Here is a 56,162-nt window from a genome sequence, read left to right as displayed (position 1 = left end):
TCTTTTCTTTGCGCTAAAGTGCGAGCACGGAACGCGCGCTACCAAGTTCGTTGGAGACTCCTCAGACGGAGAGATAAAATGTGTGTAACCAACCCACGTATATCAGAATGCTCAACGTCGAAAAGATTTTTGCCTTCACGCTCAGCCTTTAAGCGGAACTTTGTAATGCTTGACATGGAGCCTCTGCGGGTATGACATCCTGGCGAGAGAGCGATTACGTTGTTCACTTCATCGCCATAGGCCAATGAGCCTATCATACCCGCCCCTCCATGTAAAGCATCACAAAGAGTTACTTTTTATTCAAAATTCAAAAAAACGGGGAGCTTCAAGAGACGCTCTTGACAGACCTCGTTCATATCAGAAAACCTACCTTTAAATCGCGGTCGCTCATCTTGGAAAGGCCTCGATAGAGGTTTTCTTATCTAATATGAACCAATCCGATAATGCCATGATCCGGCCAATGGAACGAGTCCGTACCCAGCACCGAATTCAGTCTGAGCCGGATTGCCGGGTCCGTCAATATCGATTTCATCAAGTCGTTCGTGACGATGAGTTCATTTTCGCGTTCTCCGGACCGAATAAACAACCGGACATTCCGTTCGGCCACGCCGTTTGTTTCTTTAACCAAATCCGTGAACGAGGCGGTCATTTGCGCCGGCGTTTCACCATACGGAAGCGGTTGGTCATAATGGTACTGCGCCTGATCGCCGACGATACGGTCAACGATCAAATCCGGCTCGCTGGCCTGATTCGACGAAAGCTTGAGCGTCAAAACGGGACGATTCGTCGATTCGATCGGCGAAATGTCTTTCATAATAGCCGTCTTCGTTTCCGGTACCCAGTTGACTTGAATCCCCAGCCGTTCCGCCGTGCTTCTGAGCGCGACATAGACGACGCCGTTATAATTGAACGGTTGATTTTCCGGCGGGTACAAGCTTCCGTCCACTTTCGCCTGCACATCCGAATAGGTTACTCCCGCTACGAACGGCTCGGTTCCGACAGGTATGCCGCCTCCTCCTGTAAATTGCGATTGCGCCGGGTCGCCTTTGGCCGCAACGCCCCCCCAATCCGTACGGAGCCTAATTTCATTGCGGTTTAAATCGGCGTTCCACACCGTGATATAGCCAAGTACGTCTCTGAAAAAGGTTAACGGCACGTACAGTGAATTTTGAAAGTACAGAGCCGCCGGCGTGACCGGCATCTTCTTCCCTTCAAAGATTACATTAACGTTCTCACCCGGATACAGCGTAACCTGATGCACGCCTGGATCAGGCAGCGGCGTCGGCTTCGATTCCTTCAACGATTGCAGGCGGGCGGCTGCCTCGTCGCCCTCGAATACGTCGGATTCGCTGACGGCCGGACGGCCCAGCCGATTGTTGGCGTATACCAAATAGTTATGTCCCTGCTCGAACGTATAGCCGCACTCGCCTGCGCCCTGCGGCGTCAGTACCGTTTTGATGCCTGCGCCCTTCAAGCTCGTATCGGTTACAAAAGTAGCCATACGATACGGTATTCCGTCGAAGTATACGCTCTCCACATTCAATACCGAGCCGTAGAACACATTGCTTGCCGCCAAATAATCGTATTCCGGTGTCGTGACCTCCGTTTTAGTGCAAGCGTACGTCGCTTGAGGCTCGGCTGCATATCCTGCCGCCGGCACGGCGGCCAAGGCGAGCACGGCAGCCGTAATGCCGGCGACCATTTTTTTTCTCATAAAAGACACTCCTTTATTCGGGAACGAGGTCCCCCTGTTATATATATATAAATTATGTTTAAACTGCAAAATGAAAACCTTTTACCTTCCATCTAAAAATTAATATTCGGATGATGCCGCCGTTTTAAGGGTGTTGTCCCGTTTTTCATTTCGCTGCGACAAAGCGAAAAAGCCTTCGCGCCCGCATGTTTCAAGCGGTTGCGAAGACTTTTTTCGTTTTTCGGGCTGCTTCTATACGTCAAGCGCGAGCCCGTCATAAGCGTTGAAATCCGCTCATATTTGATGTACGGCGACGGACTGCTCCGCAAGCTGCTCCAATATTTGCGGGTCCGTCTTCCCGTCCGTAATCAGATGCCTGATTTCATCCCACGCCGCCACATGGGCTAAAGACTGCTGCCCGAATTTGCTGTAGTCTGCGAGAATATAAACTTCGTCGGCGATACTGATCATTTTCTGCTTGATTAGCGCCTGCAGCTCGTTCGATTCGCTCAAGCCGCGCTGCACATGCAATCCTTTGCAGGATAGAAACGCCTTATCGACGTGATAAGTATTAAGCGAACGCTCGGCCAGCGGTCCGACATATGAAAGCGACCCCGGAGACAGCAGGCCGCCGGTCGAAATCACCTTGACCTTCTCCTTGCCGCTCAGCTCCATCGCGACTTTAATGGAATTGGTAAGCACGGTCAGCGGCATATCCGGCAGCAGCTGCGCCATATACCAGGCGGACGAGCTCGCATCGAGAATGATGCGGTCGTTTTCGAGAACCTGCCTGACCGCTTCTTGGGCGATCCGGCGCTTTTCATCCGCATTCGTCGTTTCCCGTTCCAAGTAGGGTACTTCCGACTGGACCGACTTCATGCTGATGGCGCCGCCATGACTGCGCAGCAGCTTGCCTTCGCTCTCCAGCTTATCCAGATCGCGGCGGATCGTCTCCTCCGTTACTTCGCATATGGCGCTAAGCTCGGAGACGCGAATGCTGCCGCGTTCATTGACAAGCTGAATAATTTTTTGCCATCTTTCCGCTACCAGCATGACGAAATCCCTCATTTGTTTCAAAGATGTAGGCTGTGCCATCCGGGCATCCGGCCGTTCAGAAGCCGATGAAAAAAGCCCGCTGTGCAGGAGGATCGCAGTTACGATCGCTGCCGTCCCTGATTTCGTAAACGGTACGATTCACCGGTTCATACACCCGTTATTTTTCGGAAGACAGCATAAGCCTGCTCCCACTCTCCGCTCTGCTCCGGCATATACGTATCCGGCGGAAACGAGGCGCGAATCATCGTTCTGGCCTCCTGCATACCGGATATATGGCCCAATGCCATATATTGTACAACAAGATTGCCGATCGCACTACCTTCCGCCGGCCCTGCCCAGACCGGGCGCCCGATCGCGTTGGCCGTAAACCGGCACAGCAGCCTGTTGTTGATGCCGCCGCCGACCATGTGCAGCCCGTTGAAGCGCCGGCCGCCGGCAAGCTGCTCGGTCCGCTCCAGAACGACCCGGTATTGAAGCGCCAGGCTTTCCAGGACGATGCGGATCGTTTCGCCCGGCGACTGCGGCAAGTATTGTCCCGTACGGCTGCAGTAAGCCTGAATTTGCTCCGGCATATGCACCGGATTCATGAACCCGGCGTCATCCGGATCGATGAACGCCGCAAACGGCTCGGCCTGCTCCGCCAGCTCGACAAGCTGCGGGAAGGAAAGGCTGAGTCCGGCCTTATCCCAGGCCCGCTTGCATTCCTGGACGAGCCACAGCCCCATAATATTGCGCAGCAGCCGGTATGTGCCGTTCACGCCGCCTTCATTGGTGAAGTTCCAGTCCAGCGCCTGTCGGCTCAGCACCGGCTCCTTCACTTCCGTACCGAGCAGCGACCATGTGCCGCAGCTCAAGTACGCGAAATGCTCCTCGGCCGCAGGCACGGCGGCCACCGCCGACGCCGTGTCGTGTTCGCCGACGGCGATAACCGGGATCGCCGGTACGCCCAGCTCGGCGCATACCTCTGCAGACAGCGCGCCTGCGCGGGTGCCTGCCGGAACCGGAGGCAGCAGCAGCGACGCCTGCAGCTGCAGCCGCTCCAGCAGCCCGGCATCCCATTCGCCGGTTCGCGCATTCAGCAGCTGCGTTGTCGATGCGTTCGTGCTCTCGCTCATCATGACGCCCGTCAGGAAATAGCGGAGCAGGTCCGGAATCATCAGCAGCTTGTCGGCCTGCTGCAGCTGTACGGACCCGCGCTTCTTCAACGCATACAGCTGATAGATCGTATTAAACGGCAAAAATTGGATGCCGGTCTTGGCAAACAGCGGCTCGCGGCCGATCAGCGTGCCGACCTCCTCCATCAGGCCGTCGGTCTGATGGTCACGGTAGTGGCGCGGATTGCTGAGCAGCTGGCCCGAGGCGTCCAGCAAACCGAAATCGACCGCCCACGAGTCGATGGCCAGACTGTCGATGGCATGATGCCCCGCATGCCGCGCCTTGACAATGCCCTGCTTGATTTCATGAAGCAGGCGCAAAATATCCCAGTGCAGGTGCCTGCCCACCTGTACCGGATCATTCGGGAACCGGTGGACCTCCTCGACAGTCAGACGGCGGGCAACTGCCGGTCCCGGGGCGCCGGCTCCGGTGTTCGCCTGATCGCCGTCATCGCCCGAATCAATCGGCTCCAGCTTCCCGATAACGGCCCGCCCGCTGCTCGCACCCAGGTCGAACGCAAGCGCAGTCGCCGCCGCGCAAGCGGCGCGGCTCACCAGCTGGCCCCGCCTTTGCCACGCGGCAGGATGCTTTCGCCGTAGCCGCTCTGCAAATAAGCCTTCATCGGATCGGCAGGCAATCCTTGCTCCTCGCGCAGCGCGACGAGAAGCGGCGTGACGTCGATTTCGTAGGCCGAACGGACGGCGTCTTCCGCGCCCAGCACATCCTGGCGCGCCTGCGCCTCTCGTACCTCGTCGAAATTGACGAGCAGCGCTTTGGCATATTGCGTTTGCACGTTCAAGACGGAACGCAGCATAGCCGGAATTTTCGGCTCGATCGCATGGCTTTGGTCGATCATGTAGGCGATATGGTCGGCGGTGCGGCGTACCCCGGCATTCGTATCCGCAGCGGCCTCGAGAATTTGATAAAAAATAAGGAACAGCTCGTAAGGATTGGCGGAACCGACGATCAGATCGTCATCGGCGTACTTGCGGCTGTTGAAATGGAACCCGCCGAGCTTCTCCTCGTCAAGCAAATAAGCGACGATATGTTCGACATTCGTCCCCTGCGGATGATGTCCCGTATCGACCAGCACCTGCGCTTGCGGTCCCAGCTTGTTCGCCAGGTTGAAAGCCATGCCCCAGTCGGCCAGATCGGTATGGTAAAAGGCCGGCTCGAAAAACTTGTATTCGATCAGCATCCGCATGGCCGGATCCATCGCCTGATACATTTCGGTCAGCGCTTCCTGCATCCATGCTTTGCGTTTGCGGATATCCGCCTGGCCCGGATAGTTCGTGCCGTCCGCAAACCACAGGCTGAGCGCGTCCGAGCCGACCGTCCGGGCTATTTGCACGCATTCCAGCAAATGATCGGTCGCTTTGCGGCGAACGGCCGGGTTGGAATTGGTCACGCTGCCGAATATGTAATCGTCCTCCTGAAACAGGTTCGGATTGACCGCCCCGATCCGCACGCCGAGCGATGCGGCATGCCGCTTCAATTTGTCGTAATCGTCCACTTTATCCCACGGGATGTGGATGGCAACCGAAGGACAAATACCCGTCAGCTTATGCACCTGTGCGGCATCCTCGAATTTTTCGAACGGATCGCGCGGCACTCCTTCCTGCTTGAACACTTTGAAGCGCGTTCCGGAATCCCCATAACCCCATGAAGGCGTTTCCACCTCGATCGATTTCAGCTTGCTTTTTACATGCTCGAGATCGATGCCCCGATTTTTTTGCTGCTCCTCAAATACGGCATAAGCGCGGTCCTGCAAAGTCATTGTCCAATACCCCTCTCCCAAATAATGAATGCTTTTTCCCGTCAGGTACGACTGGCATTGCTCTGGCAGTCATCCCGTCTCCTTAACCGAAGTAGCCGATTGCCGTCATGAGCGCATTGGCCGGCTGGGTCGCATCCAGGCGGCTGTACTGCACAACAATCGGCACGGAGCTTTCCAGGCTAAACGCGTAAGGCACGCCGACAGGAATCGTTTGCCCGTCTTTGGCAAGCGAACTCGTACGGATGTGCCGGGTACGGCGGGCGGGAACCGTCACCTCGATATGTTCAATCGGGTCCCTGTCTTCAAAATATACGGTTATTGCAATGCTTGCATCCTCTTCCATGCAATTCAATACGCAGATCGATTCGTGACTCTCCAGCTCTCCGCTGCTGTGCGGAGGAATATAAGCGTCGGGAACATACCAGGCCGTGCGGCCTTTTGCGTGATCGGTTGTCATTGGTTCGCCTCCTGATAAAAGGTTTCACATCATAAAAGGTCTCACATCAATTGAACCGCGCGTCCGTTCCCTCTTCCATCGGGTGGACGCGCGGGTGAAGCCGAAGCCTTACCGGGTAAAAGCCGCCGGAACGCCGCCGTCGACCGTCATCATGCAGCCGGTCGTTTTATCCGCCTTGGAGGAAGCGAAGAAAGCAATCGCCTCGGCGATATCCTGCGGGTAAATGTTGACGAGCAGTGTCGTTCTTTTGCGGTAATATTCCTCCAGCTGATCCGGCTCGATGCCGTATGCCGCGGCTCTTTCATTACGCCAGCCGGAGTTCCAGATCGCCGAGCCCTGCAGAATTGCATCCGGCAAAACGGAATTGACGCGAATGCCGAACTCCCCGCCTTCCGATGCGATGCAGCGGGCCAGATGCACCTCCGCCGCCTTGGCCGTGCTGTAAGCGGAAGCGTTTTTACCCGCATAAATCGAATTTTTCGAGCCGACAAACACCATGCTGCCGCCAATCGATTGCTGCTTCATCAGACGGAACGCTTCTCTGGCGATCAGGAAATAGCCGGTAGCCAACACGTTCATGTTCAGGTTCCATTCCTTGAGCGACGTCTGGTCAAACGGACTTGAAGTGGCCAGCCCCGCATTGTTTACAACGATATCGACGCCGCCGTATGTCAGCACCGTTTGCCGGAACGCTTCGGCGACCTGCTCCTCGTCGGTCACATCGATCTTCACCGCTGCAACTCTCGCTTCGCCGTACCGTTCGTTCAGCTCCTGCGCCAGCTTTTGCGCGCCTTCGATGTTCAGGTCGGCAATAACGACATGCGCGCCCTCCTGCAGCAGGCGGCGGCAAGACGCGCTGCCGATTCCGCCGGCGCCGCCCGTAATGAAGGCGACCTTGCGGGAAAACTCCGCTTCCGCCGGCGCCAAGGTCAGCTTATACAGCTCCAGCGGCCAATATTCCACGTTGTACGATTCGTTTTCGCTGAGCGATACGAACCGGCCCAGCGCCGTCGAGCCGCGCATGACGGCGATAGCACGGTGGTACAAAGCGCCGCTTACTTTGGACATGGCCCAGCTTTTGCCCGTATTGATCATGCCGATACCCGGAATTAGAATGACGCGCGGCGCCGCTTCGAACATTTGATCGCCGTCGCTGCGGTTGCGTTCGAAATAAGCTTCATATTCGGCTTTATACGCCGCGACGCCGCTTTTTACCGCTTCGGCCAAAGATGCCGCATCGCCCGCTGCCGGGTCCCATTCCACGAACAGCGGCTTCATCTTCGTATGTACCAGATGATCGGGACAAGCCGCGCCGACCTGGGACAAGCTTGCCGCATCGCGGCTGTTGACAAATTGCAGTACGTCGTCGGAGTCGTCGTAGGTCAAGATCATCTTCTTCTCTTCGCTGACCGCACCGCGTATGACCGGCATCACCTGAACTGCGATATCTCTTCTCGCTTCAGCCGACAGCGCCCGATGCTTCGCACCGCCGTACAGCGAATCCATATTTACCCGGGCTTCGATGAAGTTCTCCGCTTCTTGAATAATCGCAATCGTTTTTAAATAGCTTGCCTCCGACGTATCTCCCCATGTGACGAGCCCGTGCTTCTCCATCAGCACCAGCTCCGCCTTCGGATTCGCAAGCACGCCCTGGGCAATCATCCGCGACAGGCTGAAGCCGGGACGAATATAGGGCACCCATACAAAACGGTCGCCGTAAATCTCCTTGGCCAGTTCCTTTCCGTTATCCGCGCAGCATAAGCTGATAATCGCATCCGGATGCGTATGGTCGACATGCTTGAACGGCAGAAACGCATGCAGCAGCGTCTCGATTGAAGCGCGCGGATGCTTGCTGTCAACCATGCAGTGTCCCAGGTAAGCGACCATTTCCTCGTCGCTCATCGCTTCCCTTTCGAATAAAGGACGAATATCGTCCATCCGCAAGCCGGTAAAATTGCCCGCTTTCATCGTCGCCAAATCTGAGCCGCTGCCCTTCACCCACATAACCTCGACAGGTTTGCCGCGGAAGTCGGTAATCGTCGTTTTCATCGAAGTGTTGCCGCCGCCCCAGTTCGCAACCGAACGGTCCGTTCCGAGCAGATTGGAACGGTAAACGAGCTCGTCCAGCCCTTCGGCAAGTTGTGAAGCTTGTTTGTTGTCCCATAAATTGGATGGCATTGTTGATTTCCTCCCGAATGATTTTTGAAAATGTTGTTTTATGATATTTTTATATTAACATATGTTTGTTTATTTTTGTATATGTTTTTTTATGTTGGAATATATGGAGTGAACAAAACAAAGAACCTGCGGCACGCCTCGTGTGGAATGCTGCAGGTTACTTTGTTTTCTTTTAAGCAGTGATCGTCAGCCTGTTTTTGCTTTTCAATCCGGTCTTGCCACATAGCCCCCGTTGCGCCGGATCAAATGAACGACCTCTTCGTAGTCCGAATCGTTCACCCGCACCGACAACACATAATGCAGCCGATCCCATTCGTCGCTTCCTCCGTCCAAATCATCAGCCCCAAGGAGCGGCGCCAAGCCTGCGCCATTGTCCGTGACGGCGGCCGTCGCACCGGCCATGGTGGCTCCGGTACCATTCGGGGTAATGTCCGCCGCTAACGGAAAGATCAGCGTCCGGCCGTTCCTTCTTGTGCCATCGTCCCTGATCCCGACCTCAAGCATGTCTGTATCATATTTTGCCAGCAGTACTCTAACATCTTCCGCTTCATTTTCGGTATGGAAATAAGACTGAATGCCTCTGCTCATGCCTATCTCTCCTTTGCTTCAATTTAGAGATGCCGGAAAGCGGCAATCCGCGTTCCTTATATTACCATTACCCTAAAATGGCGTTTTTACCCGAAAACTTCGAAAATTCGCCGTTCGTCAAATCAACTCGACGCGGATTGTTAACTGCTCCTCGACCGCGGGCGATTTGAGTGTCAGATCGATCAAGTACAGCTGCACGTTTTCCGATTGGTGATTAACGAAATCGACGCATTGGATTGCGCTGGCCAGCTTGTTCGCGTCATACAGGAGCTCGATGCCGTTCTTTCCTTGTATACGAATTCGCCCGTCCGGAAGCACTACCGGCTCTATATAGGAAACGAACCTTTCCGTTACCGCCGTCGGTTGAGCAAATTTAAAACGGTCCTGGACGGTTAACCGTCCGTTTTTGTCAAACGTGAAGCTGCGGATGAGCGACTGCAAACTGTCATTGCCATAGGCTTTCGCAATATCCAGTACAAAGCTGTCCTTCCCTTCAGAAGAATCCGCCTCCATAATTTGCGCCCGATGCTCCTCACCCTGAAGCTGATAGCCCCCTGCGATAACCGGCACGGAATGTCCATGAGACCCATTGCAAATAAACGTGTACCTCTCCTTGCCGAAATACTGCTTCGTATATTGTCCGGCACCCGGATCAGTTAGCAGCGTCTCGCCGTTCACATGCAAAATAAAGCTCCCGATATCGTTCTGGTTGTGCGGCTCATCGTTATGCCCTCCTTTGGCGGCAAAACATACCATGCGCTCCGCGTCACCTTTCCGGCTGACCAGCATCTGCGAATCTTGCAGGTAATAAAATGCTTCCCCCCAATCGGCGCTCTCCTGCCCGCTGTCGCTCCACACCAAATTCCGGATCGCATGCGCCCATCTGTAGCAGTGGTCGTCGTTGAAGCCGGCGCGGTATTTCACATGCGGCACTTCCAGCTCCGGATACCGTTTTTTCAAATGATGCGTCAGCCCCAATTGGTAGGCAGATCGCAATGAAGCATCCGAAAAGCTGACGGTATAATCACCGGTCAAATAGCTTTTTTGCTGAAAAAGCGCGATTTGCTTTATTTTCTCCCCCTGCATCAAATCGACCTTTCCACCCGTGCGCTGCTTCAGCAGCTCGGCAAAATAAACAAAAAAACCGAACCCGTAATTCCAATAAGCAATCCCTTCTGTACACGCCCCATCCTCCTGAAAGCCGCTCAGAAAGCAGTCCATCGTGGCAATCAAGCGCTGAACAATAGGTGCGAGCATCGCGTCGTCCTCGATTAAATACATCGCCGCCGCCCCGACGCCCGCCCCGCAAACGGCCGCCCAGTTCATCGTCAACCGCTCCCAGTGGAACGACGCATTCAATTCGCAGAACGGGTCCAGTATGCGTTCCTTGACCTCTTTTCTCGCCCGGTAAACGATGAGAGGCGCCAGCTTGTCCTCCAGCATGCTGACGATCTCCGTTAAGGCAAACCCCGTCTCGGACGCAAATAAATCGACTACCCGGCGGTGCTCCCTCACTTTGGCTCTCAATTCGCCCATGCCTTGCGTATGCCCGTTTATATTTTCGACGACGGAGATCGACGTTCCGTTCAGATGGGCCGGCAAGCACCACGTGTATTCGTCGCAAATCGCCCATATACTATTTTCCAATGCTTCTATGTAGCGGGGCTCTCCGTACGTCATCGAAAGGATGGCAAACGTGTTCAGCCTTTGTCTGCGGGCAAAATAGGCGCGCTCGTATTCGATTCTGGAACCGGTTTCGTCGAATATTTTATACTGCGAATACGGCAAAGCGATGATCGGTTCGTTAAGCAGCAGCTCGCCGGTTGCTACGACTTCCTGCAGCAGCTCCCGGTAATAGGCCGATTGCTTGATCTCCTGCCATTTATGGGCAGCATGCCCCTCCCCGAACAGCGCCTGCTTGCCGGACGCAGCTCGAGTACCGTATTCCAATGCTTCCTGCAACCCTCTGTAATCCATACATGACAGCCTCCAATCCCTCTCGGGTTTTCATCGTCATTGTAAACCAGAAGCCGGCCAAAATAAACAACCGAATTCGGGACTGAATGCGGCGGGTGTCGCGTCACGGGCGCTGAAACGTCTGAATGGTCCGAAAAACATACGATACAGCCCTATTTATCCGATTATTAAAATTGTTATATAGCCTTCTGTTGAATATAGATTGTGTTTTGCCTTCGCATCTTTTATAATCATTTTTACGACTAAAAATGGAGTGACATCATTTGACCTTAATCGACGTTGAACGACTACATACGCTTGCCGATTTTTTAAAAGCTTCGCGCACCAGTCTGCCGCCTGACGCAGCAGGCTTGCCGGGCGGCAGACGAACGCCGGGACTGCGCCGCGAGGAAGTCGCACAGCTGGCGGGCGTGAGCACAATCTGGTACACGTGGCTGGAAGAGGGCAAGGAAATACATGTCCCGCCCCAGGCGCTGAACCGGATCGCCGCTGCGCTGCAGTTAAATACCGAAGGCCGCAGCTATTTATTTACGCTGGCTTCCCGGCAAACCTCATCGCTGTTCAGCGAAACGCCTGCGGTCATCGACCCGACCCTGCAGCGGATACTCGACTATTTGAACCCGTGTCCGGCGTTCATAGCCGACCGGCGGTGCGACATTATCGGATGGAACAAGGCGGCCGGCACGATGTTCGGCACGATCGGCACATTCAGCCGGGAGGAGCGGAACATGGTGTGGCTTGCCTTTATGAAAAAGGAAATTCGCGATATGGTGGTCAATTGGGAAGATTTCGCAAACGATTTCTTAACGATTCTAAGAAATTATGAGACCCAGTACCGCGGCGATCCGTGGTATGGCGAATTTATCGAGCATTGCGGCCAGATGAATCCGCTCTTCCGACGGCTGTGGCACAACAGCGAGCTGCCTGCCGAGCCGAGAACGCAGCGCGAATTGAACCATCCGCGCGCCGGGAATATGAAATTTGAACTGACCTCCTTTCAGGTATACGCCCGAGCCGATCTACGCTGCTGCGTGTATACGCCGATGCCCGGCACACCTACGGAAGCGAGGATGGAACGGCTGCTTGCCGGTTATTAGCGGTTAGTCTCATCTCGTTCTTTCACCGTTCCTTCATGGAGGAGCCGGGCTTTGCTGACCCACGTCGCGTTACAGATCCCAAATGTCGATACGTGAATGGATATGGCGTCAACGCGGCGCGGAAAGACGAATATTGTGTCGTCTGCTGCGCTTCCCCGGGAAATACGAACCGTTCCGGATCGAGCGACAATGGTTATATCCACGATCAAGATACGTTTCTATCATGAACTGCAAAGAAAAGGACAAGGCCGTGTCGGCCCTGCCCTTTTCTTTTGTGAGTTCCAAATAGCCTTTCACGGAGTCTTGATTTCATCCGGCTCCTTACAGTTTCTGACCCGATGCCGTTCAGCCATACCGTGTCCGCAAAGGCCGCTGCCAAACTTGCGGCAAACGGCTCGCGCTGCCTTACTTTCTTCAGACGGCTAACGCTTCCGATGCTTCAGCCTTCATCCTCGCGATTCCACAAATGCCGCAGCTCTTCGCTCGATTCAAGCAGCTGCTCAAGCGTTCCTTCGGCCTCTACGCGGCCATCCTTCAGCACGATGATCGTGTCGGCATGCGCGAGGGCCGTCTTGCGATGTGAAATAACGAGACATGTTGCCGGCCTGTGCTCGTACAGCCGCTCCCACAGCTTGCGCTCGGTGTCGACGTCCAGCGCGCTGGACAAATCGTCGAACACGAGCAGCTCCGCCTCGCGGACGAACATGCGCGCAGCTGCCGTCCGCTGCGCCTGACCGCCGGACAGCTTCACGCCGCGCGGTCCGATGACGGTATCCATGCCGTGCTGCAACGCGGCAATGTCCGGCTCCAGTACGGCGGCGTATACGGCCGCCTCAAGCCGCGCTTCATCCTCCTCCAGTCCGAGGAGGATGTTGTTTTTCAGCGTGTCGCTGTACAGGCGCGGCACCTGCGGGGTGTATGCGCTGTGCGGCGGGACGAAGAAGTCGCCGGGTTTTGCGATCGTTTCGCCGTTCCAGCGAATATCCCCCTCATCCTTCGGGAGCAGTCCCAGCAGCGTGCGGACGAGCGTCGTTTTACCGGAGCCGATACGGCCGGTTATGACCGTAAAGGAGCCGGCCGGTACGCGCAGGCTGATCCGTTCGATACCGCGGCCGGTTTCCGGATACCGGTACGTCAATCCGTCCACCTCCAGCAGAGGGATGCCCCCCTGCTTACCGGACGTGGATGAATGCCGTCCGACCGGGCGAACAGCCGGTCCGCCTGCCGCCCTCTCTGCCGCCGGACCGCCCGACACGGCGTTCGCCCCCGCCGTCCCCTTCGCTTGTGGCCCTTCTTTCGCAGTTGACGGCGCTCCATTGCGCTCCGCTTGCCGGGCAGCCGTTCCGCCCCGCGAATCGCCTTGTGCACCATCCGTTTCCATCCCTGGCGCCGGCAGCTCGCCCCGCAAATAAAGCGGATGCGACTCGGTCAATATCGTTTCCTCCGCTCCCTGAACCAACGAAGCGAGCCTTTCCTTGGCAACCGTGCTCTGCTTGAAATATGTCAAAAACTTGCCGAAGTTTTGAATGAACTGCGTCACGAACGTCAAGTAATAGACGAACAGCGCGAAGTCGCCGACCGTAAAGCTGCCGTCGCGCATCGACTGCGCGGCCAGCAGCAAAATAAAGCCCGTACCGATATTGACCGCATTCGAAAACACCGAATCGAGCGTCTGCGTCAGCAGCTTATCCTTCAGCATCGCCTGGCGCCGGTTATCGTTCAGCTGCCGGAAACGCGCAATGACCCGTTCCTCCGCGCTGGCGATCTGAATCGATTGCACGCTGCTGAACATTTCGCTGATCGCCCCGGTCACCTGACTTGTCGCCTCCCGGCTGGCCGCGCGGAATTTTTGCAGCAGCGTCGTCGAGGCTTGCGCGATCGTCACGACGAGCACAAGCGGCAAAAACACCCACAGCGTCATGGTCGCACTGATGCCGTACAGGATATAGAAAGAAACCGCCGCGAATATCGTCATGCCGAACGAATCGACGGACCAGCTGACCGTCTCCTCCACCTGATCCACATCGTCACGGAAATTGCTGATCGCCTCCCCGGGCGAGCATGGAATCGCCTTCGCGCCCGGCTCCTTCAATATACGGCTGAGCATATTGCGGCGCAGCAGCGAGCCGACGCGAAACCGGAAGTTTACGTCTGTTACAAAACCGAATAAAATCATCGTAACCCGAGCGAGTGCCGAAGCGATCAGCAGCGCGATTAACGCTCCGACGCTGAACCCGTAGACGGCGTTGCCGGACAGCGTGTCGAAAAACTGTTTCGTAATCCAGCCAGGAGCGATCGGCGCCAAATAAATGAGCGACCAGGCGATGGCGTTAAGCAAATATAAGCCTATTCGGTAGCGGGTCAGTTTGAATAAAAAAGCGAACGTACTCACGCCAGCATCTCCTCCATTCCCACCTGCAGCATATAATTGTAGCGGGAGCGCGTATCGGCGGCCAGCCGCGTCCGATCTCCGTATTCTATCATCCGCCCTTCCTCCAGAATCAGGATGCTGTCCGCCCGCTGAATCGTCGCGAGCCTGTGAGCGATAATAATACAGGTGCGGTTAACGAGCAGCCGGTTAATCGCCTTCTCCATCTTTTGCTCGGTCGCCGGATCGAGCCGCGAGGACGCTTCATCCAAAATAATAAGCCCGGGATCCGATAAAAACACGCGCGCGAACGAGATAAGCTGCGCCTCACCGGCCGACAATCCGCCGCCGCCGGACTCCAGCCGGCTGTCCAGCCCTGAAGGCAGAGCGTGATACCAATCGCCGAGACCAAGCTCCTCCAGCACTTCGATAATGTTCCGGTCCGGGATACCGTCTTGAAATAAAGTCAGATTGTCACGGACCGTGCCTTGAAAGATTTCAATGTGTTGCGTCACCAGCCCTACGCGGCCCCTCAAGTCGTGCAGCGTCGTATCGCGGATATCGATATCGTCCAGGCAAATCGCCCCCATACGCGGGTCGTAAAACCGCAGCAGCAGCCGGGCCAGCGTCGTCTTCCCGCTGCCGGTTCTGCCCAGCACGCCGAGCACCTTGCCCTTTTCCAGGCGAAAATCGATTCCCTGCAGTGTGGTCAGCTCATCCTCGTAGCCGAACTCCACACTGTTGAAGCCGACGGTCAGCGGGCCGGACGGGAGCGGCACCCCAACGCCGTCGCGGATCGCCGATTCCGTCTGCAGCAGCTCGCGGATTCGCACAATGCTGGCGTCCGCCTTTTGCAAATCTTCCATTTCAGTCCGTATTTTCTCAATCGGTTTGGCCATCAATTCGGTATAATAAAAAATCATGTACACGGTACCGATCGTCATGGCCCCCTGCCTCCACAGCAGCGCAGTTATCGCGAAAGCGATCGCGCTGCCGATCGTAAACACGAGCAGCGTCGTAATCCACATTGATGCCCAGCCGAAGAACGCTTTGATACGCAGAGGCAGCCATTCGCGGATCAGCATATGGAAACGGTACATTACATATCCGGTAGCGCCATTGGCGCGGGTATCTTCGGTCCCCTCCAGATGCTCGCCGAGAAAACCGTAAAACCGCGAGCTCATCGCCCGCATGTTGCTCCAGTGAGGCACGGCGAACTGCCGGATATACTGGATCGCATAGATCGCAAACAATACGAACAAGGTCATGCTGACGCCGACCAGCCAGCCTTCCCGAAACAGCAGAACGAGCATTCCGGCCACTAAGAGCAAATTGCTGAGCAGGGATACGACAAAATTGGAAAAAAAGTTGGCCAGATTGTTAATATCGCCGTCCACCCGTTCGATAATGGCCCCGGACGTATGCGATTTGTGAAAGGACATATCGAGCTTCATGCAATGGGCAGCCACGTCGCCGCGCAGCTTGTTGGTCGCGATCCAGCCCACATTTTCTCCTATGTAGGTTGCCGCCACGGTGATCCCCTGATGCGCGAGCGAAACGGCGATGAACAAGCCGGCCGCATACCAAAGCGGCTCCATGCTGCTCTGGATATTGGCCGTATCAATAAAATAGCGGATAATTTGCGGGTTAACGAGCTGCATCCCGATCCCTGCCAGCAGTAAAATAGACAGCCCGATAATGCTTTTGCGCTGCGGCTTTAAATAAGCGGACAGCAGCCGCGTATAATCGTTGAGCGGTATTTTGCGTCTCACCTGATCGCTCCTCTCTCGCTCCTGTTGAAATTCGCCGCCGGCAAACGGCATTTTATAAGCGTATGTTTGTAACTTTAGAGTATGGGGCAAACGGAGTCAATGGGATTTTGAACGGGTCGAACCGTTCGGAACCGGAACTGCAGCCCATGCGCGACTTCGCCTGAAATCGACATGGACCAGCCGTAAAAACCCGATTTTTCTTTGTTATAATTTAAGTATTTAGACCTATTTTATGTTAATTTCCAAAACTTTTAATGAAATATTAGGAGTTTTGATTTACACTGATAAAGGTGCTCATGCACTAAATATGGAAATGCCTGTCGGTTGACCGGCATGCGCCTTCTCCCGGAAGGAGATACTGAAGTTGAAATGGCAAAAGTAATGGTTGCCGAGCAATACGATTCAATCCGCTATTTATTAAGAACCGTACTGACCTCTGTCGGTCACGAAGTCGTCGTCGAAGTTAACAACGGACCCGATGTGCTATCCACCTTTCATTCCACGCTCCCGGATATCGTTTCGCTCGATCTGCGGCTGCCGTCCATGGATGGATTCGAGCTCATGAAGCATATAAAGAGTACAAGCCCCAACACGCGGATTATCGCATATTCTTCCGGTATTCATGCCGTAGATGTCGAAATGGCCATCTCGTGCGGAGCCAGCGTCGCGTTCGATAAGCCTTTTGACCTCGACGATTATTTGAAGCACTTCCAATAGATGTGTTGTCAAAAAAGATTTAAGCGGCGGACGGCTCCGTGCTATAATGAGAACAATTGCCTCGGAACAGGAGCCGTGCCTATCGAATGTGGATCAACAACCGCTACCCTATCCGTTCGGCTGCGCTATTAGCGGCCGCTGTCGTGCTGATGCTGATCCGGGCCTCCGGGCCGGGAAACGATCCGCGGCCTCCCGTCCCTTTTCAACCGCCTGAGGTGAATTGGACGCATGAGGAGTTGAACCGCGACCCCAATGTCATTGTCATACTAAGCGAAGCTTTCTGGGACCCTACGCAAATCGAAGGGCTGACTTTCAGCCGCGACCCGATCCCGACCTATCACGCGCTTGCTGAGAAGTACACAAGCGGCCACATGCTTTCGCCCCAGTTCGGAGGCGGAACTGCCAACGTCGAGTTCGAGGTGCTGACCGGCAATTCGATGCGTTTCCTCCCGGATGATTCCATTGCTTATGAAACCGTTGTCAAGCAGGATGTCGATTCGCTTGCCAGCATATTGTCACGGCAAGGTTATACCGCTACGGCAATTACCCCGTTTCATCATTGGTATTTTGACAGCTCCAATGTGTACCGGCGGTTCGGCTTTTCCAATTATATCAGTCTTGAATTTTTCAACCCGAACGAATATGTAGGCCCTTACATCGGCGATCATGCCGTAGCCAAGCGAATTATTGAAGAAAGCGCGCGAAGCGCCGGGCCCGATTTTATTTTTGCCAATACAATGGAAAATCACTATCATTATTGGTCGAATAAATTCAAACGCAATACGATTGATATCAAAGGAAAGGCATCGGACGAAGCGCTGTCCATTCTTGAAACTTATGCGCAGGGCGCAAGCGGCGCCGACAACATGCTGAAGGAACTAGTCGAGCACTTCAGCCGGGTCAAGGAGCCGACGATTCTCGTTTTCTTTGGCGATCATTTGCCGCATTTGGAAAAAGACTACTACGTTTACCGGGAGACCCAATATATTCACGGCGAGGACGATCCGGATTTTTTGCAAAAAATGCATAATGTCCCGCTGCTCATCTGGAACAATTACTTGCCGGAGGGCAAAGAAAGCTTATATATGAGCCCTTCTTTCTTAAGCCCTTATATTTTGAATTTGGCAAAGCTGAAAGGCAGTGCCTACACGGACTATTTATCTGCCTTGTCGAAGCAAATACCGGTCATTCCGCCCAAATCGTATTATGAAGCGATGCGCATCAACGAGGCCGATCTGGCCGAGTATGAAGGGTGGCAGCAGCGTATTTTGGCCGGTACGGCAACCGGCGATTCGCCTTACGGCGCTGCGGACAGTACCCCATTGGCGCCTTCATTCACACTGGGCTACGGAGAACCGGCGATCCGATCCGTCTTTCCGGAGTCTCTCCCGCTGCAGGGCGGGGTCGTACCCGACTTCATGAAAACGACCCTAACCGTCACAGGCGGCCGTTATGGGCTGGGCAGCTTCGTATTCGTCAACGGCACGCAGCTGCAAACGACCTGGCAGTCCGAGGACAGACTGACCGCCACCGTTCCCAAGGAATTGTTAAGCAAGCCGGGAACGCTGGACGTGCAGGTGCGCGTCATCGATGAAAAGCAGCAAACGATTGCCCAATCACCAACGTTTCAGATCGCGGTTAAAGACAAAAAACAGCCCTGAACGGCGGTATCCGAATCGGATCGGCTTCCGTCCTTCGGGGCTTTTTGCATGCTTTACTCGGCCCCCGACGGCTGCGGCCAATGGCTTTTCCGGTAGGCCGCCGGGGTCATGCCTTTGCTTTCCCTGAATATGCGTGCGAATGTATTGTACGAGCCGTAACCGCTTTCCAATGCGATATCCAATACGCTCATTTCGGTGGAAATCAGCAGCCCGCACGCTTGGCGGATCCGCACGTCATGGACGAAGGTGACGAAATTTTGGCCGACGGCCTTTTTAAACAATTCGCTTAAATACGGAACGCTGAACCCGAATCTTTCCGCCAGTCCACTTAATGTCAAGTCCTCCCGGTAGTTCGTATGAATAAATTGGATCACCTTCCATACGCTGTCGCGCGGTTTCCTGCGGTCCTGGATAGCCGACGGCGCAGTGATGTCAGGCTGCTGCAGGCTTCGGCGAAGTCTGTCGAACCGGACGAGCACCTCCGTCAGCTTTGCCTTGATCAACGAATGCCGCCAAGGTGCCGTCCCTGTATATTCCTCATACAGCTCCTCCAATACAGTTTGAAACCGGTGCTGTTCATCCGGATCGTCCACCTGCATGAACGGTGGAAGCTGCGCTTCGGCCGATAGCCAGTCGATACCGGGAAGCGGCTCGGAGGGACTGTACAGATGAATGCCGAAATTGCAATTGTACAGCGTCAGCGGGGTCCCCGGCTCCGATTGAATCTCGTGGAATTGATAAGGCATAACCAAAGTGAACGTTCCGGGCTGCATGATATGCCGGACACCGTTTATCGTTTCGTACCCGTGCCCGGCGATGACATACGAAAACTCCAAATAATCGTGCCTGTGCGATTCAAAGCCGTGCAGCAGCCGGTTCACCTTCAAATGAAACGGCAGCTCGGAATCCATGTTCGGATAATGGGTCAAATATTTGGGAACGACGCTCATTGGATCATGTACTCCCCTTGCCAGACTGCAGTCATCCATTAACGTTACGCTGCACTTGATACCCGGGATAAACGGTCGCCGTCCATAGGGGGCGTGCGCGTTTGCCAAGGTTGTGCGCAGCAAAGTATAAAACTTATACTTTCCATTCAACCAAGCTGAAAAAATGGGATGACCACCGTAAAAAATGGCATGTATTTTACACCCTTACATTTTACTATAAAATCAATTGCTGCAACATCCTTAATATCTTATTTCAGGAGGCTATCCTACTCATGAGCACTATGAATAAAATCAGACTCGGCGTCATCGGCGCCGGCAATATCGGCAATGTTCACATGACGATTTTCAAGCAGTTGCCCGACGATGTTATCATCACGGCAACGACCGACATGTATTTGCCGTTGGCGGAGAAACGCGCCGCAGAGCACGGCATTCCGAAGGTTTGCAAAACAGCCGACGAATTGATCGCCGATCCGGATATCGATGCGGTCGTGATCGGCGTACCGAACCAATGGCATGCGCCGATTGCCGTCAAAGCGCTGCAGGCCGGCAAGCATGTGCTGCTGGAAAAGCCGATGGCGATCGACGTCGCTTCCGCGCGGGAAATCGTCCGAGCCCAGCGGGAAAGCGGCAAAGTGCTGATGATTCCGCATCAAATGCGCTGGGAATGGCTGCCGCTGCAGGTGAAAGAACAGGTCGACAAAGGAGCGCTCGGCCATATTTACAATGCCAAGGTCGGCTGGTTCCGCCGCAAAGGCATTCCGGGCTGGGGCACCTGGTTTACGAAGCGCGAGGAATCCGGCGGCGGTCCGCTGATCGATATCGGGGTACATATGCTCGATCTCGGCTTCTTCTTCATGGGCGACCGCAAGCCTGTCTCCGTGTACGGCTCGACTTATGCCGAATTCGGACCGAAAAAACGCGGCATCGGCACATGGGGTACGCCTAATTGGGACGGCCATTTCGATGTGGAAGACTTGGCGACCGCATTGATCAAAATGGACGACGGCAGCACGCTTTCGCTGGAAGTGAGCTGGGCGGTCCATATGGATACCGACAGCCAGCATTTCATTCATTTAATGGGCTCCGACGGCGGGGCTTCAATCCGTGGCAATCAGGGCAAGCTGCTTACCGAATCGTTCGACCGCGCGACGGAAGTCACGCTGACACCTCCGGCTAACGACGAGGGCGGACGCATTCGGGTGAGCCGTCATTTCATCGAATGCATTCGTGAAGGCAAGCAGCCGACAACATCCGCGATGGCCGGATTTACGAACAATTTGATTCTCGATGCGATTTATGAATCATCACGTACAGGCCATGAAGTTATTTTGGACTGGAGCATTTGACGTTAGCAAAATCCGGTTCCGATACCAAAAGGAGGGTTTCCCTTGATAAAAGGTCTTACAAGAGCCGGCATCGGCAATGTCGGCAGCATTGAGGCGTTCGTTAAAGCTGCGGCCGCGCACGGGTTCGGGGCGGTCTCGGCCGGCGGCCAGGAGCTGGAGGAGTGGATAGCGTCGCAAGGCGCATCGGCGGTTCGCGCCTTCCTGCAGGAGCATGGCGTGCAGATCGCGACGATCGGTCTTTCCGCGCAATGGCGGACAACGGAGGAGGAATTTGTGAGCGGACTTGGCCGGCTCATCCAGGATGCCGAAGCGGCCGCAGCCGCAGGCTGCACCGTCTGCAGCACCTACGTGCTGCCCTCGACGGACCACGATGCCGCAACTTTCACCGTGCAGGCGACACGCCGGCTTCGCACCTGCGCTCAATTGCTGGCGCCGTACGGCATTCGTCTTGCCATTGAATTCGTAGGTCCGCATCATTTGCGGACCCGTTGGAAGCATCCGTTTATTTGGGGCTTGCAGGAAACGGTGGATTGGATCGATGCGATCGGCGAACGAAATGTCGGACTGTTGTTCGACAGCTATCATTGGTACACCAATGAGCTTGGGGTGGAAGATATTGTCCGCCTCGACGCCAGCCAAATCGTGCTGGCCCATATTAACGACGCGCCGGACCTGCCGATCGCGGAAGTGCTTGATAACGACCGCCTGTTCCCGGGCGAAGGCGTGATCGATCTGGCCGGGTTCTTGCGCGGCCTGAAGCAGATCGGCTACAGCGGCGTCGTAGCCCAGGAAATTTTGACGCCGAAGCCGCTGGAGCAATCGAGCGAGCAGCTGCTTCAACGCTCGCGCGAGGCGTTCCGCAAGGTGTATACGGCTGCGGGCTTGCAATAAGAAAACCTCTATCGAAGCTATTCAAAGATGAGCGACCGCGGTTTAAATGTAGGTTTTCTTGCAATATCAGAATGGTTCAGCTCCGCTGAAAACTTATACATCCCACATCGTTAACAAAGTCCCCCAAAATGGGGGAGTCCCCGATGATCCGCAGAAGTATGCTGCGCATAATTTCCAGCAATAAAATAAGCGACTGCCGTCGTTCCAGGCCGTCGAAACATGAAAATCGACCTTATCCCGAGCTTGGGATAAGGTCGATTTTTCCGACTGCGCACCGCCGCGGCGGTTTATAGCGCGGCACCGACTGTTTGCAGCCATGCGTTGGCGATCAGCGCATGGCCGCCCGGCGACGGGTGAACGCCGTCCGGAGCCCAGAAAGCGGCCTGCACGCGCGCAGACGCCTGGGCGAACAGCCCGTCAAGGCAGACGAGGCGTGCGCCGAATTCCACTGCCAGCTGGCGGACAACGGCGATTTTCGGGTCCAGGTCTTCCCTCCACTGTTTGCGGTCCTCAGGCACAGGAAGCACGAACGGCTCGATCAGCACCAGCCGGGCTTCCGTCCTTTGCACCGTCTGCGTCAACAGATTGCGGTAGCCTGCTTCGAACTGTCCGGTTGACGTAGGGTCGTTGCGGTCATACCGGCGCCACGTATCGTTAATACCGATATAAATCGATACGACGTTCGGCTTCAAATCGAGGCAATCCTCCGTCCAGCGCCGTTCCAAATCTTTGACCCGGTTGCCGCTGATCCCGCGGTTCAGAAACCGTACCTGCTTTTCGGGATACAGCGCCGAAAATTGCGCGGCAGCCATGAGAGCGTACCCTTTGCCCAGATCGTCCGCCTTGTCGCGGATACGTCCCGCATCGGTTATGCTATCGCCTTGAAACAGGACAACGTCGCCCTGCTGAATCCATGCTGTCATCTTCATTCCTCCCGATTGTTCTTAATAGAACGAAATCAATACGAGCTTTAAAAGACGAGTCCCGATCGGGCGAACCCGGCTTGCCTGACCTGATCAATCGCCTGCTCCATGATGAATTTTCCAAACGAATCCGCTGTACGCCGATTGCCAGCCCGCATCCGCTGACGATACCGTACCTGTTAGTTTGCCGTCAGCTGCAGGCTGAACCTCCAGCTTGCGCCAACGATACTCGCCTTGTTCATAGGCGAAGCTCTCTCCGTCATCGTCGAACAATTCAAATCGACCGGGCGCCGTTCCATAATGATGCAGCTCCAGTTCAACCGATTCCCCTGCTTTCGGCGCATGATCCAGCTCCGGCATCATCGGAACGATCGCTCCGTCCTTTACAAATACCGGAATACGCTCCAGGCCGGGACGGACCTGAATCGTTTGTCCGCCTGTCCGGCGTTCGCCGGTTTCAAATTCATACCAGATCCCCGGCGGCAAATATACGTTCCGCTGCGTTTCGCCTGCAAATAAAGGCGCAACCAGCAGCGCATCGCCGAACATGAACTGGTCGTCCATTTCAGCGTCGCTCACCCCGCCGTATGCAAATTCCGCGGAGTCCAGCTCGTGCTCGCGGCCAGCGCTATTCGATGCTGCCGCACCCGATTCCAGCTGCATGGCGCGGATGGGCGGTATGCCCTCCAAACGGTATTTGGCAAATGCCGAATACAGGTAGGGCAATAACCGCATCCGCAGCGTGATGTATTTCTTCACGATCGTCTCCACCTCGGGAAACGACCATGGCTTCGTGCCGTCGGCCCATGCATTAACCATGGCAAGCGGCGAGAAGCATACGACCTGCATCCGCCGCACCCAATCCTCCGCGCTCGCGGCCTTCCGTACCTCGGGCGTCCAAAGGAGGCCGCTGAAGCTGGCGCTGCACATGGCTCGTACAAACTGCCGGTGATCGTACAGATCCGAATACAAAACGTAGGGCAGCGTCGACGCTCCTGCCGAGGAAGCGCGCACCAGGCCGTAAGTACGGCGATTGCGGCTGCGGTACAGGTCGTCGGTCATTTTTTGCAGCAGCAGGCCGTACAGCTGCCGCATCTGCTCCCCGTCCGCTCCGGACGGAAATTCGGCATGGGCCGGAAATATCCATGAGTTTCGCGTCAGCTCGCTGCCGTCGCATTCATCCAGCTTGTAGCCCGATACGCCGATATCGACGTGCTCGTCGGCATGCTGCTTGATGTATATGTCGCGCGCCTGCGGCAGCGTATAGTCCGGCACCAGGCCGTGCCACACCGTATGCGAGCCGGATAACGGCTTCAGCGGCTCGTAGATCGGCGCATCCGGAGATGCGTACGGATGTTCCCATAGGTTGACCTTGAAGCCTTCCTCCTCCATCCGCCGGAGGAAGGCTTCCGGCTCGGGAAACAGCTCCCGGTTCCATTCGTAGGTAACCGGATAGCTTTTGCTGTGCCAGCCCGGCTCCAGGCCGATCACATCGCACGGAAACCGCCGCTCACGAAATGCCAGCGCTTCCTCCACCACCTGATCGGCGCTGTACGACTTCGGCACGCGGTGCCAGAAGCCAAGCCCCCATCTCGGCGGCAGCGTCCCGCCGCCATGAAACAAATTATAGCGGCGAACCGCATCGAGCGGAGTCGGACCGCCGAAGACGTACAGGTCGGCTCCCCCCTCCGGCACGACCAATTCTACCGTATCCGCAACCGGCGTCGCCTTCCAGCCGGCATCCGCATTGCGGTCCTTGGCGTCGCCCTCCAATCCGCTGTCCATCCGCACAGCGGAGCCGCAATAAGCTGTAACGATCCGCGAGGTGTCCACCATAACGCCATAGCCGAGGCTGGATACATAAAACGGGACGGGAGCATGCGTTTCCCCGGTGTCCTGCTTCGGATCGCTGTTTACGCGCAAATAGCGGGTGCGTCCCCGCTGATTCAGCTTCATCAGCTGCAGCCCCATGCCATAAACGGCTTCCTCCCGCCGCAAAGGAAGCGTAATGACCGTTCGCCGTGCCGCGGTCGCAATCCGGATTGCTGCCGGAGCGAACGGAAATTCGGCTTGCTCTAACGACTCCATAGCCTCGATTTCGGGCTGCTTTCCCATCACGGACATGGCCGACAGCTGCGACGGATTTCCGATCCGAACGGACCATACTCCGGGTGCGGCCTCGCGCCATTGCAATTCGCTTCCAACCATTTCCACCACTCCCTATCCGATTTTTATGACAACGCTTGCAAACGGACCGGAAATCCGGGCCGCCATTCACCAAATCGTTAATTCCTTCTTTTGTTATATCGGAAAAATCGCATTTTGTACATGCTTCCGCTTACGATCATTTGATTTTTTTAGCTGTTCACTGTTTCCGCTTTCTGCAGCTTCCGCCAGACTAGCTTCGGTTCCTGTAAGACGGTGCCGCTTGCCGACGCCATTCGCATTGCGCCGGCTCTCCGTTATCCGTCCGGAGCCGTCCCGACATATTCGGATTTTCTTTGTCGGATGCAGTCCACAAGCTCTACGATTTGCAGCGCTTCCCGGACGCCGCCCACCGGCGAACGTCGTTCCCGAATCGCGTTAAAAAACGACTCGTTTTCCGCATAGAAGCCGTTCGTAATGTACAGCTCACCGCTTCCTGCCGTTTGATCGCCGGACAGCTCCTGCCGCAGCTGCCCGTCTTCAAGATGGATCAGCCTTCCCGGGTGGTCGTAGGCCGCCCAAATAGGCAGCTCGAGAAAAAACGTATGATTCAGAGCATTCACCACCCCGCGCTCGATCACGACGCCTGCTGCCGGGCAAAAGGCGAGATGCCCGACGGCGCCCGATTCGAATTCGCATTCCATATAAATATTGGCTGCATACCGGTACAATCCTGGCATGTCCCGGTACGTAAACCGGACCTTGCGGAACGGCGAGCCCGCCATAAACGATACGGCGCTGATCCCGTGAATCGCAGTCGTTGCGAAATCTTCGTCCATGCGGCCCACCCGATAAAAATCGTAGCCTATATAATTTATATCGCCGGGAGCGAAATTTTCGTCTAGCAGCTGCTTCAGCTTTGACATAAGCGGCGCGTGCCAACGGTTGAACGCCACTTGGTTCGGCGCCCCGCTTGCTTCGGCAGCGGCTGCGATCCGCACCGTGTCCTCCCGGGTCAAGCCCGGGGGCTTCTCCAACAGCAGCGGGAACCCCAGCTTCAGAACAAGCGCCGACAATGGCGCGATCTGCGATTCGCCGACCACGAGGCAGACGGCATCCGGCCGCTCCCGCTCCAGCATGATCCGTATATCGGTATCATGCCGCAGAAACCCGAATTGCCGTTGAAAGCTTGCAGCTTTTAGTGGTTCAAGATCGCAGCATGCAGCCAATACGGTTCCGGGGTATGTATCGGCATATTTGCGGTAGGACGGTCCGTGCACCCGGGTCGCATGTTGTCCGCAGCCGATCGTGCATATGCGAAAGCTCATAATTTCCCCCTTTTTTCTTATCGTGATTTAGCCATCAACCGCATTATTCTTTGCTCAAGCTGCGGAATTCGCTGGCCGACACGCCTTCCTGCTTGCGAAAAATTTTATTGAAATACGATGGCTGATAACCGACCGTTTGAGCGATCCGATGGATTTTCCAATCCGTGGTACGGAGCAGCTCTTTCGATTTTTCGATTCGAACCATGGTCAAATAATCGATAAACGTGGAACCGGCTACCTGCTTGAAGCCTTTGCTGAGACGAACCGGATGCACCCCCAATTGATCCGCGCAGTGTTCCAGCGATATATCATTCATGTAATGAGCGGCGATCATATCCATCGTTTGCTTGATCATCGCCTTCAGCTGCGCATCCTGCGATTCCCAATATTCCCGTCCGAACGGCTCCAGCACCTTATCCCGCAGCCATCTGCGGATTTCATCCCGCTCTCTCTTCCCGAGCAGCTGCTCGTACAGGTTTTCGCCTCTGTACAACTGATGCGGGTTGAAGCCCATTTGAATCATCGTCTGCAAAATATTGCCCAATAAATAAAGCACTGATTGCAGATAGGCAAATTCGGTCACGCCATGGCGGCTTAAACTGCCGAGAAAGCTGTCCGCAAGCTTGACCGCTTCCGTAATATCGCCGCGACGGACGGCGATTTGAAGCTCTTTTTCAACCTGAAACGGATAATACGAGGCGTCTCCCTGACGCGGTACGATTTCGTCCATATCCAAAATTTGATTATTCTCCTCCAAATCCCGATACAGCATCATTTGCCTGACTTCCTGCAAAACGTTCGGAATATCCCCGACATTTTCCGTCGTCTTGCCGATGCTGACAATAACGTGCAGCTTCAACAGTGCATTCATGGTTACGGTCAGTTCGTCCGCCAGCTTGAATAAATCGCTCTTGAACTGCTTCCATGGCTTATGGATCGGATAGGCGACCAACAGGCCGATCGTCAAATCCTGAAAATTAATAACCGAAGAGACATCCATTTGATTCCCGGACAGCTCTTCGATAATGTTGGCGGCTGCAAATGTAATCAGCTGCTTATCCTTTTCCGCGAATTTCCCGCCCGAATGAAACGCGCCCGCCAGCCGGATCACCATGATCGAAAAACAGCGGTCCTCGACACTCCAGCCAAATCGGAGCATCCGTTCCCGCAACTCTTTTTCCTTGAACGCATACAGATGCCCTTGAACGAGCTGCAGCATAAAGCCTTCACGCAGCGTCGGCAGCTGCTCTTCCAACCTGTCCTGCAAATCGTTGCTTTCGTGAATCAGATACTTCCATTGGCTCTCGATAAACGTCAACTCATCCTTCGTTTGGACCTGCTTCGCCGGACTCGGAACCGCTCCCTTGACGAGCTGCACGAGGCGACGAATCGGCCTGTACAGCCGTTCGGAGCCGAGCCAGGCAAGCAGCACCGCCGCAGCGAGACCGAGCCCGCTTACCGCCAAAATCATACGCGACATCACGAGCACCGGACGGATCAGTTGGTTTACCGGCGACGCCGTCACATAAACCCAGCTGCCACCTTCCTGGGAGAGCCTGCCGTACGAAACCGAATAATTTTCCTTATTCCATCTGGAAATAAACGAGTCCGCAGGCGCCTCCCGCTGCCGGACGCTTCGGCTCAGGGACAGCTCCTGGACGGTGGGGGCATATACGCCGTCAATGCCCGTCGTAATCCACTCGCCGCTTTCTTTGAACAGAAAAGAGGAAGATTCTTCTTTATCCGTCGTCAGCTCCCTTACCATCTCGTTGACCTTGGTCTCATTGAGGATGATGATGAGCCCGCCGTACCGGTACAGCCCTCCATTGGCAAGCGCATGGATCAACGATAGCGATTCCGCGTCTTTTTTGACCGGCATTTTCGTCCAATGCATCGAGGGCTTCTCGCTCAACTGCGCTTGCAAAAATGCGTTTTGATCCGACGGCAGCTGTCTGACGCCTTCATCTTCCGAAACGAGCAGCTGCTGGTCGCCCATATACAAATATACTTGCTCGATCAGCGTGCTGGAGCCTTTTATAATAAATAACGCCCTGAACAAGTCCTGCGTGTAAATGAACTGCTTGTTCAGATCCGCAGTTTTCAGCCGCTCGTTAAAAAGCGGATTCAATGACCATTGAGAGGCGGTCAGCTCGATATGCGCAAGCTGCTCGTCGATCCGCTTGCGCGCCTTTTCCAGCTGGCTACTATGCGTCGCATTCACTTCCTGCTCGATCTGAGCGGTTCCGATAAAATAAAAGCTCACTCCGATCAAGGCAGCCGGCAAACAAGTAATCATAAGAACGATAACCAGGCTTTTCTTAAAAAAGCTTCCTCGTCTGAATTTTAATCCGTCCGATGACGGCACCCATTCATTTGCAACGTGCGCTCCCGGGATTTGCGCGCGTTGGAAAAAAAGCCATTTTCGTGCCATATATTATCGTCTCCATATATCCAGGTTTAGAAAGATGAAAGAATGGCCCCGACGAGGCCATTCGATCCGTTAAGCCGATTCACCCGCAGTCGGTTGCAACAGGACGGGCTTGCCCGAACGGTTCGACTCGTATACGGCTAATATAATTTCCAACGGCTTCCTGCCTTCGATACCGTTGACCAGCGGCTCCCGGTCATGCTCGATGGCCTCGATCATATCGGAGAATTGAAGCCGATGCGTCTCGCCCGAGATCGACATCGGATTGGAGGCGCCATTGGCGCCGGACGTTCGATGTTGGACGGAACCAACCGCGTCCGTTATCGTCCCGTCCCCGGCCGCTTCCTCATATTGGCAGAAAACAAGAGAATCGTTCTCGATAATCGCGCTTCCCTTCGTGCCGAACAGCTCGATTCTCGTGTTTAAGCCGGGGTAGGCGCTGGTGGTGGCCGTGAGCGTCCCGACGGCGCCGCTGCCGAAACGGAGCAGTGCTGCCGCCGTATCCTCCACCTCGATATTGCGGTGACCCAATGTTCTGCATTGCGCTTGCACGCTTTCGACAGGACCCATCAAATATTGCAGCAAATCGACGATATGAATGCCCTGATTCATCAACGCTCCGCCTCCGTCCCACTGCCAGGTGCCCCGCCATGAGCTGCTGTCGTAATATTGCTGCGAGCGGTACCAATGGACCGCGCCCGCAGCTAATACAAGCTTACCGAAAGCGCCTTCACGAATCAATTGTTTAACCTGGGCGACCGACCGGTCCAGCCGGTGCTGCGAGACGACGCTTAGTTTCGTTCCGGCTTCCTGGCATGCCGCAATCATCGAATCTGCCGTGGCGAGCGTTATGTCCATCGGCTTTTCCACAATGACATGCTTGCCTGCCTTTGCGCAAGCAATCGCCTGGCCGCCATGCAGGCTGCTGGGGGTGCATATATTGACGATATCGATATCGTCCCGCTGCAGCATATCGTTCAGACTTGTATAAGCGCTGCACGAATACCGCTCGGCGAATTGCCCCGCCCGCTGCGGATTTTCGTCGCAAACGGCGATCAGCTTCGCGCCTCCGACCTGCTTGAGCTGCTCCGCGTGAAAGCTCCCGATCGCTCCGCTGCCGACGATGGCAAAGCCGTAAACTGCCTTATTCACTCTTGTTCCCCTCTCTGCTCCCCGCTTTATTTCGTCCATTCCAGCAGTACGCCCAACGCCTGGTCCTGCTGGTGCAGCAGCATCTCATATCCCAGCTTCGCCTCGGTATAGGCAAGCCGGTGCGTCAGCAGCGGGTTGACCTTAAGCGCCCCCTGTCCGATCATGGAGAGCACATAGCGCGTCAGTTCAAGTCTGGACGTAAATCGCTTGTTGTTTTGCAGCGCTTCATGGGCGCCGGTATAACGGACTCCTTTTCGATGTATATATTCGTATACATTCAGATCGACATGTCCCCGGGTCGAGCCGAGAGCAATAACTTGACCGAGCTCGCGCACCAGCTGCAGTGCAGGTACGACCAATTGCGGCGATCCGGTCGCTTCGACAACAACATCGGGCAGCAGACCGCCGGTGATTTGCTTCACCCGTTCGTTCAAATCGACACCGCTGCCGGAAAGGATCGTATGCTCGATCCCCGTTTCGTGGGCCGTCTGCAGCCGTTTGTCCACGACATCCACCGCGATGACGCGGGCGCCCTGAAGCATGTACAGCTGCGCAGCCAGGTTGCCGATCAGGCCCATGCCGATGACGACAACGGTATCCCCGATCCTGAAGTCCGTCTGCATGACGGATGTCATCGAGATGGCCGCCAACCTCGCAAACGCCGCCTTCTCGTCCAGCCGCGAATCCGACAGCTTCAATAACGGCACCGTTAAGGCCTGCGTATCGACCGTATTGTAAGCGGCGTGCCGGCCGATTGTGTAGATCCGGTCGCCGGGACGGAACTCCGTCACCTCGCTTCCGACCGCAGCGATCCGACCTACGATGGAATACCCGGGATAGAATGGATATTTCGCGAATTTATTGGCCGGATCCGGCAACCCGACATGGGTCCCGGTATAAAGAGCAAGCTCCGTTCCCGGACTGATAAGGCTGTATTCGGTGCGAATTAGCGCAAGACCACCATCCGGATTCCAATCTACTCCTGCCGTCTCGTAATCCAGCTCGAGCGGCCCTTTAAATACGACCTTCGTATTTTTGAGCTCCGTATCCAATAAAGGCTTAACTGCTTCAGACATATTGACATCCGCCTCTCCCACTTTATTTCCCATTCGCTTTTTGATACGCTTCGTTCATTTCTTTTACATATTTTTGGAAATTATCATCAGTTTTCAGCTTCGCCGTAAACTGGTCCCACGCTTCGATCGGCTCGCTGCCCATTATAATTTTCGTTTTTAAATCCTGCGATTTCTTGTTGAATTCCGGCATGTACTTGACGCCCGTATCGGAGATCAGGTTCAGACTCGGATTCGCGACGCTGTATTTGCTCCGTTCGTCGATGATGCTTTTGTTCCGGTCGAAATAATCTTTAGGAATTCCGGTAGCATAGCCCCGCATGTACTTGTCGTTGAATAAAAAGATTTGCCCGAATACTTCCTGCGACACATTATCTTTGAAAGCTTGCTCCGTCGAAATTTTCATCCCGTCAGTTTCGTTGTAATGGACGCCCTTGATGCCGAAGTTGGCAATATCCGATACAGGTTCCGACGAGCCTTTGTCCATCAGCGCGAGAATTTGGTTGACTCTCGCTTCCGATACTTTCTTCGGAATGACATACATACCGAAATGGCCCGAATCCCTGCCTACAAATTTTCCTCCCGGACCCTGCACATAGTTAAGCGGCAAATAATCGGCTTTGGACTCTAGCTTCCGCAAATCGTTCAGCATGATCCAGCTCTGCTGCATCGACTCGGAGAACATGCCTGCCTTGCCCGCCTTCAGCTGATCCTTCATCTGGGACAGCTTCATGACCGCAAAATCCTGCGACATCAAGCCTTCCTTATACAGCCTGTTCAGCCATACAAGCGCATCCCTCGTTCCCGGCAGGACGTCAGGATGAATAATTTGATTGCCGTCCACCTTCCAGCCGTTCGCCTGATTGAACACATCGCGCACCCATGTAAAGCGCCCGAGACCGTCCGCATCCACATAACCGCTAAAACCGATCGTATCGTTCTTGCCGTTGCCGTCCGGGTCCTGTTCCGTGAACGCTTTCAACACCTTGTACAAATCGTCCATCGTTTCCGGCACCTTGAGGTTCAATTTATCTAACCAATCTTTGCGCAGCATCGGGATGCCGTAGCCGCCGATTTCCGGGCGCGCGCGCGGAATACCGTAAATTTTACCCTCGATTTTAATGTTCTCCCAGGAGTCCTTCGGGAACGCCATCAGATTGGGATAGTCTTTTACTTTACTCGTCAAATCCCAGAAAGCCCCTTGCTTGGCTGTGCTTATAATGTTCGACAGCATCGGGTTTTCGACCAGCATCAAATCCGGCATGTCGCCGGAGGCGAGAGTGACGTTCATTTTATCGGAGTAGTTGTTGGCGGACAGCCATGTAATATTGAGCTTGGCGTTCAATTGCTTTTCCAGCTCCAGCCCGATCGGATTGTCCTTGCCGGGCGGCTCCGCACCGCGGAAAGTCGTCATGATGCTGATTTCGAACGGTTTGTCCGCTTGCGGCTTGTTCCCGTCCTGCGCGCCTCCTTTCCCGGCTTCGCTGTTGGAGCATGCTCCGGTCAATACGGCCATCAGCAGCACTGCGCTTAATGCCGTACAACCATTATTGCGCCCTCGACCCTTTTTCGCCATGTTAAAATGCCTCCTTGAATTATAATTTCGGCCAGCCATGCACATTCTGCTCTGCATTCATTCCTTCACGGAGCCGACCATCGCGCCTTTCGCAAAATGCTTTTGCAGGAACGGGTACACGAGTACGATCGGCACCGTTGCGACGACGACGGCCGCCATTTTTAACGTTTCCGGCGGAATGCTCTGTTCGGCCATCATTTCCAAAGCGACCGAGCCTCCGGCCGACGTGGAGGAATCGATCAGCATATTTTGCAAAAACACCTGCAGCGGCCATTTGCTAAAATCGTTGATGTACAAAATCGCCGTGAAAAAAGTGTTCCAGTACGCGACCGCATAAAAGAGGCCGAACGCCGCCATGGCAGGCAGCGAAAGCGGCAAAATGATCCGGGTCCAAATTCCGATATCGTTGCACCCGTCTATCGCCCCGGCCTCCTCCAGCCCCGCCGGAATACTGTCGAAGAAGCCTTTCATCAGCAGCACATACCATCCGCTCGTCACAACGGGCAAAATCAGGGAGAAAATATTGTTGATCAGCCCGAGCTCCCTGACCAGCAGGTACGGCGGAATGATGCCCGGATTAAACAGAATCGTTACCAGAATCGCGAGCATGATCAAGCGTCTTCCCCGCAGCCTTTTTCTCGATAGCGTGTAGGACAAAGCCGCCGTGAGCAGCAGACTGAGCATCGTCCCCACAATCGCCAGAAATCCGCTTACCCCGATCGAACGGACGAATGCGCTTGTCGATAAAATGTACTGATACGAGACGACACTCCATTTTTTCGGAAAAAGCACGCCGCCGTTCGCCCGCATATATTCCACCGGATCGGTAAACGAAACGACAAACACATAATACAGCGGAAAAGCGGCGATGAAGCTAATTGCGAGCAGTACGAAAATATTAATAGCGTTAAACAGTCTGTCTTGCCATGAGTGTTGCAATCCGATCTGCCTCCGTTCCAGTCGATTAATACACGCCCTCTTGTCCCAGCTTTTTGGCCAGCCGGTTCGCCCCGACGACGAGCGCAAGTGCAACAACGGATTTGAATAAACCGACCGCCGTGCTGAAGCTGAACTGACCCTGCTGGATGCCGACCCGATATACATACGTATCGAATACATCGGCGACTTCCGACACCGCCCCGTTCGCCATTAAGAACACCTGTTCGAAGCCGACATCCATAATGTGCCCGATCCGCAGAATGAGCAAAATGATAATCACGTTGCGGATAGCCGGCAGCGTAACATGCCAAGCCTGACGAAAGCGGCCCGCCCCGTCGATTTTGACCGCATCATACAACTGGGGATCCACACCGGCAATGGCCGCAAGAAAAATGATTGTGCCCCAGCCGACCTCCTTCCAAATCGACTGCAGCGTGAGCATCGGCCAAAATAGTCCGGGCTTGGTTAAAAAACCGAATTCCTGGAAGCCCATGCCGACAAGCATTTTGTTGATCAGCCCTTGCGATTGCGACAGCAGCAAAAAAGTGATGCCGACGATAATGACCCAGGACAAAAAATGCGGCAAATACAAAATCGACTGAACGAATTTTTTGAGTACGGCTTGCTTCAATTCGTTCAACATCAGCGACAATACGATGGGCAGCGGAAAAAAGAAAATGAGATTGAGCACATTGATCGCCATCGTATTGCGGAACAGTTTGAAAAAATCGGGACTGGAAAAAAATCGCTCGAAATGCTCGAACCCGACCCAATCGCTGTTCAGCAGCCCCAGGTAAGGCGAATAATCCTGAAACGAAATGATGACCCCCCACATCGGCACATATTTAAAAATAAGAAAAAATAATAGTCCGGGCAGCGCCAATACATATAAGTACTTGTCCCGTCTGACCTCTCTCCACAGCGGCGGAGCATTGTATTTGTTCACGGCCGCCGCGTTCGATTTCATCGCTTGCCTCCTCAGACCATCCGCTTTCATTCCGGTCTTCCATCCTCCATTCTTCAGCTTCCATCTGCACCAAGCTTCCGCCGGCCTTCCACCTGTGCTTACTCTCAACGTAAAGGTTTCGCACTATAGCGGCAAGCATACTTTTTTTCCCGGCAATGACCTGGCTGGTTTGGAGCACGCAAAGTCCCCTTCTTCCAATAAAATCATACTTTTTTTCTAATCGATGAAGCCAACCGAAAAAAAATGCCTATGTCGAAGCAAGCCCGCAAGGCGTCTAATCGCCGATAAAACATATGTGCAAATACAAAACAGATCACTTCATGGAATAAAATTCCTTAAAGTGACCTGTTTTTATTTGACCGGTATTATAATTGTCGCTCTGATGATTTCATCAACTGACGACGCATTAACGTCATCGAGATGACAACTTCGTTAAACGTATGTTTCAGCTCCATTTGCTCCTCTCCTGTTCAAAAAGGTTCGGATGCTCATGATTTGGACGCACAGACATAATATTTCGATCGCCGTTTTCAGTTCGGAGAGCGTAGGGAACGTCGGCGCTATGCGAATATTGCGGTCCCGCGGGTCGTGGCCGTAAGGGAATGTGGCTCCGGCCTTCGTCAAGGTGACGCCGGCCTCGGCCGCCATGCGAACAACCGAGCGGGCGCAGCCGTCCATAATATTCAGGCTGATGAAATAGCCGCCGTTCGGCTTATTCCACGATGCGATCCGTTTCCCGCCGAGCTCGGTCTCCAGCAAATTCAACACCATTTCGAATTTCGGCTTGATGATCGCCGCGTGCTTTTTCATATGCGCCTCGATATGAGCCGGGCCCTTGAAAAACCGGACATGCCGCAGCTGGTTGAGCTTATCCGGTCCGATCGTCTGCACGGCGAGCTGTTTGCGGATGAAGTTCATGTTGTTCTCGCTGCCCGCCATAACGGCCACGCCAGCACCAGGGAAGCTGATCTTGGAGGTCGAGCTGAACATCAGCACCCGATCGGGATGCCCTGCCGCTTTGCACGCGGCCAGCATCGGCTTGAGCCGATCCGGCTCATCCGCTAAATGATGGACGGTATAGGCGTCATCCCACATAATCCGGAAATCGCCGGCACACGTCTCCATCCTCGCTAACCGGTCGACCACTTCATCCGAATACGTAATGCCGTCCGGATTGCTGTATTTCGGCACGCACCAGATGCCCTTCACGGCATCGTCGCCGGCGGCCAGCTTTTCAACCTGATCCATATCCGGCCCGTCCTGCAGCATATCGATGGCAATCATCTCGATGCCAAGCAGCTCGCAAATTGCAAAATGCCGGTCATAGCCGGGACTTGGACATATAAATTTGACCGCCGGCAGCTTTCCCCACGGAAGCGAGCTGCCGAATACGCCGTGCAACATGGCGCGGGAGAGCGTGTCATGCATCATCGTGAGACTGGAAGCGCCGCCGATGATCAATTCGCTCGGGCTTACGTCCAGCAGTTGCGCGAACAAGTCCTTGGCCTCCGGAATTCCATCCAGCCCTCCGTAATTGCGGCTGTCCAGTCCGCTCCGGTCCGTCAGCACGTCACCCGAGCCTACGATATCGAGCATCTCCAGCGAAAGATCGAGCTGTTCGTCGCATGGCTTGCCTCTGGACATATCGAGACTCAGCTTTTGGCGCTTGTACGCTTCATACGCTTCCAGCAGCTGTGCATGAATGGCGTTTAACTCCGCCGTGCTTAAACGATCGTAATCGATGTCGTTCATTCGTTAGGCCTCCTATATTCATTATCAATTTATTAACAGTACCATACCACTGATCGCCTGAAATTTCACCTATAAAATAAGAGCGCAAACGTCGTGTTCGCCGAACGTGCTGCCAATTTCTATGAAGCTTATTTCGCCTGCATACGATAGCCCTGCCAAGCCGGCTTAACTAAAGGTAACTGCTGCGCTAATTTTCTAAACAACAAATAGACCTCCGATCCCGCTCAATCCGGCGGTATCCAAGACCTATTCTTTCCATATTGCGAACAGGGGCTACGCGAAAATCTCTTCAATCGGCAGCCCAAGCTCATCGCTCATCCTGCGTAAATCGTCCAGCACCTTGTCCTTCAGCGGAATGCCGTTTGCACTTCGTTCGCGGTAGATTTGATTTTCCTTTTCGCCCGGATATTTCATCGGCTCGGCTCCCGCAACGGTAGGCGCAGCATGGATTTTACCGATCATTTCATCCATTAGCCGCCCAAACCCACCGCCGGTCGGGAAAGCGTCAATCCGCAAAGCGCAGAAAGCATGGCTCTCCTCCCCACTATTGCGGAACATGCTGCCGCCGTCACCCGAAAGCAGACCGGTTAAAATATCGGAGACGAGCAGCAGGCCGAACCCTTTATGAATACCGTGCGTAGCCGTGCTCCCTAATGGAAGCACAGCTCCCTTCTCGGCAAAATAGACGTTCGGGTCGGTAATCGGCCGACCTTCGGAATCGACGGCCCAGCCTTCCGGCATGCTTTTCCCCTCATCCTGCAGCATATGCAGCTTATTCGCGATCGCCGTCGTCGGCGCCATATCAAGCACGAACGGCCCTTCTTTGTCACCGGGGGCGCGAAAGCCATCACGTTGTTGCCGATCATCCGCTCTTTCCCGCCCGGACCCGCCACCGTCGAGCCGCCGGTTGAAAAGAGCAGACCGATCATATTTTGCCGTGCGGCCATCAGCGTATAATAGGCCCCGGCTCCGCAGTGATTGCTGTTATAGACGGTCGTCCAGCCGGTACCGAATTGCTTCGCCATGCGAATCGACTCGCTCATCGCCTTGTGGGCGACAATAAAGCCAAGCCCGTTATCGCCATCTACGGAGGCTGTGGTCGGACTGCCGTGCGCGATCCGGATATCCGCCTGATCCGGCAAGATTCCTTAATTGCGGTAAAATGATGGTTCTTCTGATATAACGGATCGAGTGCTGTTAGCGGGAACACTGTTTATGTTGGAAACGATCTACTCGTTCTTGATCTCGCTGCTCCCGATCGGCTCGCGTTTCTCGATTAGACGAAGCAGCCGATCGGCATCCGACGGCTTTTTAATTATAACGATGGTTTTCGCTGTCGTCTCCGCGTAAGCTTGAAGCTTGCCGATGATGGCCGGCCGCTTGTCCCTCTTGAAATTCCAAATCCATTTAATAAAATGCATATCCAGCTGCTCCGGACAGCCCTCGTTCAGGTCGGGCCTCGTTTTGCCGTGATACATAATTCTTCGCTTGAATATCCGGTACATCGTAACCCAGCGGGACAGGTCGAAAAAAATGATCGTATCGGCAGCGTCCAAGCGGATGTTCAAGGTTCTTCCGTAATTGCCGTCGATAATCCATTCGTCCCGGCGAATGATGTCCCGCTGCAGAGCGTCCCATTCTTGGTTCGGCGTCGGCACCCAACCCGGTTTCCAGTGCAGTGCATCCAAATGGTAGACAGGCAGCTTCGTTACCGCTCCCAGCTTGCGGGCCAATGTCGATTTACCCGAACCGCCGGAACCGATAAGCGCGATTTTCTTCATTCAGGATGTCCTCCTCACCTATTCCGCAAAACCGAAGCACCATCGGCTTCAACCGCCGCTGTGCTTGGTACTAACAGCTGCTGCGGAAATCAAACCAGCTTTTTCACAAATCTGTAACCGGTTACATCATAACCCATCATTTTGTAAAACGCATGCGCCTTTTCCCGTTCCGGCTTTATTCCGCTTGTTAGCGATACGCTATCTGCCCCTTTCTGCGCAGCCCATCGCTCGACAAATTGAACCAGCTGTCGTCCGATTCCTTTCCCTTGATGACGGCTTTGCGTCACTAACGCCGATATTTGCACGGCAGCTCCGTCACCTTCGTAATAATGTACCAGGCGGGTGCCGATCAACCCGACGACCTGCTCGTCCATAACCGCGACAAACGTGGCGTATAACGGATTAGCCTCGATGAGGTCCATCCTTTTTTGCATGCTTTCCATATCGGTGGGATAGCCCAAATCGGACATGAGCTCCGTTACCGCCGCCAAATCGGCGTGACGATACTCGCGAACCGTTATCATGGAATCCTCTCCCTCAAGCGAATTACTTCTCAAAGTACGATTTCAATAATTCTTCAACAGGGATTCCATTAATTGTCATCCCGCTTAATTCGCAATCGGCAATTTCAACCCGGGACAAGTCGCAGCGCTCGATACGGCTTCCCCGGAGATCGCAGCTTTCAAACCGCAGCGGCCTTTGCTCGGCCCCGGGCGTATAGGCCGGATGCCCTTCGGGCGGCAAGCCGATATTATGGATAAACGCCCCTCCGAGCTGCGCGCCGTCGATTTCCAGATCGCTCATATTCGCATCCGTTATTTTCGTGCCCGCGAGTGAAACGTTTTCGAAGTATAACCGCTCCGCCCCGACACATACAAATCTGGATTGATCGATACAAGCATTTTTGACATCCAACCGTTTGCTCGCATTCATAATATCCAACTTTTCCATAGCTAACGCCTCCATTCATTATTATATGTTCGCTATTCATGAAGCCGATCAAAAAAGTGCTTAAGCTCATCGGCCGCCTGAGGTACGAAGCTTTCGACGAGAGCAGGAGTTATGTATATCAATGCGACCCCCGGTTCATTCGCCGGATTGTGCAGCCAATCAAAAACATGCTTTCTGAACTTTGTCAGCTCGCTTCGGGTGTAAAGCCCCTCCAGCTCGTATAAATCGCTTTTGTCCACTTCAGTTGGTAGCCGTTCATGCTGCGATGCTTGACGAAATAGCTGAAAATCCATCTGGATTTCTTCCCGCCACAATATTTGCTTGAGCGATTTATCGTACTGGCTCACAGCTTTCTTAATTTTTGCCCAACTTATATCTGCAATGATGTGACTTATGTAACCGGATACAAACAGTTTAAAATCTTGATCCTGCTTATTAAGCCTGACAGTTTGGCGATAGAAATCAATAAGATGATCCGTACTGCGGTGGCTGATATCGAATAAATGCGACTTTAGTTTAGCAGTCGGCTCGTTCTCTCTTAACGTGACGGCGTCCGGAGCGATACTTCCGAGCAGATAGGACGGCGGAGGTTGATTGTCAAATAACTTGTCGGCAATTAAAAAATGAATCATCGGCCAAGGCATGACATCGCTCCCCTTCATCTTTATTTGTACGTTTTCCCATTATACGCATTCATCTTCTTTTTTCCAATACAAATTTACGGACATCCCCTCCAAAAGTGAACCCATTTATTTAAAGCTTATTCCGATTACTTTTGTGGGAGCCCCGGTTTTCTGCAGAAAGCTGCTGCGCACATTTTCTTGGCAGCCAAAAAAGCCGGCCGTCTCGTGCAGCCGACTTTCAAAGGTGTTGGCGTTATAGATAAAAATTTATCAGAACGATTATGCCCGTTCAAGCTCCTGCTTGGCCAGCACCAAGGCGCCGCTCAAACCCGCATTGTCGCCCAAACCCGGCGGGACGATGTAATCGTCGATGCCTTCCGCGACTTCCCGCTTCTGCACGTAGCCGTTCAGCATGTCACGCACATGTCCGCGAATAAGCGGGAACAGCTGCTTCTGCTTCATGACCCCGCCGCCCAAAATAATTTTTTCCGGAGACAGCATATAGACGAGATTCGTCACCGCCTGCGCTACATAATAAGCTTCGAATTCCCACACCTTGTCCGTCTGCTCGAGCTCGAAGCCTTTTTTGCCCCAACGCTGCTCGATGGCCGGACCGGCGGCCATTCCTTCGAGACAATCGCGATGGTACGGACATCTGCCTTCAAAATGATCCTCCGGATGGCGCTTGATCAATATATGGCCCATCTCAGGATGAAGTAGGCCGTGCAGCAGCTTCCCTTCGACAAGCGCTCCAGCCCCGACTCCGGTTCCGATCGTTACGTACACGCAACTCGCCAGCCCCTTGGCCGCACCCCATTCCGCTTCTCCAAGGGCGGCCGCATTGACGTCGGTATCGAAGCCCAGAGGCACATTCACGTGCTTTTGCAGCTCGCCCAAAAGCGGATACTGATTCCAGTAAGGCTTCGGAGTCGTTGTAATATAGCCGTAGGTGCTGCTGTTTTTGTTCAAATCGACCGGACCGAAAGAACCGACGCCGATCGCTTCCACATCTTGTTCCTTGAAATAGCGTATGACCTGTTCCATCGTCTCTTCCGGCGTCGTTGTCGGAAAGCTGACCCGGTCGAAAATTTCTCCCTGCTCATTGCCGATGCCGCAGACGAACTTCGTACCGCCCGCTTCGATTGCTCCCAGTTTCATTAGTCAAAGTCACCTTCCATTACCGAAAATACCACATCGCTTGCTCAGACAAGCCGCAATTGGCCACAATTATTTTAGCATACAACATCGGATTTGCATCAGTCAATCGTTCATACGATATCTAGCGGCATTTTACGCGACGGCTTGGGAAAAACCGCATCCAGCTTGCGCAAATCGTCCTCGCCCAGCTCGATTCGTACGGCTTCCGCATTTTCCAGCACATGCTTTTCCGACGATGCTTTCGGGATCGCGATGACATCCCCGCTGCGGATAGACCAGGCCAACAGCAATTGGTACGGAGTGATCCGGTGAGCGTCGGAGATTTCCCTGACGGTAGGATCGGCAATCAAGCCTTTCCTTAATGAACCGGCTTGGGCAAGCGGACAGTACGCCATCGTCGGCACGTGACGCTCTCTTTGCCATGGCAGCAGATCATATTCGATGCCGCGCGAGCCGAGATGGTACAGCACTTGGTTGGCGGCGCAGCGCGCTCCTCCATTGCAGCCGAACAGCTCCTTCATATCGCCGGTATCCAGATTGGATACGCCCCATCTTGCGATCTTCCCCTCCTGTACCAAACGCTCCATGCCTTCAATCGTTTCGCTTAACGGAACGCCGCCTCTCCAGTGCAGCAAATACAGGTCGAGACGATCCGTTTGCAGCCGCTTCAAGCTTTGCTCGCAGCTTGCGGCAATCCGCTTCAATCCGGCGTTATGCGGATATACCTTGGAGACGAGGAAAACTCGCTCGCGTACGCCCCGAATCGCCTCGCCTACCAGCTCCTCCGCTTTTCCGTCCCCGTACATTTCGGCGGTATCGATCAGCGTCATGCCGAGCTCGATGCCAAGCCGCAGCGTGCGGATTTCTTCGTTCCTCCTTGCCGGATCGTCCCCTATAAACCAGGTGCCCTGCCCCAGGCTGGGCACGGATGTTCCATCCGGAAGCCGCACGCTCCGGTCAGCGACGGCGCCGCGTATTTGCTCAATCCGGTTTGCATCTAATGCGGTCAACTTGTCCAACTCCTTCCCAAGTGCATATAATGGCTAGTTCCAGTATACCATTATATGCTAAGCCATCGTATCCCACATTGCCTGCGTAACCTGAAAGCCTGTTGGTTCGCCGCGCCTGCATTCCCGCACTCCTTTATCAGGTCATAATGTCGAGCTGTTCCTCCCTCACTTCAAAACGTAGCGGATCTCCGTTGTAGAAGCGCTTTATTTCCTCCACCATCATCGTGCCGATACGCAGCCGCGAATCCGGATTGACGCCGGCCAAATGCGGCCGGACGATCACGTTGTCCATACGGCGCAATTCGCTGTCAGCACGTAGAGGCTCTAAGACAAATACGTCCAGCGCGGCATAAAACCGGTTCTTCTTCAGTTCCTCGACAAGAGCGGCTTCATCGATCAAATCGCCCCGCGCCGTATTGATCAGCAGAGCGCCGTCGCGCAGCAAGGACAGCTCCTCCTTGCCGATCATCCGGAACGTTTCGGGAACTTTCGGAGCATGCAAGGATACAATATCGGCTTCCGCTATCAATTCCCGCAGCGGCTTCAAAACGACCCCCAGCTCCCGGGCCTGCGCTTCGGATACGAACGGATCGCAGCCGAGAATGCGGACTCCGAAAGGCTGCAGCAGCTTGATTACTTCCCGCGCCACCATCCCGAGACCGATCAAGCCGACGGTCCGTCCCCTCAGTTCATAGGTTTCATAAGCCGCGCTTTTGGCGTTTCCGCCTTCCCGCATAACCCGATCGACCGGAATTATTTTATGCCCCAGCGTCAATATAAGGGCAAGCACCGATTCGCTGACGGATACGCCGATGGCGTAATTGCTGTTCAGCACCCGGATGCCGCGCCGGTACACCTCGGTTGAAGGCAGGATCGGTTTGACCGAGCCCGCCATATGGGCGATCAGCTTCAATTCATCCGCATGCGCAAGCACCGCTTCCGAGATCGGTGCGCTTTTCCATGTCGTAATCACCGTGTGCTTGCCTTGTATGCGTTCCAGCAGCTCCTGCTCCGTGAACGGACGATCATACGGATTCCACTCCACAACGCCCAGATCGTTCAATATATCCAGGCTCTCCGAAGTAAAAAAACATTCAACCGCATTACGCGGAATTTGCACCAGGATGCCGCGCATGGCGTGCCGCCCTCTTTCCGTCATGATTTTAACCGCCTTTTTTTGCGTCAAGCGCTTTTTGGTAAATTCCGATATACGTTTTCAAATTCATCTTATCCAGCGTTTGTACGTAATTGTTCCATTCTTTCTCGATATCGGCGTCTCCGGTAACAAACCGGGCGATGCTTGATTTGACATAATCGTTAATCGTTTTATCCAGATCGGCCAACTGTTGGGCATCGTTCGACGGGAAAAATAACGGTGGCACAATTTCTTCAATTTTCGGTTTATACGGCTCATAGTTTTTCTTCGTAATGTCGTAGTACATCTTTTCTTTATCCGGCTGCTTGAGCACCGCCTGGCCTGCATAATAGTCTTTATCCGTCCGGTAATTCAAGCCGTACTGGGCCCAGTTTTCGTTCTGTACGCGGCCGAACGGGATCAAAAGCCGGTACGTGGCCGGATTTCCGTCCCTGCCCAGATCCCCCGGTTTCGCTTTCTCCCAGGACGATCCTTCAATGCCGAAATTGGAATACAAGGCCGCCTCAAACTCATACATCGCATCGGCCCATCGCATCGTCGCTTCCGGATATTTATTCGCGCTTGTCATAATAAATTCGCCCTGCCTGATCTTGTCGTAGGCAAGCCAAGTCGCTTTCGGCGCGCCGTTCGGCCCTTTAAGCGGTGCGATCGGCTGGTAATCCAGCCACCTGCCGCTTTTTCCTTCGACAATGGTAATATCGGACGGAGAGTGGGCGGGAATCGCTCCGGCGATAGCGATATCCGGATTTTCCGCAATTTTTTTCAGCCCGTCTTTATCGATGGTGAAGGATTGCCTGTCAAGCAGACCTTCCTTATACAGCTTGTTTAAATATTTGAGCCCTTCCTTCCATTCCGGCTTATTGTAAACGACGTCGATCTTCCCGTCCTTGACGATCATCCGCTTTAGTCCGTCGTCATAAATAAAGGAGTTCATCAGAAAAACGTCAACCTGCGATTTTATCGCATTTTTCGGTTCTCCCCCGATAAGCGCAATTTCATCCGGCTTGCCGTTGCCGTTCGGATCTTTTTCCTTGAAAGCCTTGAGCATTTGATAAAATTCATCGAGCGTCGCAGGCTCCTTCAAGCCCAGCTTGTCGAGCCACGGCTTGTAAACGTACATTTTGTAATCGAGCGAGCAGTGGTAGCATTCGTTGATGTAGGGCAGGCTGTATATTTTGTTGCCCGGAGCCGTAACCGCGCTTTTCACCTCGGGCATTTCTTTAAATATTTTTTTCGTATTTTCCCCGTATTTCTCAATGAGATCCGTGAATGAAACGAACATGCCCTGCTCGCCGTAAATCATTTGCTGTTCCGGAGACACATCCAGGTTCATCAAAACGTCGGGCAAATTGCCGCTCGCCAAAAGCAGATTCAGCTGCTCCTGATAGCTTTTCTCATCCAAAATCGTCCATTCGACGTGAACATTCGTTTTATTTTCCAGCCATTTGGTGTAGCCGTTTGTTTTCAGGTCCTCGACAAGACTGCTGCCTCGGATAGCCGCCTTCAACGTAATTTTGTCTTTCACAACGGGAAATTGCCCCGGCGGATTGACATTGGCCGCATTCGGACTTCCCTTCGGTTCCGCAGACGGCGGAGCGGCCTGGTTCTTCGAGCAAGCGGACAGCAGCAATGAGCCGCAGCAAAGAACAGCCAATAATTGAACAGCCTTTTTTTTCAATGCGTTCAGCCTCCCTTTTTCGTACACTCGACAACGCTGCACGGTACATCAGCCTTTGATGGAGCCGATCATCACCCCTTTGACAAAATGTCTCTGCACAAACGGATATATGATCAGCATAGGTGCGGTCGCCACCACAATAAGGGAGTATTTCAACAAGTCCGCAAGCCCTTGCCGCGCTATCAAATCATCTTCATTCGTTACCATGCTCGGATCGATCTGATTTTGAATCAGGATCGTACGCAGCACCAATTGAATCGGGTACAAGCTTCTGTCCTTTAAATACAACAGCGCGCTAAAATACGAATTCCAATGCGACACGGCATAAAACAGCGTGAGCACGGCAATAATCGGACCCGCCAATGGGATCACTATTTTTAACAAAAATTTCCAGTCCGAGCAGCCGTCGACTTGCGCCGCCTCAAGCATTTCATTCGGAATCGTCGTTTGAAAGTAGGTTCTGGCAATAATGACATTGAACACGCTCATGGCGGAAGGCAGTATCATCGCCCAAGGCGTATCCAGCAGCCCCAGGTCTCTGACCAGCAAATAGTTGGGGATGATCCCTCCGGAAAACATAATCGTGAACACAAAAATGAACATGATCGCGTTGCGACCGATAAAATCTTTACGGGAAAGCGGATATGCGGCGATAATCGTCAAAACGACATTGACTGCGGTCCCTGCAACGGTGTAAAACAGAGAATTGGCGAATCCGGTCCAGATCGCGTTGTATTCAAATACGGCTCTATAGCCTTTCAAGCCCGGTTCGACCGGCCACAGCCATACTTTGCCCGAAATGACGGCATCCGTCGAGCTGAAGGACGCGCTGACGATATAAACGAGCGGATAAAGCACGGTCAGGAAAAACAGCGTGAGGATCGTATAATTGACGGCATTAAAGATCCGGTCGATTTTGGCTTCTTTCACTTTGGCATTCATTCGCGCGTTCCCCTCCCGTCTACCATAAACTGCTCTGGCCCATTTTTTTTGCGAACCGGTTTACGGCCACCAGCAAAATGAGATTGAGCGCGTTTTTGAATAGTCCGATGGCGGAGGAGTAGGAGAAATTGACTGCTGTCGATGCCAGCCCGACTTTATATACATAGGTGTCGATAATTTCCGACGTTTGCAGATTGAGCGGATTTTGCATCAAGAAAGCCTTTTCAAAGCCGATTTCCAGCATCCGGCCAACTTCAAGAATAAGCAAAATGACCGCAATCGGCAGTATTCCCGGCAAATCGATGTGCCACATTCTGCGCAGCTTGGTCGCTCCGTCGACGACTGCCGCCTCATGCAGCGAAGGATCGATCCCGGACAATGCGGCTAAATAAATGATGCAGCTGAAGCCTACATTTTGCCAAACACCCGACCAGACATAGATGCTTTGAAAATAATCGGCATTGCCCAGCAAGCTTACCGAGTCGAAGCCCAGCGCTTTCAGCATCAAGGTAACCAGACCGATCCGCGGATCCAGCATTTGGAAAATAATGCCGACCATAACGACGACCGATATAAAATGGGGCGCGTACGTTACCATTTGTACCATTTTCTTAAATTTTTCATGCATCACATAATTCAAGCTCAGCGCCAGCAGGATAGGGAAAGGAAACCCGGCAAGCAGCTGGTAAATACTGAGGCTGATCGTGTTCCACATAATATTCCAAAATTCATACGATTCGAAAAACCGGATAAAATGAGCCATTCCGACCCAGGAGCTGCCCCATATCCCTTTGGTCGCCACAAAGTTCTTGAATGCGATTTGAGCTCCGTACATCGGAATATATTTGAAAATAACGATATAGGCAAAAGGCAGCGCAATCAGCGCATATAATTGCCAAACCTTCGCCATATCTCTGATGAGCTTGATGCTTTTGCTTTTCTGTTTGCCTGCCGTCAGTTCCTTCACGTCGGTGAATTCCAAACCCGCCACCTCCTTCCGGATCGTCCTTATCCCAATCGTACCGATTCCCCGCAGCGCTGCGTCCGTTTTCTATCTCCCGTCCAGCAGCGCCTGCGCCAATATCGTCTCGGCAACTTCCATCGTCTTCAGCGCATCCTTGAAATGCGAGGACGGCTGCGTTCCCGCCTTCAGACAGTCGATAAATTCGCGATGCTTCGCCCGGAAGCCGCCATATTGGAACAACGCGCCGCCTCCGCCCATTTCGCGCGCGTCATACTCGACCCCCTTGGTATCGCCATCCGCGTATAAATAGCCTTTCGTTTCATGCTCCGCTTCTGCGCATATATTCGGGGCGTGCATTTCAACTGAAAAAATTCTTCGGCCGCTGGACCAGCTGTTGATCAAATAACCGGTTGCCCCGTTATCGAAATGAAGCGTCGCCGAAATAAAATTAATATCCGGCACCTGGACGCGCTTTGTATGGCTTTCGATCTTGACGACTTCGCCGCCGCACATCCAGCGGATCGTATCGATCGAGTGTACCGTATCGTCCATCATCCGGTCTCTGGCGCCGAGAAACGGCTGAATCTCGGATTTGTAAAATCGGCATACCGCATGGGTGATCGGTCCGCGCTTCAAGCATTCCTCGCGCAGCTTCGTCACCATCGGCGAGCTTCGTCTCTGGAAGCCGACCTGGGTGATGCAATCGTTTTTTGCCGCCGTGTAAGCCAGCGCCCGCGCTTGATGGATCGTAATCCCGAGCGGTTTCTCGATGTACAGGTGCAAACCGCGCTCCAGGCACCACATCCAAATATCGTACATGACATGCGGCTGTCCGATCACATATACCGCCTGCGGGCGCATATCCTCGATCATGCTGCGGTAGTCGGCGTACCGGTTGGCAATTCCGTACTTGTCACCCGTCTCGTGCAGCGGCCCCGGAAACAAATCGCATATGCCGACGATTTCTACATCGTCAAAAGAAGCCAGGGAAGGATAATGGACGCTGTTCGCCATCCTTCCTGCGCCTATAACCGCGACCCTTACTTTTGAACTCATCTGATTATCCTCCTGCAAACAATGATTTGGCGTAGTCAATATCTTGTCGAATCAAGCGGTCGACTTCCTGTTCGTTCGTATATTCCGCAGTCAGGCAGACGACTCCGCGATAGCTGCGTTTTTTCAAGTAGGCCGCCGCACGGGACCAGGACGCAAGTCCATGCCGGGCGGACGTAAAGTAACGCTTCCATTCCGCCGCTTCCGCCTCCGGTCCGCTCAGCAGCTTGTAATAGGCGTTTTTGAAATTCACCATGCACAGATGCGACCAGACGATATCAAGACCGAACTCGGGCTGCTGGCCGGCCAATGCATCATGCGCGGAATCCCAGATGGCGCCGACATAGTTCGGATCATAGTCCTCCAGCAGATGATGCAGGCCCATCGCATCGACAATATGATTGCCGTAATGCTGCTGACAGCCGACTTTAATTCCGTATTTCTCGCAAAGCGGGAGCAGCGCTTCGATCTGCTCGCGCGCTTTTTTCTCCGAGGCCATGTAGCCGAGCTCCCGGTCGATGCTTGGCATCATACGGATCATCGGAATGCCCGCTTCCGCGCAGCCGGCAAATATGCGTTCATCCGTACCGCTTGCCACGCTGTATATGGTCAATCCAAATTCGGCGAATTGCTCGACCAATTGAGGCAATCGATCCGCGTTGGCGGGCTCCAGCTGATAGCCGTCGCGCAGCGGAAATTCCACCCCGTCAAAGCCCATGCCGCTGACCAACGTCCCAAGCTCCCACATGGATAATGCTTTCCACGGTTTCGTAAATACGGAGAATGAAATCGGTTCGGTTGACATCTGTACACATCCCTCTTTTTAAGGTTTTTACCGTCTACAGCAATACCATTGCGTCAGCAAGCGCTTTCATATTCACGTGATTTGGCTACCGGCACGTGCTGCGCGAATCGTGTTCAAATACTGTACTTAACAAGTCCGGCTGTTGAAGCGGTTTTCATAATAATCGGGGTTGTCCCCCAGCTTGTGCAATACCGGCTCCGTCATTTCGTTCAACCGGGTTAAAATATCCAGTGACAGCTCATAGACAGCGCCCTGAATGTTTAAATCCAGCTGTGCGATATTGCGCGACCCGACGATCGTTGTGCTTACCGCCTCATTGGCTGCCGCCCATGCCAGCGAAAGAACGGCCATATGGACGCCAAGCTCATCCGCCAGCTGCCTGATTTCCCGCAATGCCCGATGAATTTCGGCCTCCGCCCCTTCTTCCCCATGCCGCGTCCCTTCGCCTCTGCTATGGTGAAAATGACGCGTGCGCGACTGCATCGGTCCCAATTCGTCGATCGTTGCATACTTGCCGGTCAGCAGCCCCTGAAGCAGCGGCATATAGCCGATTATTCCGACTTTGCTTTCGACGCAATAGGGTAAAATGGACGCCTCGATTGCGCGCGACAGCAAATTATACGCCAATTCGTTTGCAACGACCGGCACACCGGTAGCCTGCACTTCCTTCATTTGCATTACGCCGTGGTTGCTGAGCCCGATATGGCGAATTTTTCCTTCTTTTTGCAGCGCGTGAAGCGTATCGAATACTTCCGGTACTTGCGGCGGATTTTCAATTAAGCCCGCATCCTTCGTAAAATGCTTCACGGCCAGCGGACTGAGCGGCCAATGCAGCATATACAGATCGATATAGTCGGTTTGCAGCCGTTTCAGACTCGCTTCGCAGTGGGCCCGCAATACTGAGGATCGCGTATTGGAAGTGCTGATCTTGGAGCCGATTACCGCTTGATGGCGCCTGCCTTTTAACGCGATTCCCAGTGCAATTTCGCTGTCGCCGTCATTATACACCTCTGCGGTATCGAAGTAATTCATACCCGCATCAAGCGCTTTATGAACAACCTCGTCGACATCGCTCTGACTCTGCTCGCCCCAGTAGCTGCCCTTGCCTCCGCCGAACTGCCAGCAGCCCATACCGAGCACGCCGACCTCAATGCCCGATGCGCCCAATGCTCTCTTCTTCATGGACATTCTTGTTCACCTCCCCGCAACTGTATTCAATTTCCGATGACGCGGCCTTTTTTCAAAAGCAAACCGTTCCTCGTACCCGATCGCCTGCAGCAAATCCGGATTGTGTGCTTGTCGCAGCTATCGTTCCCTTTTCCCATTCTTTACTTGGGTGAGCCGCAATTTCTTTAGCTGTTTTCAGGATTATTCTAATCCTCGCTCATTTATGCATAGATTTAAATTAAGTTGCCGTTGAGAATATGGTAAATTATGGTATAATCATGACTCAAGGCAGCAATTACATCAAAAATCGGGATAAGGTGCCGCTATGAGCCAAAATGAACTGCGCGATCAAAAAGGAAGCAAGCTGAATATTTTACAAGCTTTGCGTATCAAAGGCAGCATGTCAAGGATCGAATTGACACGGTTAACCGGCTTGAGCCGCGCCACCATCTCCATCTCTATCGCAGAATTAATAGATTGCGGGCTGGTTTACGAAACCGACAACCGCCTGTCGACAAAAGGCAGGCCGGCCACCGCTTTGGAGCTCGTTCCCAATTCCCGCATTATACTCGGCGCCGATCTCGATAACAAGACGTGGACGCTCGGCGCTTTCGATTTGCTCGGCAACACCGTTAAAACGATGAAAATCCCCGTTCATACATTCGAACCGGAAGCGACCTTCAAGGCTCTCGCCGGTGAAATCGCAAGCTTCGTTCAACAATTGGATAAGGCGCCAGTTCCGATGCTCGGCTTGGGCGTGCCGGGCCTGGTCGATGTTCATCACCGCTGCATCCGCAGCGCCGCCGACCTGGATTGGCACCAGGTCGACGCTGCTGCCCTATTGGAGCAGCACATCGGCTGGCCGACAGTCGTCGTAAACCGTCACCGTGCGCGCGGTTTGACGGAATGCCGCTACGGGGCAGGGCAGCAATTCAACAATATGATTTATATCGGCGTCGGCATGGGGATTGCTGCCGGTCTGTACATCGACCGGCAGCTGCTGTCGGGATCGCTGGGCGGAGCCGGAGAAATCGGCCATACGACAATTGAGCCGTCAGGCCCGCTCTGCCCCTGCGGCAATCACGGCTGTCTGCAGGCGCTGGCGGCCGGCCCGGCCATTGAGCAGGAATTCCGCAAGCTGGTGCGATCCTCGGAATTAGATCAGAGCAATCCATACCGGCATATGGATCTTCAATTTTTAAAGGTTCAAGACGTATGTGCCGCCGCCGAGGAGGGGGATGAGCTTGCCGTACAGGTGATTCATCGTGCCGCTTCCTACTTGGGAATCTCCATGGCCAATCTGCTGAATACATTTAACCCGGAAGCGATCATTCTTGGCGGTACCGTTCCGAATGCAAGCTCCTTATTCGCAGAAACCGCGACCAAAGTGATGCGGCAAAAGGCGATGCGTCCGCTTGCCGTCGATACGATCGTACGGACTTCCTTATTCAAGGACAATGGCGGGGCCCTCGGAGCGGCCAACTTTGCATTCGATAAGCATATTTCGATCTCTGTTTTTAATTAAGAACGAATTGCGTCGATGATTCAACACGACTGAAATAAAAAACAAACCCGGTGCCATGACCGACATCGGGTTTGTTTGACAAAATTCGGGATTTCGCCGCTTTATTTCACTTCGCAATCAATCATGACGTGGATCGTATCGCCTTTATGCTCATTGCGCAATTGGAATGCTCTTGCGACTTCAGCCAGCGGAACGACATGCGTAATCATTTCCTCGGTATTGACCAAGCCGTCCAATACAAGACGCAGCCCTTCATCGAAGTAACGACGGTTGTCGATATCCCGCTTGGGCTCGGTGGAAAGAATGTCAAGGCGTTTTTTATGAACCTTGAAGAAATCGACCGGCTTGTGGCAGGTGCCGATGCAGCCGTACATGACGATACGCCCGTTTTGTGCCGCAGCGTTGATCGCATCAACCATGCCGGCGCCCTCCAGCAAGCAAGGAATAACGACGTCAAAGCCATCCGGAAAATCGGCCCCGACAATATCCATCGTATTCGCATGCTCGTTCGGCATTTTGTACGTATGGGTAGCCCCGTATTTACGGGCAAGCGCCAGCTTCTCGTCGAACAGATCGGTGACGACCAAATTTCTCGGGCTGAACATATTGACCACCTGCGTCATTACCAAGCCGCTGACACCCTGCCCGGTAATCAATACATTTTTATTGGGCGAAATGTCGCCGAGCTCGGCTGCATGGATGATCCCCGGCAGCACTTCAATCAACGAGCCTTCGATTAATGGAAGGTCTTTGGGCAGCACCTTCAGGGAGAACGGCGTGCAGCACACATATTCCGCAAACGCGCCCCATACGTACCGCAGCGCGACATGATCGCCTTCCTTGACGCCGATTACGTTCGGTCCGACTTTATCAATGACTCCGGCTACTTCATGACCCAGACGTGTCGGGTACGATATAAATTCGGGCTCGCGGGCACCGCGGAACACTTCGACATCGCTGCCGCAAATGCCGACCCATTTGACCTTAACCCGCACTTCCCCGTCTTTCGGCTCCGGGATCAAGGCGCGCTTGACGCTGATTTCGCCTATCGCGTCCATAACCGCACACATTTGTGTGCCGGGACCGTCGTAATCCACCAATTCCATAGGAGGTACTGACATTTTTCTAACCATTTGCGTAAATCTCCTTCCAGCATGTTTGAAAGCTGCATCATTTCCCGGTTATTGCAATTATTGCAGTCAGCTTATTCGTTTTAAACGTTACGCCATAACTTCCCACATTTTCTCGCTTACCTCGTATGAGGTCTTTTCTTCATTCAAGCCGCGAATAATGTCCTTCACGACTTCCTCCATCAGTGAAAGATGACCTTGTACCGATGCGCCGGCCACATGCGGAGTCAGCAGCACATTCGGCAGCGAACGGATCGGGCTGTCCGCCGCAAGCGGCTCCTTCTCGAACACATCGAGCGCTGCGAAGAAGCGGCCGCTTTGCAGCTCGTCCATAAATGCCTTCTCATCGACCACAGGTCCGCGCGATGAGTTAATGAAGACGGCGCCGTCCGGTATGCGCGCCAACAGCTCGCGGGTCAGCATCCGTTCCGTTGCGGGAAGCTTCGGCGCATGCACCGAAATAATCGGGCAGCTCATAACTTCTTCCAGCGTCGCTCTTTTGGCGTTAAGGCTGGCTGCCGCTTCCTCCGACAAGTACGGATCATAGATGAGCACATTCACTTGAAACGGCGCCAGCAGATTAATAAAGGCACGCGCCGTAGAGCTGGCGGATATAATGCCGATCGTGCTGCCGGTAAGCTCCCGGCCCTTCAGGCCAAGCTCTCTCCATTGTCCGGCTCTGAGCGACGCGTCCAGCGTCGTCAGGTGGCGCAATGACACAAGCAGCGCCGCCAGACAGTATTCCCCGACGCTAAGCGCGATGCGGGGCGCTGCGGAAAACACTCTCACCCCGCGGGAAAAAATTTGCTTCGGCACGAGATTTTTAACCGTTCCGGCCGCATGTCCGACTGCGCGGAGCTTGGTCGCCTTCTCCAACGCATCTTCGCTAAGACTTGGCGAGCCCCAGCTCGTAATAATAACTTCGGCGTCGCTTGCCATTCCGGCAAGCTCTTCCTTCGTATAATCTTTGCCGGTTTCATTCCAGGTTACATCGAAATGCTCATTCAGCAATGCCCGGCATTTGTCGGAACAAACCTCTTTCAACCGCGATTCCGGCGATAGTACCAACGCTTTCCTTTTCATGTGTTCGCCTCCTAATTTAATAAAACCCGCTTCATTAGAGACTGTCGATTCAATGGGGATAAGGGCTTGGAGGATGGCTTCAGGGCGAGTTATGGTTCTGGGGGCTCCCCCAAAAGTAATCGGACTCAGCATCGAAGCGTCACGTCACTTTTGGGGGACTGGATATTGCCTTGACACAAAAATCCTAATCAAATTAAGGCAATAAAACGTGTTTGAGCTTCGAAGTCACCTCCAAAGTCCGCTCCCCACAATGAATCGACATTCTCCATTAAGCCATTAATCCCGAATCGGAACGACCTGATGCGTGCGCATCGATTCGAAGCAGGCGTCAATCACTTTCATCACGCGAATGATTTCCTTGCCCGAGGCGAGCGGCTCCCGCCCTTCGCGAATGGCGTCTGCAAATTCTTGAAGCTGCCAGGTGAAATTGGCGTTCGTCCGGTCGCATTCGTCCTGTTTTTCACCGTTCAACAGCAGTTCGTATTCATCCTTCAGCTGCATCATGCCGTTCGTACCGATCAAATAGCGTTCGTAAATACTATTCTGGGTCGACCAGATACGCTTGCCGGTCAAGCCTTCCTCATCGGTCGGCCGGGCGCCCGCATTAAACGACATGAGTACATTGGCCATTTGGCCTTCGCCAAAGTTGAGTGAAATCGCGACCTCGTCTTCCCCGCTCCAGTTCGGATTGTTGGAATGTCCTTGCGCATAAACCGATACGGGCATTTTATCGTATGCCCACACGATATAGTCCAATATATGGCTGCCCCACAGCGGGATAATGAATCCGCCGATTTTGGCATCATCCTTCCACCAATCGGTGGCCGGCTTATCCATATGGGCCAGCAGCAGCGCATTAATGTTGATCAATCCGCCGATTTCGTTCGCTCTGACGCGCTTGATCGATTCCATAACCGGACTGAAAAACCTCCGGCTTTGGCCGATCATCAGCGTAGCTCCGCCCGCTTCGGCGGCGGAAGCCATCGCTTCCGCCTCCTCCACGTTCATCGCCATCGGCTTCTCTACCAGCACATGTTTGCCGGCGCGAAGCGCTTTGATCGAATACTCCGCATGAATATCGTGAGGCAGCAGCAGCAGGAACGCGTCAATATCGGGATCCTGCACTGCGTCGTCATAGGAGGTGTACGTTTTTACGCCTGTCCACTGCTCCGCCTCATGTTGCAGCTTGCTCGAATCGCGGGTTACAAGCGCAACCAGCTCGATTTGTTCAGATAGCTCCCGTACCGCCGGAAGATGGGACTTGGAGACGCGTCCCAATCCGACTACGGCCAACCGTAATTTTGGCAGCATGGTATTCCCCGCTCCTTCTTTATTTATTTACCGTTTTTTCTATCCTGGTAAGCCTGGTTAAATTCATCGATCATCTTCATGTAGCTGGCATCCGCTTTGAACGACTTCACCATAGCGTCCCACGATTCAATCGGTTCTTTGCCCATAATGACTTTAATTTTCATATCGTCCATTTTCTTTTTATAGTCCGGCCCCATCTTCAAATCGACATCGGACAGCAGACCGATCGAAACATCCGCCACGCCGTAATTGACGCGGTCGTCGACGATTTTTTTGTTGCGCTCGAAAATTTCTTTCGGCATACCTACGCGGTAAGCCCACAGATACGGGTCATATCTTTCGAAAATTTTACCGAACGAGCTTTGCGACACGCTGTCTTTGATAGCCTGCTCCGTTGCCGTTTTGAAGCCGTCTACAACCTTGAAGTGAATATCCTTCAGCCCGTAGCAGGCCAATTCAAAGCCTTCCTCCGATGCGCCGTAATCCATCAGAGCCAAAATTTTCTTCATTTTCGCTTCCGGAACCTTTTTCGGGATCAGGTACAATCCGGCAAAACCGTTGGACGTATGCACCATTTTACCGTTCGGGCCTTCCAAATAAGTCATAGCCACGAAGTCGGCTTTCGGATCCAGCTTTTGCGCGCCCTCGGTCGAACGGTACACGCCTTCCGTCGTATCGGCCTGAACGCCGACTTTGCCCGCTTTCGCCATATTTTCATAATCGGTCGTTTTCATGACGGCGAAATCTTCCGGCAATATTTTATCCTTGTACATTTTGTTCAGATAAATAAGTCCGTCTCTTGTACCTTGTTCCAGATCGGTGTCAACCAGCTTGCCGCCTGCTTCTTTCCACTTGCCGTTGCTTTTGTTAAAAATATCGATAACACGTTCCCAGTTTTTGCCGTTATAACCATACGTATCGTTTTTACCGTTTTTGTCCGGGTCTTTGTCGACAAACGCTTTCAATGCGGTATAAAACTCATCCATCGTACGCGGCATCGGCAAACCGACGTTGTCCAGCCAGTCTTTGCGGATATTGAAGAAGTTGCCTCCCTGAAGCGGACGAACCGACGGTAAAATATACTGCTTGCCGTTAACTTTCACAATGTCCATGATCTCTTTCGGATACGCGGACAAGTTTTTATAATCTTTCAAATACGGTCCCAAATCCCAGAAAGCGCCCTGTTTAATCATGTTGATGGCCTGCGTTTGCTTCATGTCCTTGATTTTCATCAAATCGGGCAGATCGCCCGAAGCGAGCATAACGTTCTGCTTTTCTTCCCATGCGTTAGGAGAAGCCCATGTAATGTTCAGCTTGGTGTTCGTGCGCTTCTCGAATTCCTTCGTAACCGGATTGTCCGCTCCCGGCGGTTCCGGCGTGCTGAACTCGGTAAAAATGCTGATTTCCGTCGGCTTCTCGTCTTTGGCGGCACCTCCGGTGCCTGCGGCCGGCTTGGCCCCGCCCGAGCAAGCGGACAAGAGCGAAGCGACCATGACGAATGCTACCGATGCAGGCAGCGCCTTGCGTTTGAACGAATTCTCTTTTTCTTTCATGAAGAACCCTCCTCGTATAATCAGTTTAGAAGCTCATTTTGAGCGAATTTCCAGTTGATCCGGACAACGGGAAAGAGCCTAAATGAATTTCCAATATATAAGTGATGGTGGCACCTCTACTTGATGGGGGATGTGGGCGTAGCCGAACCCGTACCGCAGCCCGAAGGGCGAGGAACGGAAGTCGGGGAAGCGAAGCCTTCTTCCTTCCACTCCAATCGATCCGGACGATCAGAGAGCCCCACCTTCACTTGGAGAAAGCCCCGGTTTCCTCGTCCACATGGTTTTGTTTCACCCCGTTTTACC

The 56,162-nt window shown here is 53.8% G+C and carries 44 protein-coding genes and 1 pseudogene; 6 read left to right on the top strand and 39 right to left on the bottom strand.

Features of this window, described 5'->3' with window-relative positions; translation table 11 throughout:
• Positions 1-418 precede the first annotated feature (418 nt).
• From E1757_RS33250 to E1757_RS33215, 8 genes are all read right to left on the bottom strand, one after another.
• Complete coding sequence (locus tag E1757_RS33250; RefSeq protein ID WP_133236384.1) at positions 419-1,714, bottom strand: stalk domain-containing protein; 1,296 nt, start codon at positions 1,712-1,714, stop codon at positions 419-421.
• 273 nt (positions 1,715-1,987) lie between these two features.
• Positions 1,988-2,746 carry a DeoR/GlpR family DNA-binding transcription regulator gene (locus E1757_RS33245; protein ID WP_133236382.1) on the bottom strand — a complete coding sequence of 253 codons (759 nt, stop codon included), beginning with the start codon at positions 2,744-2,746 and terminating at the stop codon, positions 1,988-1,990.
• Between the two features lie 149 nt (positions 2,747-2,895).
• A complete protein-coding gene (locus E1757_RS33240; protein WP_425464880.1) occupies positions 2,896-4,461 on the bottom strand; it encodes a rhamnulokinase in 1,566 nt (521 codons plus the stop codon).
• Positions 4,455-5,675, bottom strand: a complete 1,221-nt coding sequence (rhaI, locus tag E1757_RS33235) for an L-rhamnose isomerase (RefSeq protein WP_133236390.1) — start codon at positions 5,673-5,675, stop codon at positions 4,455-4,457. The genes E1757_RS33240 and rhaI overlap by 7 nt, the downstream gene beginning before the upstream one ends.
• 88 nt (positions 5,676-5,763) lie before the next feature.
• The gene (locus E1757_RS33230) at positions 5,764-6,138 is read right to left on the bottom strand and encodes a sensory rhodopsin transducer (RefSeq protein ID WP_133236378.1); all 375 of its coding nucleotides are present in this window, start codon (positions 6,136-6,138) and stop codon (positions 5,764-5,766) included.
• Between the two features lie 108 nt (positions 6,139-6,246).
• On the bottom strand, positions 6,247-8,316 hold the full coding sequence (locus E1757_RS33225; RefSeq protein WP_133236376.1) for a bifunctional aldolase/short-chain dehydrogenase: 2,070 nt from the start codon (positions 8,314-8,316) through the stop codon (positions 6,247-6,249).
• 204 nt (positions 8,317-8,520) lie between these two features.
• Positions 8,521-8,904: a hypothetical protein gene (locus tag E1757_RS33220; protein WP_133236374.1), complete on the bottom strand. Its 384-nt coding sequence runs from the start codon at positions 8,902-8,904 to the stop codon at positions 8,521-8,523.
• 117 nt (positions 8,905-9,021) lie between these two features.
• Positions 9,022-10,881, bottom strand: a complete 1,860-nt coding sequence (locus tag E1757_RS33215) for a heparinase II/III domain-containing protein (protein ID WP_133236372.1) — start codon at positions 10,879-10,881, stop codon at positions 9,022-9,024.
• 263 nt (positions 10,882-11,144) lie between these two features.
• On the opposite strand from E1757_RS33215, the gene E1757_RS33210 reads away from it, so the two are divergent.
• Positions 11,145-11,978: a helix-turn-helix transcriptional regulator gene (locus tag E1757_RS33210; RefSeq protein WP_133236370.1), complete on the top strand. Its 834-nt coding sequence runs from the start codon at positions 11,145-11,147 to the stop codon at positions 11,976-11,978.
• 439 nt (positions 11,979-12,417) lie between these two features.
• On the opposite strand, the gene E1757_RS33205 is transcribed toward E1757_RS33210, so the two are convergent.
• The gene (locus tag E1757_RS33205; RefSeq protein ID WP_133236368.1) at positions 12,418-14,370 is read right to left on the bottom strand and encodes an ABC transporter ATP-binding protein; all 1,953 of its coding nucleotides are present in this window, start codon (positions 14,368-14,370) and stop codon (positions 12,418-12,420) included.
• Positions 14,367-16,169, bottom strand: a complete 1,803-nt coding sequence (locus E1757_RS33200; protein WP_133236366.1) for an ABC transporter ATP-binding protein — start codon at positions 16,167-16,169, stop codon at positions 14,367-14,369. Before E1757_RS33200 ends, E1757_RS33205 begins: the two co-directional genes overlap by 4 nt.
• Before the next feature lie 318 nt (positions 16,170-16,487).
• Between E1757_RS33200 and E1757_RS33195 the strand changes: the two genes are divergently transcribed.
• Entirely contained in the window at positions 16,488-16,835 is a 348-nt protein-coding gene (locus E1757_RS33195; RefSeq protein WP_165972394.1) for a response regulator, read from the top strand.
• 86 nt (positions 16,836-16,921) lie between these two features.
• On the top strand, positions 16,922-18,496 hold the full coding sequence (locus tag E1757_RS33190) for a sulfatase-like hydrolase/transferase (protein WP_133236362.1): 1,575 nt from the start codon (positions 16,922-16,924) through the stop codon (positions 18,494-18,496).
• Between the two features lie 53 nt (positions 18,497-18,549).
• On the opposite strand, the gene E1757_RS33185 is transcribed toward E1757_RS33190, so the two are convergent.
• Entirely contained in the window at positions 18,550-19,446 is an 897-nt protein-coding gene (locus E1757_RS33185) for a helix-turn-helix domain-containing protein (protein WP_165972393.1), read from the bottom strand.
• A 272-nt stretch (positions 19,447-19,718) separates the two neighbouring features.
• Between E1757_RS33185 and E1757_RS33180 the strand changes: the two genes are divergently transcribed.
• Positions 19,719-20,795 (top strand): Gfo/Idh/MocA family protein, encoded by a 1,077-nt coding sequence (locus E1757_RS33180; protein ID WP_133236358.1) that lies wholly within the window; start codon positions 19,719-19,721, stop codon positions 20,793-20,795.
• Positions 20,796-20,837: 42 nt separating this feature from the next.
• Positions 20,838-21,686: a sugar phosphate isomerase/epimerase family protein gene (locus tag E1757_RS33175; RefSeq protein ID WP_133236356.1), complete on the top strand. Its 849-nt coding sequence runs from the start codon at positions 20,838-20,840 to the stop codon at positions 21,684-21,686.
• A 287-nt stretch (positions 21,687-21,973) separates the two neighbouring features.
• Here E1757_RS33175 and E1757_RS33170 read toward each other — a convergent pair whose 3' ends face one another.
• The 24 genes and pseudogenes from E1757_RS33170 to E1757_RS33055 all read right to left on the bottom strand — a co-directional run bounded on the left by E1757_RS33170 (position 21,974) and on the right by E1757_RS33055 (position 49,278).
• On the bottom strand, positions 21,974-22,609 hold the full coding sequence (locus E1757_RS33170) for an SGNH/GDSL hydrolase family protein (protein WP_133236354.1): 636 nt from the start codon (positions 22,607-22,609) through the stop codon (positions 21,974-21,976).
• 93 nt (positions 22,610-22,702) lie between these two features.
• Positions 22,703-24,817, bottom strand: a complete 2,115-nt coding sequence (locus tag E1757_RS33165) for a glycoside hydrolase family 31 protein (RefSeq protein ID WP_133236352.1) — start codon at positions 24,815-24,817, stop codon at positions 22,703-22,705.
• A 254-nt stretch (positions 24,818-25,071) separates the two neighbouring features.
• Positions 25,072-26,082, bottom strand: a complete 1,011-nt coding sequence (locus E1757_RS33160; RefSeq protein WP_133236350.1) for a Gfo/Idh/MocA family protein — start codon at positions 26,080-26,082, stop codon at positions 25,072-25,074.
• 43 nt (positions 26,083-26,125) lie between these two features.
• The gene (locus E1757_RS33155) at positions 26,126-28,513 is read right to left on the bottom strand and encodes a helix-turn-helix transcriptional regulator (RefSeq protein WP_133236348.1); all 2,388 of its coding nucleotides are present in this window, start codon (positions 28,511-28,513) and stop codon (positions 26,126-26,128) included.
• A 69-nt stretch (positions 28,514-28,582) separates the two neighbouring features.
• Positions 28,583-29,662: a Gfo/Idh/MocA family protein gene (locus E1757_RS33150; protein WP_165972392.1), complete on the bottom strand. Its 1,080-nt coding sequence runs from the start codon at positions 29,660-29,662 to the stop codon at positions 28,583-28,585.
• Between the two features lie 26 nt (positions 29,663-29,688).
• On the bottom strand, positions 29,689-30,738 hold the full coding sequence (locus tag E1757_RS33145; RefSeq protein WP_165972391.1) for a zinc-dependent alcohol dehydrogenase: 1,050 nt from the start codon (positions 30,736-30,738) through the stop codon (positions 29,689-29,691).
• A 22-nt stretch (positions 30,739-30,760) separates the two neighbouring features.
• Positions 30,761-32,311, bottom strand: coding sequence for an extracellular solute-binding protein (locus E1757_RS33140; protein ID WP_133236342.1), 1,551 nt, complete (start codon positions 32,309-32,311; stop codon positions 30,761-30,763).
• 57 nt (positions 32,312-32,368) lie between these two features.
• A complete protein-coding gene (locus tag E1757_RS33135) occupies positions 32,369-33,250 on the bottom strand; it encodes a carbohydrate ABC transporter permease (RefSeq protein ID WP_133236340.1) in 882 nt (293 codons plus the stop codon).
• Between the two features lie 25 nt (positions 33,251-33,275).
• Positions 33,276-34,217, bottom strand: a complete 942-nt coding sequence (locus E1757_RS33130; RefSeq protein ID WP_246079691.1) for an ABC transporter permease — start codon at positions 34,215-34,217, stop codon at positions 33,276-33,278.
• Positions 34,218-34,649: 432 nt separating this feature from the next.
• A complete protein-coding gene (locus E1757_RS33125) occupies positions 34,650-35,969 on the bottom strand; it encodes an aspartate aminotransferase type Ic (RefSeq protein WP_133236336.1) in 1,320 nt (439 codons plus the stop codon).
• A 273-nt stretch (positions 35,970-36,242) separates the two neighbouring features.
• Positions 36,243-37,111: pseudogene (locus tag E1757_RS36760) on the bottom strand (Ldh family oxidoreductase).
• Positions 37,112-37,198: 87 nt separating this feature from the next.
• Positions 37,199-37,750, bottom strand: a complete 552-nt coding sequence (locus E1757_RS33115) for a DNA topology modulation protein (protein WP_133236335.1) — start codon at positions 37,748-37,750, stop codon at positions 37,199-37,201.
• 89 nt (positions 37,751-37,839) lie between these two features.
• A complete protein-coding gene (locus E1757_RS33110) occupies positions 37,840-38,274 on the bottom strand; it encodes a GNAT family N-acetyltransferase (RefSeq protein WP_133236333.1) in 435 nt (144 codons plus the stop codon).
• A 22-nt stretch (positions 38,275-38,296) separates the two neighbouring features.
• Positions 38,297-38,701: a pentapeptide repeat-containing protein gene (locus tag E1757_RS33105; RefSeq protein ID WP_165972389.1), complete on the bottom strand. Its 405-nt coding sequence runs from the start codon at positions 38,699-38,701 to the stop codon at positions 38,297-38,299.
• Between the two features lie 32 nt (positions 38,702-38,733).
• Positions 38,734-39,333, bottom strand: a complete 600-nt coding sequence (locus E1757_RS33100; protein ID WP_165972388.1) for a zinc dependent phospholipase C family protein — start codon at positions 39,331-39,333, stop codon at positions 38,734-38,736.
• A 270-nt stretch (positions 39,334-39,603) separates the two neighbouring features.
• Positions 39,604-40,482, bottom strand: coding sequence for an ROK family protein (locus E1757_RS33095; RefSeq protein WP_133236327.1), 879 nt, complete (start codon positions 40,480-40,482; stop codon positions 39,604-39,606).
• Between the two features lie 110 nt (positions 40,483-40,592).
• Positions 40,593-41,492 (bottom strand): aldo/keto reductase, encoded by a 900-nt coding sequence (locus tag E1757_RS33090; RefSeq protein ID WP_133236325.1) that lies wholly within the window; start codon positions 41,490-41,492, stop codon positions 40,593-40,595.
• Between the two features lie 136 nt (positions 41,493-41,628).
• The gene (locus E1757_RS33085) at positions 41,629-42,651 is read right to left on the bottom strand and encodes a hydroxyacid dehydrogenase (protein WP_133236323.1); all 1,023 of its coding nucleotides are present in this window, start codon (positions 42,649-42,651) and stop codon (positions 41,629-41,631) included.
• Positions 42,652-42,655: 4 nt separating this feature from the next.
• The gene (locus E1757_RS33080) at positions 42,656-44,326 is read right to left on the bottom strand and encodes an ABC transporter substrate-binding protein (protein ID WP_133236321.1); all 1,671 of its coding nucleotides are present in this window, start codon (positions 44,324-44,326) and stop codon (positions 42,656-42,658) included.
• 48 nt (positions 44,327-44,374) lie between these two features.
• On the bottom strand, positions 44,375-45,268 hold the full coding sequence (locus E1757_RS33075) for a carbohydrate ABC transporter permease (RefSeq protein WP_133236319.1): 894 nt from the start codon (positions 45,266-45,268) through the stop codon (positions 44,375-44,377).
• A gap of 19 nt (positions 45,269-45,287) precedes the next feature.
• Positions 45,288-46,178 carry an ABC transporter permease gene (locus tag E1757_RS33070; RefSeq protein WP_165972395.1) on the bottom strand — a complete coding sequence of 297 codons (891 nt, stop codon included), beginning with the start codon at positions 46,176-46,178 and terminating at the stop codon, positions 45,288-45,290.
• Between the two features lie 141 nt (positions 46,179-46,319).
• Positions 46,320-47,288, bottom strand: coding sequence for a Gfo/Idh/MocA family protein (locus E1757_RS33065; RefSeq protein WP_133236317.1), 969 nt, complete (start codon positions 47,286-47,288; stop codon positions 46,320-46,322).
• Between the two features lie 4 nt (positions 47,289-47,292).
• The gene (locus E1757_RS33060) at positions 47,293-48,090 is read right to left on the bottom strand and encodes a sugar phosphate isomerase/epimerase family protein (RefSeq protein ID WP_133236315.1); all 798 of its coding nucleotides are present in this window, start codon (positions 48,088-48,090) and stop codon (positions 47,293-47,295) included.
• Positions 48,091-48,216: 126 nt separating this feature from the next.
• Positions 48,217-49,278, bottom strand: a complete 1,062-nt coding sequence (locus tag E1757_RS33055; RefSeq protein ID WP_133236313.1) for an aldo/keto reductase — start codon at positions 49,276-49,278, stop codon at positions 48,217-48,219.
• A gap of 304 nt (positions 49,279-49,582) precedes the next feature.
• Between E1757_RS33055 and E1757_RS33050 the strand changes: the two genes are divergently transcribed.
• Positions 49,583-50,782: an ROK family protein gene (locus tag E1757_RS33050; RefSeq protein WP_133236311.1), complete on the top strand. Its 1,200-nt coding sequence runs from the start codon at positions 49,583-49,585 to the stop codon at positions 50,780-50,782.
• A gap of 101 nt (positions 50,783-50,883) precedes the next feature.
• On the opposite strand, the gene E1757_RS33045 is transcribed toward E1757_RS33050, so the two are convergent.
• The 4 genes from E1757_RS33045 to E1757_RS33030 all read right to left on the bottom strand — a co-directional run bounded on the left by E1757_RS33045 (position 50,884) and on the right by E1757_RS33030 (position 55,859).
• Complete coding sequence (locus tag E1757_RS33045) at positions 50,884-51,915, bottom strand: zinc-dependent alcohol dehydrogenase (protein WP_133236309.1); 1,032 nt, start codon at positions 51,913-51,915, stop codon at positions 50,884-50,886.
• Positions 51,916-52,002: 87 nt separating this feature from the next.
• Positions 52,003-52,995, bottom strand: a complete 993-nt coding sequence (locus E1757_RS33040; RefSeq protein WP_165972387.1) for a hydroxyacid dehydrogenase — start codon at positions 52,993-52,995, stop codon at positions 52,003-52,005.
• A 276-nt stretch (positions 52,996-53,271) separates the two neighbouring features.
• Positions 53,272-54,306 carry a Gfo/Idh/MocA family protein gene (locus E1757_RS33035; protein WP_133236305.1) on the bottom strand — a complete coding sequence of 345 codons (1,035 nt, stop codon included), beginning with the start codon at positions 54,304-54,306 and terminating at the stop codon, positions 53,272-53,274.
• Between the two features lie 23 nt (positions 54,307-54,329).
• On the bottom strand, positions 54,330-55,859 hold the full coding sequence (locus E1757_RS33030) for an extracellular solute-binding protein (protein WP_133236303.1): 1,530 nt from the start codon (positions 55,857-55,859) through the stop codon (positions 54,330-54,332).
• Between the last annotated feature and the right edge of the window lie 303 nt (positions 55,860-56,162).

Source organism: Paenibacillus piri, from assembly GCF_004354045.1.
In the GTDB taxonomy this organism is placed as follows: Bacteria; Bacillota; Bacilli; order Paenibacillales; family NBRC-103111; genus Paenibacillus_S; species Paenibacillus_S piri.
Note: the sequence above shows the minus strand (reverse complement) of the source record. Positions and strands in the feature narration are given on the sequence as shown.

Excerpts from the sequence above, each read along its gene's own strand:
- E1757_RS33250 (WP_133236384.1), bottom strand. The coding sequence starts at position 1,714 with ATGAGAAAAAAAATGGTCGCCGGCATTACGGCTGCCGTGCTCGCCTTG.
- E1757_RS33245 (WP_133236382.1), bottom strand. The coding sequence starts at position 2,746 with ATGCTGGTAGCGGAAAGATGGCAAAAAATTATTCAGCTTGTCAATGAA.
- E1757_RS33230 (WP_133236378.1), bottom strand. The coding sequence starts at position 6,138 with ATGACAACCGATCACGCAAAAGGCCGCACGGCCTGGTATGTTCCCGAC.
- E1757_RS33225 (WP_133236376.1), bottom strand. The coding sequence starts at position 8,316 with ATGCCATCCAATTTATGGGACAACAAACAAGCTTCACAACTTGCCGAA.
- E1757_RS33220 (WP_133236374.1), bottom strand. The coding sequence starts at position 8,904 with ATGAGCAGAGGCATTCAGTCTTATTTCCATACCGAAAATGAAGCGGAA.
- E1757_RS33215 (WP_133236372.1), bottom strand. The coding sequence starts at position 10,881 with ATGGATTACAGAGGGTTGCAGGAAGCATTGGAATACGGTACTCGAGCT.
- E1757_RS33200 (WP_133236366.1), bottom strand. The coding sequence starts at position 16,169 with ATGCCGTTTGCCGGCGGCGAATTTCAACAGGAGCGAGAGAGGAGCGAT.
- E1757_RS33195 (WP_165972394.1), top strand. The coding sequence starts at position 16,488 with ATGGCAAAAGTAATGGTTGCCGAGCAATACGATTCAATCCGCTATTTA.
- E1757_RS33190 (WP_133236362.1), top strand. The coding sequence starts at position 16,922 with ATGTGGATCAACAACCGCTACCCTATCCGTTCGGCTGCGCTATTAGCG.
- E1757_RS33185 (WP_165972393.1), bottom strand. The coding sequence starts at position 19,446 with ATGAGCGTCGTTCCCAAATATTTGACCCATTATCCGAACATGGATTCC.
- E1757_RS33180 (WP_133236358.1), top strand. The coding sequence starts at position 19,719 with ATGAGCACTATGAATAAAATCAGACTCGGCGTCATCGGCGCCGGCAAT.
- E1757_RS33170 (WP_133236354.1), bottom strand. The coding sequence starts at position 22,609 with ATGACAGCATGGATTCAGCAGGGCGACGTTGTCCTGTTTCAAGGCGAT.
- E1757_RS33165 (WP_133236352.1), bottom strand. The coding sequence starts at position 24,817 with ATGGTTGGAAGCGAATTGCAATGGCGCGAGGCCGCACCCGGAGTATGG.
- E1757_RS33160 (WP_133236350.1), bottom strand. The coding sequence starts at position 26,082 with ATGAGCTTTCGCATATGCACGATCGGCTGCGGACAACATGCGACCCGG.
- E1757_RS33155 (WP_133236348.1), bottom strand. The coding sequence starts at position 28,513 with ATGGCACGAAAATGGCTTTTTTTCCAACGCGCGCAAATCCCGGGAGCG.
- E1757_RS33145 (WP_165972391.1), bottom strand. The coding sequence starts at position 30,738 with ATGTCTGAAGCAGTTAAGCCTTTATTGGATACGGAGCTCAAAAATACG.
- E1757_RS33140 (WP_133236342.1), bottom strand. The coding sequence starts at position 32,311 with ATGGCGAAAAAGGGTCGAGGGCGCAATAATGGTTGTACGGCATTAAGC.
- E1757_RS33130 (WP_246079691.1), bottom strand. The coding sequence starts at position 34,217 with ATGAAATCGAACGCGGCGGCCGTGAACAAATACAATGCTCCGCCGCTG.
- E1757_RS33125 (WP_133236336.1), bottom strand. The coding sequence starts at position 35,969 with ATGAACGACATCGATTACGATCGTTTAAGCACGGCGGAGTTAAACGCC.
- E1757_RS33115 (WP_133236335.1), bottom strand. The coding sequence starts at position 37,750 with ATGAAGAAAATCGCGCTTATCGGTTCCGGCGGTTCGGGTAAATCGACA.
- E1757_RS33110 (WP_133236333.1), bottom strand. The coding sequence starts at position 38,274 with ATGATAACGGTTCGCGAGTATCGTCACGCCGATTTGGCGGCGGTAACG.
- E1757_RS33105 (WP_165972389.1), bottom strand. The coding sequence starts at position 38,701 with ATGGAAAAGTTGGATATTATGAATGCGAGCAAACGGTTGGATGTCAAA.
- E1757_RS33100 (WP_165972388.1), bottom strand. The coding sequence starts at position 39,333 with ATGATTCATTTTTTAATTGCCGACAAGTTATTTGACAATCAACCTCCG.
- E1757_RS33095 (WP_133236327.1), bottom strand. The coding sequence starts at position 40,482 with ATGAAACTGGGAGCAATCGAAGCGGGCGGTACGAAGTTCGTCTGCGGC.
- E1757_RS33085 (WP_133236323.1), bottom strand. The coding sequence starts at position 42,651 with ATGACGGAAAGAGGGCGGCACGCCATGCGCGGCATCCTGGTGCAAATT.
- E1757_RS33075 (WP_133236319.1), bottom strand. The coding sequence starts at position 45,268 with ATGAATGCCAAAGTGAAAGAAGCCAAAATCGACCGGATCTTTAATGCC.
- E1757_RS33070 (WP_165972395.1), bottom strand. The coding sequence starts at position 46,178 with ATGGCGAAGGTTTGGCAATTATATGCGCTGATTGCGCTGCCTTTTGCC.
- E1757_RS33065 (WP_133236317.1), bottom strand. The coding sequence starts at position 47,288 with ATGAGTTCAAAAGTAAGGGTCGCGGTTATAGGCGCAGGAAGGATGGCG.
- E1757_RS33060 (WP_133236315.1), bottom strand. The coding sequence starts at position 48,090 with ATGTCAACCGAACCGATTTCATTCTCCGTATTTACGAAACCGTGGAAA.
- E1757_RS33055 (WP_133236313.1), bottom strand. The coding sequence starts at position 49,278 with ATGTCCATGAAGAAGAGAGCATTGGGCGCATCGGGCATTGAGGTCGGC.
- E1757_RS33050 (WP_133236311.1), top strand. The coding sequence starts at position 49,583 with ATGAGCCAAAATGAACTGCGCGATCAAAAAGGAAGCAAGCTGAATATT.
- E1757_RS33045 (WP_133236309.1), bottom strand. The coding sequence starts at position 51,915 with ATGGTTAGAAAAATGTCAGTACCTCCTATGGAATTGGTGGATTACGAC.
- E1757_RS33040 (WP_165972387.1), bottom strand. The coding sequence starts at position 52,995 with ATGAAAAGGAAAGCGTTGGTACTATCGCCGGAATCGCGGTTGAAAGAG.
- E1757_RS33035 (WP_133236305.1), bottom strand. The coding sequence starts at position 54,306 with ATGCTGCCAAAATTACGGTTGGCCGTAGTCGGATTGGGACGCGTCTCC.
- E1757_RS33030 (WP_133236303.1), bottom strand. The coding sequence starts at position 55,859 with ATGAAAGAAAAAGAGAATTCGTTCAAACGCAAGGCGCTGCCTGCATCG.